The 57,671-nt window shown below is 59.7% G+C and carries 53 protein-coding genes and 1 pseudogene (1 of these 54 running past the window's edge); 28 read left to right on the top strand and 26 right to left on the bottom strand.

Annotated elements, in window-relative coordinates; translation table 11 throughout:
* Positions 1–17 precede the first annotated feature (17 nt).
* The 5 genes from AC1DRJ_RS01085 to exaC form a co-directional block, all read right to left on the bottom strand.
* Positions 18–479: a GNAT family N-acetyltransferase gene (locus AC1DRJ_RS01085; RefSeq protein WP_150782743.1), complete on the bottom strand. Its 462-nt coding sequence runs from the start codon at positions 477–479 to the stop codon at positions 18–20.
* A 110-nt stretch (positions 480–589) separates the two neighbouring features.
* Positions 590–1,414, bottom strand: coding sequence for an ethanolamine ammonia-lyase subunit EutC (gene eutC, locus AC1DRJ_RS01090; RefSeq protein ID WP_477800412.1), 825 nt, complete (start codon positions 1,412–1,414; stop codon positions 590–592).
* Between the two features lie 8 nt (positions 1,415–1,422).
* Positions 1,423–2,817 (bottom strand): ethanolamine ammonia-lyase subunit EutB, encoded by a 1,395-nt coding sequence (locus AC1DRJ_RS01095; protein ID WP_477800471.1) that lies wholly within the window; start codon positions 2,815–2,817, stop codon positions 1,423–1,425.
* A gap of 98 nt (positions 2,818–2,915) precedes the next feature.
* Entirely contained in the window at positions 2,916–4,196 is a 1,281-nt protein-coding gene (gene eutH / locus AC1DRJ_RS01100; RefSeq protein ID WP_477800413.1) for an ethanolamine utilization protein EutH, read from the bottom strand.
* Positions 4,197–4,383: 187 nt separating this feature from the next.
* Positions 4,384–5,904, bottom strand: coding sequence for an acetaldehyde dehydrogenase ExaC (gene exaC, locus AC1DRJ_RS01105; RefSeq protein ID WP_477800414.1), 1,521 nt, complete (start codon positions 5,902–5,904; stop codon positions 4,384–4,386).
* Positions 5,905–6,340: 436 nt separating this feature from the next.
* Here exaC and AC1DRJ_RS01110 point away from each other — a divergent pair, with 436 nt between their 5' ends.
* From AC1DRJ_RS01110 to AC1DRJ_RS01125, 4 genes are all read left to right on the top strand, one after another.
* A complete protein-coding gene (locus tag AC1DRJ_RS01110) occupies positions 6,341–8,254 on the top strand; it encodes a sigma-54-dependent Fis family transcriptional regulator (RefSeq protein ID WP_477800415.1) in 1,914 nt (637 codons plus the stop codon).
* Positions 8,255–8,480: 226 nt separating this feature from the next.
* Complete coding sequence (gene mpl, locus AC1DRJ_RS01115) at positions 8,481–9,830, top strand: UDP-N-acetylmuramate:L-alanyl-gamma-D-glutamyl-meso-diaminopimelate ligase (RefSeq protein WP_477800416.1); 1,350 nt, start codon at positions 8,481–8,483, stop codon at positions 9,828–9,830.
* Complete coding sequence (gene ubiX, locus AC1DRJ_RS01120) at positions 9,827–10,459, top strand: flavin prenyltransferase UbiX (protein ID WP_477800417.1); 633 nt, start codon at positions 9,827–9,829, stop codon at positions 10,457–10,459. Before mpl ends, ubiX begins: the two co-directional genes overlap by 4 nt.
* Positions 10,452–10,736 (top strand): YceK/YidQ family lipoprotein, encoded by a 285-nt coding sequence (locus tag AC1DRJ_RS01125; RefSeq protein WP_477800418.1) that lies wholly within the window; start codon positions 10,452–10,454, stop codon positions 10,734–10,736. Before ubiX ends, AC1DRJ_RS01125 begins: the two co-directional genes overlap by 8 nt.
* A 144-nt stretch (positions 10,737–10,880) precedes the next feature.
* On the opposite strand, the gene AC1DRJ_RS01130 is transcribed toward AC1DRJ_RS01125, so the two are convergent.
* The 3 genes from AC1DRJ_RS01130 to AC1DRJ_RS01140 all read right to left on the bottom strand — a co-directional run bounded on the left by AC1DRJ_RS01130 (position 10,881) and on the right by AC1DRJ_RS01140 (position 13,825).
* Positions 10,881–11,522: an oxidoreductase gene (locus tag AC1DRJ_RS01130; protein WP_477800419.1), complete on the bottom strand. Its 642-nt coding sequence runs from the start codon at positions 11,520–11,522 to the stop codon at positions 10,881–10,883.
* Between the two features lie 27 nt (positions 11,523–11,549).
* On the bottom strand, positions 11,550–13,268 hold the full coding sequence (locus AC1DRJ_RS01135) for a C13 family peptidase (protein WP_477800420.1): 1,719 nt from the start codon (positions 13,266–13,268) through the stop codon (positions 11,550–11,552).
* A gap of 101 nt (positions 13,269–13,369) precedes the next feature.
* Complete coding sequence (locus AC1DRJ_RS01140; protein ID WP_477800421.1) at positions 13,370–13,825, bottom strand: MaoC family dehydratase; 456 nt, start codon at positions 13,823–13,825, stop codon at positions 13,370–13,372.
* Between the two features lie 195 nt (positions 13,826–14,020).
* Here AC1DRJ_RS01140 and AC1DRJ_RS01145 point away from each other — a divergent pair, with 195 nt between their 5' ends.
* Genes AC1DRJ_RS01145 through AC1DRJ_RS01155 form a run of 3 tightly spaced genes read left to right on the top strand, consistent with a single transcriptional unit; the run spans position 14,021 to position 15,697 of the window.
* On the top strand, positions 14,021–14,383 hold the full coding sequence (locus AC1DRJ_RS01145; protein WP_477800422.1) for a CidA/LrgA family protein: 363 nt from the start codon (positions 14,021–14,023) through the stop codon (positions 14,381–14,383).
* Complete coding sequence (locus AC1DRJ_RS01150; RefSeq protein ID WP_477800423.1) at positions 14,380–15,096, top strand: LrgB family protein; 717 nt, start codon at positions 14,380–14,382, stop codon at positions 15,094–15,096. Before AC1DRJ_RS01145 ends, AC1DRJ_RS01150 begins: the two co-directional genes overlap by 4 nt.
* 10 nt (positions 15,097–15,106) lie before the next feature.
* Positions 15,107–15,697, top strand: a complete 591-nt coding sequence (locus AC1DRJ_RS01155; protein WP_477800424.1) for an LON peptidase substrate-binding domain-containing protein — start codon at positions 15,107–15,109, stop codon at positions 15,695–15,697.
* 167 nt (positions 15,698–15,864) lie between these two features.
* On the opposite strand, the gene AC1DRJ_RS01160 is transcribed toward AC1DRJ_RS01155, so the two are convergent.
* Positions 15,865–17,181 carry a bifunctional DedA family/phosphatase PAP2 family protein gene (locus tag AC1DRJ_RS01160; protein WP_477800425.1) on the bottom strand — a complete coding sequence of 439 codons (1,317 nt, stop codon included), beginning with the start codon at positions 17,179–17,181 and terminating at the stop codon, positions 15,865–15,867.
* 239 nt (positions 17,182–17,420) lie between these two features.
* Positions 17,421–18,119, bottom strand: coding sequence for a DNA-3-methyladenine glycosylase (locus AC1DRJ_RS01165; protein WP_477800426.1), 699 nt, complete (start codon positions 18,117–18,119; stop codon positions 17,421–17,423).
* 189 nt (positions 18,120–18,308) lie between these two features.
* Here AC1DRJ_RS01165 and AC1DRJ_RS01170 point away from each other — a divergent pair, with 189 nt between their 5' ends.
* The 13 genes from AC1DRJ_RS01170 to AC1DRJ_RS01230 all read left to right on the top strand — a co-directional run bounded on the left by AC1DRJ_RS01170 (position 18,309) and on the right by AC1DRJ_RS01230 (position 30,895).
* Positions 18,309–19,580 carry a glutamate-5-semialdehyde dehydrogenase gene (locus AC1DRJ_RS01170; protein ID WP_477800427.1) on the top strand — a complete coding sequence of 424 codons (1,272 nt, stop codon included), beginning with the start codon at positions 18,309–18,311 and terminating at the stop codon, positions 19,578–19,580.
* A gap of 1 nt (position 19,581) precedes the next feature.
* On the top strand, positions 19,582–20,271 hold the full coding sequence (gene nadD, locus AC1DRJ_RS01175; RefSeq protein ID WP_477800428.1) for a nicotinate-nucleotide adenylyltransferase: 690 nt from the start codon (positions 19,582–19,584) through the stop codon (positions 20,269–20,271).
* A 71-nt stretch (positions 20,272–20,342) separates the two neighbouring features.
* The gene (gene rsfS, locus AC1DRJ_RS01180; protein WP_477800429.1) at positions 20,343–20,837 is read left to right on the top strand and encodes a ribosome silencing factor; all 495 of its coding nucleotides are present in this window, start codon (positions 20,343–20,345) and stop codon (positions 20,835–20,837) included.
* Between the two features lie 9 nt (positions 20,838–20,846).
* Complete coding sequence (gene rlmH / locus AC1DRJ_RS01185; RefSeq protein ID WP_007937439.1) at positions 20,847–21,314, top strand: 23S rRNA (pseudouridine(1915)-N(3))-methyltransferase RlmH; 468 nt, start codon at positions 20,847–20,849, stop codon at positions 21,312–21,314.
* Between the two features lie 10 nt (positions 21,315–21,324).
* Entirely contained in the window at positions 21,325–23,220 is a 1,896-nt protein-coding gene (gene mrdA, locus AC1DRJ_RS01190; RefSeq protein WP_477800430.1) for a penicillin-binding protein 2, read from the top strand.
* Positions 23,221–23,251: 31 nt separating this feature from the next.
* Positions 23,252–24,355 (top strand): rod shape-determining protein RodA, encoded by a 1,104-nt coding sequence (rodA, locus tag AC1DRJ_RS01195; RefSeq protein ID WP_477800472.1) that lies wholly within the window; start codon positions 23,252–23,254, stop codon positions 24,353–24,355.
* A gap of 17 nt (positions 24,356–24,372) precedes the next feature.
* Positions 24,373–25,383, top strand: coding sequence for a lytic murein transglycosylase B (mltB, locus tag AC1DRJ_RS01200; RefSeq protein ID WP_477800431.1), 1,011 nt, complete (start codon positions 24,373–24,375; stop codon positions 25,381–25,383).
* Positions 25,383–26,396: a septal ring lytic transglycosylase RlpA family protein gene (locus tag AC1DRJ_RS01205; protein WP_477800432.1), complete on the top strand. Its 1,014-nt coding sequence runs from the start codon at positions 25,383–25,385 to the stop codon at positions 26,394–26,396. The genes mltB and AC1DRJ_RS01205 overlap by 1 nt, the downstream gene beginning before the upstream one ends.
* A gap of 180 nt (positions 26,397–26,576) precedes the next feature.
* Complete coding sequence (locus AC1DRJ_RS01210) at positions 26,577–27,734, top strand: D-alanyl-D-alanine carboxypeptidase family protein (protein WP_477800433.1); 1,158 nt, start codon at positions 26,577–26,579, stop codon at positions 27,732–27,734.
* An 87-nt stretch (positions 27,735–27,821) separates the two neighbouring features.
* Complete coding sequence (locus AC1DRJ_RS01215) at positions 27,822–28,097, top strand: DUF493 domain-containing protein (protein ID WP_477800434.1); 276 nt, start codon at positions 27,822–27,824, stop codon at positions 28,095–28,097.
* Positions 28,097–28,744: a lipoyl(octanoyl) transferase LipB gene (gene lipB / locus AC1DRJ_RS01220; protein ID WP_477800435.1), complete on the top strand. Its 648-nt coding sequence runs from the start codon at positions 28,097–28,099 to the stop codon at positions 28,742–28,744. Before AC1DRJ_RS01215 ends, lipB begins: the two co-directional genes overlap by 1 nt.
* A gap of 1 nt (position 28,745) precedes the next feature.
* Entirely contained in the window at positions 28,746–29,771 is a 1,026-nt protein-coding gene (lipA, locus tag AC1DRJ_RS01225; protein WP_109786349.1) for a lipoyl synthase, read from the top strand.
* 173 nt (positions 29,772–29,944) lie between these two features.
* Complete coding sequence (locus AC1DRJ_RS01230; protein ID WP_477800436.1) at positions 29,945–30,895, top strand: S66 peptidase family protein; 951 nt, start codon at positions 29,945–29,947, stop codon at positions 30,893–30,895.
* A gap of 159 nt (positions 30,896–31,054) precedes the next feature.
* On the opposite strand, the gene AC1DRJ_RS01235 is transcribed toward AC1DRJ_RS01230, so the two are convergent.
* The 5 genes from AC1DRJ_RS01235 to leuS form a co-directional block, all read right to left on the bottom strand.
* Positions 31,055–32,377 (bottom strand): lytic murein transglycosylase, encoded by a 1,323-nt coding sequence (locus tag AC1DRJ_RS01235; RefSeq protein ID WP_477800437.1) that lies wholly within the window; start codon positions 32,375–32,377, stop codon positions 31,055–31,057.
* 61 nt (positions 32,378–32,438) lie between these two features.
* A complete protein-coding gene (gene arfA, locus AC1DRJ_RS01240) occupies positions 32,439–32,603 on the bottom strand; it encodes an alternative ribosome rescue factor ArfA (RefSeq protein ID WP_477800438.1) in 165 nt (54 codons plus the stop codon).
* Positions 32,604–32,853: 250 nt separating this feature from the next.
* Entirely contained in the window at positions 32,854–33,891 is a 1,038-nt protein-coding gene (gene holA, locus AC1DRJ_RS01245) for a DNA polymerase III subunit delta (protein ID WP_477800439.1), read from the bottom strand.
* Positions 33,892–33,930: 39 nt separating this feature from the next.
* Positions 33,931–34,536, bottom strand: coding sequence for an LPS-assembly lipoprotein LptE (locus tag AC1DRJ_RS01250; RefSeq protein WP_477800440.1), 606 nt, complete (start codon positions 34,534–34,536; stop codon positions 33,931–33,933).
* A gap of 88 nt (positions 34,537–34,624) precedes the next feature.
* A complete protein-coding gene (gene leuS, locus AC1DRJ_RS01255; RefSeq protein WP_477800441.1) occupies positions 34,625–37,231 on the bottom strand; it encodes a leucine--tRNA ligase in 2,607 nt (868 codons plus the stop codon).
* Between the two features lie 278 nt (positions 37,232–37,509).
* Here leuS and AC1DRJ_RS01260 point away from each other — a divergent pair, with 278 nt between their 5' ends.
* Together AC1DRJ_RS01260 and AC1DRJ_RS01265 are read left to right on the top strand one after the other, a co-directional pair.
* On the top strand, positions 37,510–37,830 hold the full coding sequence (locus AC1DRJ_RS01260) for a hypothetical protein (RefSeq protein ID WP_477800442.1): 321 nt from the start codon (positions 37,510–37,512) through the stop codon (positions 37,828–37,830).
* Positions 37,831–37,943: 113 nt separating this feature from the next.
* On the top strand, positions 37,944–38,705 hold the full coding sequence (locus AC1DRJ_RS01265) for a YdcF family protein (RefSeq protein WP_477800443.1): 762 nt from the start codon (positions 37,944–37,946) through the stop codon (positions 38,703–38,705).
* Between the two features lie 121 nt (positions 38,706–38,826).
* Here AC1DRJ_RS01265 and lnt read toward each other — a convergent pair whose 3' ends face one another.
* The 5 genes from lnt to miaB form a co-directional block, all read right to left on the bottom strand.
* Positions 38,827–40,350 (bottom strand): apolipoprotein N-acyltransferase, encoded by a 1,524-nt coding sequence (gene lnt / locus AC1DRJ_RS01270; RefSeq protein WP_477800444.1) that lies wholly within the window; start codon positions 40,348–40,350, stop codon positions 38,827–38,829.
* Positions 40,351–40,358: 8 nt separating this feature from the next.
* Entirely contained in the window at positions 40,359–41,198 is an 840-nt protein-coding gene (locus AC1DRJ_RS01275) for an HlyC/CorC family transporter (RefSeq protein ID WP_007946651.1), read from the bottom strand.
* 5 nt (positions 41,199–41,203) lie between these two features.
* Positions 41,204–41,698, bottom strand: coding sequence for an rRNA maturation RNase YbeY (ybeY, locus tag AC1DRJ_RS01280; protein ID WP_477800445.1), 495 nt, complete (start codon positions 41,696–41,698; stop codon positions 41,204–41,206).
* Positions 41,691–42,695 carry a PhoH family protein gene (locus tag AC1DRJ_RS01285; protein WP_033049346.1) on the bottom strand — a complete coding sequence of 335 codons (1,005 nt, stop codon included), beginning with the start codon at positions 42,693–42,695 and terminating at the stop codon, positions 41,691–41,693. Before AC1DRJ_RS01285 ends, ybeY begins: the two co-directional genes overlap by 8 nt.
* A 242-nt stretch (positions 42,696–42,937) precedes the next feature.
* Positions 42,938–44,266, bottom strand: coding sequence for a tRNA (N6-isopentenyl adenosine(37)-C2)-methylthiotransferase MiaB (miaB, locus tag AC1DRJ_RS01290; protein ID WP_477800446.1), 1,329 nt, complete (start codon positions 44,264–44,266; stop codon positions 42,938–42,940).
* A gap of 135 nt (positions 44,267–44,401) precedes the next feature.
* On the opposite strand from miaB, the gene AC1DRJ_RS01295 reads away from it, so the two are divergent.
* On the top strand, positions 44,402–44,731 hold the full coding sequence (locus AC1DRJ_RS01295; RefSeq protein ID WP_007894425.1) for a DUF1820 family protein: 330 nt from the start codon (positions 44,402–44,404) through the stop codon (positions 44,729–44,731).
* 121 nt (positions 44,732–44,852) lie between these two features.
* Here AC1DRJ_RS01295 and AC1DRJ_RS01300 read toward each other — a convergent pair whose 3' ends face one another.
* The 4 genes from AC1DRJ_RS01300 to AC1DRJ_RS01315 form a co-directional block, all read right to left on the bottom strand.
* Positions 44,853–45,407 carry a tetratricopeptide repeat protein gene (locus tag AC1DRJ_RS01300; RefSeq protein ID WP_477800447.1) on the bottom strand — a complete coding sequence of 185 codons (555 nt, stop codon included), beginning with the start codon at positions 45,405–45,407 and terminating at the stop codon, positions 44,853–44,855.
* Positions 45,408–45,631: 224 nt separating this feature from the next.
* Positions 45,632–46,915: a glutamate-1-semialdehyde 2,1-aminomutase gene (gene hemL, locus AC1DRJ_RS01305; protein WP_477800448.1), complete on the bottom strand. Its 1,284-nt coding sequence runs from the start codon at positions 46,913–46,915 to the stop codon at positions 45,632–45,634.
* Between the two features lie 31 nt (positions 46,916–46,946).
* Positions 46,947–47,570, bottom strand: coding sequence for a thiamine phosphate synthase (gene thiE, locus AC1DRJ_RS01310; RefSeq protein WP_477800449.1), 624 nt, complete (start codon positions 47,568–47,570; stop codon positions 46,947–46,949).
* 31 nt (positions 47,571–47,601) lie between these two features.
* Positions 47,602–48,399, bottom strand: a complete 798-nt coding sequence (locus tag AC1DRJ_RS01315) for a hydroxymethylpyrimidine/phosphomethylpyrimidine kinase (RefSeq protein ID WP_477800450.1) — start codon at positions 48,397–48,399, stop codon at positions 47,602–47,604.
* Between the two features lie 431 nt (positions 48,400–48,830).
* Between AC1DRJ_RS01315 and AC1DRJ_RS01320 the strand changes: the two are divergent.
* The 4 genes and pseudogenes from AC1DRJ_RS01320 (at position 48,831) to AC1DRJ_RS01335 (ending at position 55,330) form a co-directional block, all read left to right on the top strand.
* A pseudogene (locus AC1DRJ_RS01320) lies at positions 48,831–51,194 on the top strand (hybrid sensor histidine kinase/response regulator).
* A gap of 95 nt (positions 51,195–51,289) precedes the next feature.
* Positions 51,290–52,939, top strand: coding sequence for an acyl-CoA dehydrogenase family protein (locus AC1DRJ_RS01325; protein WP_477800451.1), 1,650 nt, complete (start codon positions 51,290–51,292; stop codon positions 52,937–52,939).
* Between the two features lie 187 nt (positions 52,940–53,126).
* On the top strand, positions 53,127–54,626 hold the full coding sequence (amn, locus tag AC1DRJ_RS01330) for an AMP nucleosidase (protein WP_477800452.1): 1,500 nt from the start codon (positions 53,127–53,129) through the stop codon (positions 54,624–54,626).
* A 68-nt stretch (positions 54,627–54,694) separates the two neighbouring features.
* Complete coding sequence (locus AC1DRJ_RS01335) at positions 54,695–55,330, top strand: pseudouridine synthase (protein WP_477800453.1); 636 nt, start codon at positions 54,695–54,697, stop codon at positions 55,328–55,330.
* Here the strand turns inward: AC1DRJ_RS01335 and AC1DRJ_RS01340 are convergent.
* Both AC1DRJ_RS01340 and AC1DRJ_RS01345 read right to left on the bottom strand, forming a co-directional pair.
* Positions 55,325–55,534, bottom strand: a complete 210-nt coding sequence (locus AC1DRJ_RS01340; RefSeq protein ID WP_007946638.1) for a DUF2788 domain-containing protein — start codon at positions 55,532–55,534, stop codon at positions 55,325–55,327. The two genes, AC1DRJ_RS01335 and AC1DRJ_RS01340, sit on opposite strands and share 6 nt — an antisense overlap.
* A 217-nt stretch (positions 55,535–55,751) precedes the next feature.
* Positions 55,752–56,231 (bottom strand): Lrp/AsnC family transcriptional regulator, encoded by a 480-nt coding sequence (locus tag AC1DRJ_RS01345; RefSeq protein ID WP_150744035.1) that lies wholly within the window; start codon positions 56,229–56,231, stop codon positions 55,752–55,754.
* A gap of 435 nt (positions 56,232–56,666) precedes the next feature.
* Between AC1DRJ_RS01345 and AC1DRJ_RS01350 the strand changes: the two genes are divergently transcribed.
* A protein-coding gene (locus AC1DRJ_RS01350) for a DUF6515 family protein (protein ID WP_477800454.1) crosses the window boundary here: on the top strand, positions 56,667–57,671 show its 5' portion. 27 nt of this gene lie beyond the right edge of the window; 1,005 of the gene's 1,032 nt are visible here — the first part of the coding sequence; its start codon is at positions 56,667–56,669; its stop codon lies off the right edge, out of view.

The raw sequence follows: 57,671 nt of genomic DNA on the forward strand, positions 1-57,671 counted from the left end.
CAGTGGGGCCGTGTTTATCAGAGACTGTCGCTGATCGGCAACACGTAGTTCTTGAACTCGGTGTCTTCCTTGAATCCAATGGACTCGTAGGTTTTTCGCGCGACTTCGTTGTCGCTGCTGGTGGAAACGCGCATGCGCACGGCATTGGTTTCCTTGGCCATTTTTTTCGCGGTACGGATCAAATTGTCGGCCACCAATTGGCGGCGGGCGTCTTCGGCGACATAAATGTCGTTAAGGATCCACACGCGTTTAAGCGAAAGCGAGGAAAAGCTCGGATACAACTGACAGAAACCCATCAGTTTGTTGTTGTCGTCGTCGGACAGCGCCAGATAAATCACCGATTCCTTGCGGCGCAGGCGTTTTTCGAGGAACGCACGCGAAGAATCCGGGTAGGGCAGGGATCCATAAAACTCACGGTATTTCACGAACAGTGGCGTCAGAAGGTCCAGGTGTTCGAGGGTCGCTTGAATAATCCGCATGGTAAGTCTCGACTTCAAATGGCTGTCTTACGTGTCGGCGATGGGAAACCCGTGGCGGCCGTTCGTCGATCCTGCCTTAAACCATCGCAGAAACGCAATGCAGAAACGGTTCAGGCATCTGTCTGACCCAGCAGGAAGTTGCGTTTCATGCCCCCTCCGGCATCAGATTCCAGGGTCTGAAGCTGCGCCTCATCCTTGAGATTGACCCCTGACAGCTGTCTGCGACAGGCCTCGCGCATCAAATACTGCAAACGATGTGCCGCCATGCCGTAACTCAGGCCTTCGAGCCGGACATTGGAGATGCAATTGCGAAAAGCGTCCGACAGGCCGATCTTTGGGTTGTAAGTGAAATATAAACCCAGACTGTCCGGGGAGCTGAGTCCAGGACGTTCGCCGATCAGAATGACCGTCATCTTCGCCCMCATCAGCTCGCCAATCTCGTCGGCCACCGCGACGCGGCCCTGCTCGACAAGCATGACTGGCGACACGGACCAGCCTTCGGCCAGCACCTGTTCTTCCAGGCGTGCAAGAAACGGCAAAGTATGGCGATGAACGGCCAACGCCGACAGCCCATCGGCTACCACAATGACCAGATCGACGCCGCCCGGATGGGCCGAGGCATAAGTGCGCAACGCCTGCGCCGACTCATCGCTCAACTTTCGCCCCAAATCAGGGCGCTGCAAGTAACTGTTTCTGTCCGTGGCGGCGCTGTGCAGCAACACACTCTCACGCCCGATCTCGGCCAATTGCGCGCTGAGCCCTGCCGAGTCGAAAGGCAAATGCACCGCATCCCGCGCCTGAGCGTGGGCGTACTGGAAATCCAGTTGAGCGCTGGTCGGCATGCTGGTGCCCGTGCGCCCCAAGGCAATACGCGCCGGGGTCAGGCGCCGCAGCTCTAGCAACGGGTTCTGTGGATCAACGGGTGGTTTATCCATGAAAGCACTCATCCCAATTGCGCCATCGCCTGGCGGAAGGCCGGGGGCAGGCTGTCGCCGAAGTGAATTTTGCCGTCTGCCTGGGTGAAAATGCCCATTTTTGTCAGCCACTGTTCGAATTCCGGCGCCGGTTTCAGGCCCAGCGTCTGGCGGGCATAGAGAGCGTCGTGAAACGAGGTGGTCTGATAGTTGAGCATGATGTCGTCGGAACCGGGAATGCCCATGATGAAGTTGATCCCGGCCACGCCCAGCAGGGTCAACAGGGTGTCCATGTCGTCCTGGTCGGCTTCTGCGTGGTTGGTGTAACAGATGTCGCAGCCCATCGGCACGCCCAGCAATTTGCCGCAGAAGTGGTCTTCGAGGCCGGCGCGAATGATCTGTTTACCGTTGTAGAGGTATTCCGGGCCGATGAAGCCGACAACCGTGTTCACCAGAAACGGCTTGAAATGACGCGCCACGGCGTAGGCGCGGGTTTCACAGGTTTGTTGATCGATACCGTGGTGGGCGTTGGCAGACAGTGCGCTGCCCTGACCGGTTTCGAAGTACATCAGGTTTTGACCCAGCGTGCCGCGATTGAGGCTCAAGCCGGCGTCATAACCTTCCTTCAAGACATTCAGGTTGATGCCGAAACTGGCGTTCGCTGCTTCGGTGCCGGCGATCGACTGGAACACCAGATCCAGCGGAACCCCGCGATTGATCGCCTCGATCGACGTGGTGACGTGGGTCAGTACGCAGGCTTGGGTCGGGATTTCGTAGCGCTGGATGATTGCATCGAGCATCTCCAGCATGGCGCAGATCGAGGCGATGCTATCCGTGGCCGGGTTGATGCCGATCATCGCGTCGCCGTTTCCGTACAGCAGGCCGTCGAGAATGCTCGCCGCAATGCCCGCGGGCTCGTCGGTGGGGTGATTGGGTTGCAGGCGGGTGGATAGCCGGCCGCGCAATCCCATGGTGCCGCGAAACTTCGTGACCACACGGATTTTCTGCGCCACCAGTACCAGATCCTGAACGCGCATGATCTTCGAGACTGCGGCCACCATTTCCGGCGTCAGGCCGGGGGCGAGCGCGCGCAGAGTCTGCTCATCGGCGGTATCGCTGAGCAGCCAGTCACGAAAACCGCCCACGGTCAGGTGGTTGACAGTGGCAAAAGCGTTGGCGTCGTGGGTGTCGATGATCAACCGGGTGACTTCATCGGTCTCGTAGGGGATCAGCGCTTCTTGCAGGAAGTGCTTGAGCGGGATGTCCGCCAGGGCCATTTGCGCCGCCACCCGCTCGCCGTCGTTGTGCGCGGCGACACCGGCCAGAAAGTCCCCGGAGCGTGCCGGGCTGGCTTTGGCCATGACGTCCTTGAGGTCGTCGAAGCGGTAGGTCTGGGCGCCCACGCTATGGGAAAAACTTGCCAYCTCAGTCTCCGTTTCAAATAGGACAGGGCGCTGCCCGGGGCCGGTCGTGGCTGAGCATGCCACGCTCGGTGTGGGCAGCGCACTTCAATGCAGCGGACTCAGGCCGTTGCCTTGGTACCGTCGGGGTGCAGGGTTTCCGGCAGCGGCAGGCCCAAGTATTCGCCCTTGGCAATGATCCCTGCGGCGCGGTCCTCTGCCTCCAGTTGCAAGGCCTTGGGTACCGACAGCCAATACGCCAGGCCCACAGCAATGAAACCTGCACTTATCTTGCCAATCAGGACCGGCAGAATGATGGTGGGCTGGAAGTTGGCAGTGAAGGACAGGTGGTCACCCAGCAGGAAGGCCGCGCACACGCCAAAGGCAATGTTGATCACTTTGTCTTTTGGCGGCATGAAGCGCACGAGGCGGAACATGGCCAGGATGTTGGCGATGGTGGCCAGCATGCCGGCACTACCAACGGCGCTCAGGCCAATCTTGCTGCCCAGGCTTTCCAGCGTTTTGCCCAGGTATTTGCGCAGCAGGTAGACCATCGGGAAGGCGCCGGCCAGCATGATGCCGATGTAGCCGGCGGTTTCCAGGGCGCGGGTCTGGTCCTCGGCGTCGGCGATGATTGGGTGGAACCCCCAGCTGCCGAACACCAGGGTGAACACGCCGGTGAAGTACTCGACGATGGAGAACACCAGCACCAGCTTGATCGTCGCGTCCAGGGTGCGACCGAAGATGATGAAGCCCTTGATCATCAGGTCGGGCAAAAAACGCAGGCCCAAGGCCAGGGCCACGACGAAGATCAGGATCGGCAGCAGGTTAGCGAAGATGCTGCCCAGGCCCAGGGCCAATTGATAGGTGGCTTCGCCGTTGGTCGACACCAGGTCCCGTACCAGAGGGTTGCTGAACGCGAGGATGACACTGGCAATCAGCACGCCCAGAGGGATGGTCAGGATGCCCGACATGATGCCCAGGGCCATGTATTTGTGGTCACGCTTGTCGAGCATCGCCAGGCCCATCGGGATCGAGAACACAATGGTCGCGCCGCCCATGAACCCGGTGATCAGCGCCATGACCAGTGCTTCTTTGCTGGCCGCCAGGGCCGAGGCCAGGTGATAGCCGCCCATGTCCGAGGCGATGATCATGGTCGCCGCCATAGCCGGGTCTGCACCCATGGCGCTGAAGAACGGACCGAAGGCTTTTTCGATGACCACGGTCAGGTAGGGAATGGACGCCATGATCCCCGCCGCCGGCACGAAGATGTGCCCCGTGGCGTGGATGCCTTCCATGAATTCTTTACCAAGTCCTTCGTCGCTGTTGTAGATCGCTGCGAAGGCGCCGAGTACGGCGCAGAACATGATGAGATAGAGCACGTAGTTGCCGATCTGATCCATTGCGGATTCCTTTCTTATTGTTGTTTTTCAGCGCGGACGCTGTGTTCACCAAGGGGCGTGCGGGCCTTTGCGATTTTTTGCGTGCAGCCGTGCATCCGGCCGCAGATGGGGGCCGAATGCATTGCACAAAAAATGAGTCTTGCCGGAAAAAGCGCCTCCCGACGACCGAAGTCGCCGGGAGGTTCGATCAGAAGAAGCCCAGCGGATTGATGTCGTAGCTCACCAGCAGGTTTTTGGTCTGCTGATAGTGATCGAGCATCATTTTGTGGGTTTCACGGCCGACGCCAGACTTTTTGTAACCACCGAACGCGGCGTGCGCCGGGTACAGGTGGTAGCAGTTGGTCCACACACGACCGGCCTTGATGGCGCGGCCCATGCGATAGGCGCGGTTGATGTCGCGGGTCCAGAGGCCGGCACCCAGGCCGAACTCGGTGTCGTTGGCGATGGCCAGGGCTTCGGCTTCGTCCTTGAAGGTGGTGATGCTCACCACAGGGCCAAAGATTTCTTCCTGGAACACGCGCATTTTGTTGGTGCCCTTGAGCAGGGTCGGCTGGATGTAATACCCGGTCGCCAGGCTGCCCTCGAGTTTTTCGATTTTACCGCCGGTCAGCAGCTCGGCGCCTTCGCCCTTGGCGATTTCCAGGTACGAAAGGATTTTGTCGAATTGCTGCTCGGACGCCTGGGCGCCGACCATGGTGTCGGTGTCCAGCGGGTCGCCACGTTTGATCGACAGGACTTTTTTCATCACGACTTTCATGAAGTCGTCGTAGATCGACTCTTGCACCAGGGCGCGGGACGGGCAGGTGCAAACTTCGCCCTGATTGAAGAACGCCAGCACCAGGCCTTCGGCTGCTTTTTCAATGAAGGACGGTTCGGCTTGCATGATGTCTTCGAAGAAGATGTTCGGCGATTTGCCACCCAGCTCCACGGTGGACGGAATGATGTTTTCGGCGGCGCATTTCATGATGTGCGAGCCGACCGGGGTCGAGCCGGTGAAGGCGATTTTGGCAATGCGTTTGCTGGTGGCCAGCGCTTCGCCGGCCTCTTTGCCATAGCCTTGCACGATGTTCAGCACGCCGGGTGGCAGCAGGTCGCCGATCAGCTCGATCAACACGGTAATGCCCAGYGGGGTTTGCTCGGCAGGCTTGAGCACYACGCAGTTACCGKCSGCCAGSGCYGGGGCGAGTTTCCAGGCRGCCATCAGGATCGGGAAGTTCCACGGGRTGATCTGCCCGAMCACRCCCMGYGGYTCATGGATGTGATAGGCAACGGTGTTGCCGTCGATCTCGGCGGCGCTGCCTTCCTGGGCGCGGATGCAACCGGCGAAGTAGCGGAAGTGGTCRGCGGCYAGCGGGATGTCGGCGTTSAGGGTTTCGCGAACGGCTTTGCCGTTGTCCCAGGATTCGGTGATTGYCAGCAGTTCCAGGTTTTGTTCGATGYGGTCGGCGATTTTCAGCAGCACCARCGARCGCGCCTRGGCGGAYRTGGCGYCCCAGGCATYGGCRGCGGCRTGGGCAGCGTCCAGGGCCTTGTCGATGTCTTCGGCRGTGGAGCGYGGGAATTCGGCAATCGGTTGGCCATTCACTGGCGAGGTATTGGTGAAGTACTGACCTTTGACAGGCGCGACGAACTCGCCGCCGATGTAGTTACCGTATTTGCTCTTGAACGAAACGATAGCGCCTTCAGTACCGGGGTGAGCGTAACGCATGGTGGGATTCTCCTTGGCTTTTGTGCTTATAAGGGAGAGCGCATGTGCGCTTGTATAAGCGTAGAGCAAAGGTCGGGCCATTGCCTTGCAGCTCAGGCAAATCAAAGCGTTGCGTTATTTTTGTCAGACCGGCGGGTGGCGCCTGTGACGCTTTCGGTACAGCCCCCGTGACACTTTGTACCGCTTGTGGCACAGCCTGTGACTGGCCGGTCTTGCCAGCATTGCAATGCACGCTAGGCTGGAGGATGCTCGGTGCCCATATAACTAAGTCATAGCGATTCATGCACCTTTGATGGCTGCTGCATAACCCTGTAGGAGCTGAGCTTGCTCGCGATGAGGCCTTTACAACCAACATCAACGTTGAATGTCAGGACGCCATCGCGAGCAAGCTCAGCTACTACAAGGGGTGTAAGCCGCTCGGGGAGAATAATAAGAAATGCACGACAACCATTTGAGTCGCCATGCCCAGCAAGTCCTGACCGTTACCCAGGGAAAATCGCACCTGCACGGTCCCGGTAGCGATCCGTCCATAGCCCGCTCCTGGCTGCGTTGTCTTGAGGACTATCACCTCGACCCGGCCCTGACCATGGCGCCCACCGTGTTGGAACATGGCCGCGTGCTGGAAAGCCGCGAACGTTTGCAGCAAGTGCTGCACATCGCCGGCAATGAGATGTCCAGCCTCCACCAACAACTCTCCGGTGCCGGCCACGCGGTGCTGCTGACGGATGCCCGAGGTGTGATCCTCAACTGCGTCACTGCTCCGGCCGAGCGGAAGATTTTCGAGCGTGCCGGCCTCTGGCTCGGCGCCGACTGGAGCGAAGCCTGCGAAGGCACCAACGGCATCGGCACCTGTCTGGTGGAGCGTCAGTCGCTGACCATCCATCAGGACGAACACTTTCGCGGTCGCCACACCGGCCTGACCTGCTCGGCAAGCCCGGTGTTCGATCCGCATGGCGAACTGCTGGCGGTGCTCGACGTGTCTTCGGCGCGCCATGATGTATCGCGCCAGAGCCAGTTCCACACCATGGCCCTGGTCAATCTGTCGGCGAAGATGATTGAGAGCTGTTATTTCCTGCGCTACTACGAGAATCAATGGCTGTTGCGTTTTCACTTGCAGGCCGAGTCCGTCGGATCGTTCAGCGAAGGGCTGCTGGCCTTCGACGGGGAAGGGCGGATCTGCGCGGTCAACCAGAGTGCACTGAACTTGCTCGGGCACATTCGCGGCGGCTTGCTGGGTAAACCAGTGGAAGCGTTTTTCGACTGTTCGCTGGAAGAGTTGCTCGGTCGCGCCAGTGTCAATGCCAGTGCCAGTTGGCCGCTGCGCACCCGCGACGGCCGTAGTCTGTTTGCCGTGTTGCGCGGGCAGTCGCGCAGCATTCCAGTGCCCGTGGAGCAAAGCCCGGTGATTGCCGAACGTCCACGGCTCTCGGGCATCTGCATCGGCGATGCAGCGTTGCAGGAGGATTTTCGCAAGTCGCTGCGGGTATTCGAGCGCGATGTCCCGCTGCTGATCAACGGCGAAACCGGTTCCGGCAAGGAAGCGTTCGCCAAAGCGGTGCATCAGGCCAGTCAACGGGCGGAAAAAGCCTTCGTCGCCCTTAACTGCGCGGCCATTCCTGAAAGCCTGATCGAGAGCGAATTGTTTGGTTATCGCGGCGGTAGCTTTACCGGCGCGCGCAAGGAGGGTATGCGCGGCAAGTTGCAGCAGGCGGATGGAGGGACCCTGTTTCTCGACGAAATCGGCGATATGCCCCTGGCCTTGCAGACGAGGCTTTTAAGGGTCTTGGAAGACCGACAGGTGGTACCGATTGGCGGGGAGCCGGAGTCGGTCAACGTACGGATTATCAGCGCCACTCACCGTAACCTGCTGGATCGGGTGCAGGACGGCAGTTTCCGTGAGGATTTGTATTACCGGCTCAACGGGCTGGAAGTCGCGTTGCCAGCATTGCGCGAGCGTAGTGATAAATCCCAGCTACTCGATTTCTTGCTGGCGGAGGAGGCGGGCGGGGAAACCATCCTGATCGATGGGCCGGCACGAGAAGCCTTGTTGGGTTTTGCATGGCCGGGCAATGTGCGGCAGCTACGCAATGTGCTGCGCACGTTGGCGGCATTGTGTGACGGCGGGCGGATCGGGCTGGAGGACTTGCCTGCAATGATCCGTCAGGCGCGGCCGGCGGTTGCATGGGCGGTCGAAGAGCCGTCCGAACATCCGCTGGACGATGCCGAGCGGTTGGCGTTACTCAATGCGCTGGAGCACACGCGTTGGCATATGACCCATACCGCTGAGCAGTTGGGTGTCAGCCGTAACACGCTTTACAGGAAGCTGCGCAAGCACGGTATTGCCCGCTAAACCGCTTTTGTGGCGAGGGGGCTTGCCCCCGTTSGGCTGCGCAGCAGTCGCTATCCAGTCACCACATACTGTCGGAATGAATTCCTGGGGCCGCTGCGCAGCCCAACGGGGGCAAGCCCCTCGCCACAGAAGCCCAGAGCTCCAAAGGTCGCGGTGAGTCTCAGCTAAAGAGTGCGATTTTCTCGTCCCTACGCTAACCTGCGGCCATGTTTTACGAGGTCGACTAATGCACATTCATATTCTGGGTATCTGCGGCACTTTCATGGGTTCGATGGCGGTTCTGGCCAAAGAACTGGGCCATCACGTGACCGGCTCAGATGCCAACGTCTATCCGCCGATGAGTACTCAGCTTGAGGCTCAGGGCATTGAATTGACCCAAGGCTATGATCCTTCCCAGCTCGATCCGGCACCGGACCTTGTGGTGATCGGCAACGCCATGTCGCGCGGCAACCCGGCCGTCGAATACGTGCTGAACAAAGGCCTGCCGTACGTCTCCGGCCCACAATGGCTGGCCGATCACGTGCTGCAAGGCCGCTGGGTGTTGGCCGTCGCCGGTACTCATGGCAAAACCACCACCAGTAGCATGCTCGCGTGGGTGCTGGAGCACGCGGGCATGAGCCCGGGCTTCCTGATCGGTGGCGTACCGCAGAATTTCTCGGTGTCGGCGCGTCTGGGCGGCACGCCATTCTTCGTGATCGAAGCCGACGAATATGACAGCGCCTTTTTCGACAAGCGCTCCAAGTTCGTTCACTACCGCCCGCGTACGGCAATCCTGAACAATCTTGAGTTCGATCACGCGGACATCTTCCCCGATCTGCCAGCCATCGAGCGGCAATTCCACCATTTGGTGCGGACCATTCCAAGCGAAGGCCTAGTGATCCATCCTACCACCGAACCGGCGTTGCAACGCGTCATCGAAATGGGCTGCTGGACCCCGGTGCAAACCACCGGCGCCGGCGGTCAGTGGCAGGTCAAACTGCTCAGCGAAGACGGGTCGAAGTTTGAAGTGATGTTTGAAGGCGTCGCCCAAGGCGTGGTCGAGTGGGACATGACCGGTCAGCACAACGTGGCCAATGCCTTGGCTACATTGGCGGCCGCGCGTCATGTCGGCGTAGTGCCGTCGATGGGCATCGCCGCGTTGAGCGCGTTCAAAAGCGTGAAGCGCCGCATGGAAAAAGTCGCCGAAGTGCGCGGCATCACCATCTACGACGATTTCGCGCACCACCCGACAGCTATCGCCACCACTCTGGATGGCCTGCGCAAACGCATCGGTGACGCGCCGTTGATCGCGATCATCGAACCGCGCTCCAACTCCATGAAGCTTGGCGCGCACCGCGACGGTTTGCCGGAAAGCGTGGTCGATGCCGATCAGGTGATCTGGTATGCCCCGGCCAACCTCGGCTGGGACTTGGCCGGCACTGCCGCGCTGTGCACCGTGCCGTCGATTGTCAGCGATTCGCTGGAAGGCATCATCGAGCGAGTGAAGAGCCAGGCCCAGCCCGGCACCCACGTGGTGATCATGAGCAATGGCGGCTTCGGCGGCCTGCACGGCAAACTGGCCGAGGCGCTGCAATGAGCAGCGGCCCGGAGCGCATCACGCTGGCCATGACCGGCGCTTCCGGCGCCCAGTACGGTTTGCGCCTGCTCGATTGCTTGGTGCGCGAAGATCGCGAAGTGCACTTTCTGATTTCCAAGGCGGCACAACTGGTGATGGCGACCGAGACGGATGTTTCGTTACCGTCCAAACCGCAGATGATGCAGGCCTTCCTCACCGAATACACCGGTGCTGCGGCCGGGCAAATCAAGGTCTATGGCAAGGAAGACTGGATGTCGCCGGTGGCTTCGGGCTCAGGTGCGCCCGCGGCGATGGTGGTGGTGCCGTGCTCCACGGGGACGCTGTCGGCCATTGCGACCGGTGCCTGCAACAACCTGATCGAACGTGCTGCCGACGTCACCTTGAAGGAGCGTCGCCAGTTGATCCTGGTCCCGCGTGAAGCGCCATACTCGAGCATTCATCTGGAGCACATGCTCAAGCTGTCGAACATGGGCGTGACGATCCTGCCGGCTTCGCCGGGCTTCTATCATCAGCCGCAGACGATTGACGACCTGATCGACTTTGTCGTGGCGCGGATTCTCAATCTGCTGAATATCCCACAGGACATGCTTCCACGCTGGGGTGAACACCATTTGAGCAGCGATGAATAAGCTATTGACCCTGCTGCTGGTGTTGCAACTGACGGGTTGCGCCACGGCGCGCACCCTTGATGCCGCCAAACCCGGCGCGCCGCTGGTGTATTCCGGGACGCGTCTGGATTGGTACGCCATAAACGGCGGGTGCTGTGCCAAGGACCGCTTTGGCGCAGAGGCGCCGAACTACCCCAGCGTTGATCTGCCGGCCAGCGCATTGCTCGACACGCTGCTCTTGCCGTTGTCGGTGCTGACGGTGATCGGGGTGAGTTTTCAGGCGACGGGAGGGTTGTAGGAGAGCGCTGTGGTGAGGGGGCTTGTCGGAACGCCGCATCGCCCCGTTGGGTCGCGAAGCGGCCCCAGTTGTTGATTCAATATCCGCGTCGCCTGGATTACGACTGCTTCGCAGCCGAACGGGGGCAAGCCCCCTCGCCACAGGTTACTTGCCGAGTTTGCGCAATTCATCCGACTCGACAACCCGAACCCCATCCTGCTCTTCCAACGCCAGTCGCCACATCGCACGGGCCAGTTGGCAGGCTTCAATGCCATGGTATTTGCCCGGGATCAGGCGCGACAGCGGGCCGGCGATTTTCTCACCCAGGCGTGGCGCGACGCGATCACCCAGCAGCAGAGAAGGGCGGCAAATGGTCAGTTGCGGCCAGTCTTGCGCGCGCAATGCGTATTCCATCTCGCCTTTAACCCGGTTGTAGAAAATCGAAGATCTGCGATCGGCTCCCAAGGCACTGATCACGATCAAGTGCCGTGCACCCATCTCCCGCGCTCGTTTGGCGAAGGCCACTACCATGTCCAGGTCTACCGCGCGAAACGCTTCTTCGGAGCCTGCCTGTTTGATCGTGGTGCCGAGACAGCAGTAGGCGATGTCGACGCGACCGTTCAGTTGCGGCAGAAACACTGTCGGGTCGCCGACCGGGTTTTCCAGGTGCGGGTGTTTGGCCAGTGGTCGCCGTGARGGGGCCAAAACCCTTGAAATAGTGGGCTCATTGAGCAAGCGATCAAGCAGGTGTTCACCGGTCAACCCGGTAGCTCCGGCAAGCAATACATGCTGAGGCGTCAAGTACATAGTGTTTCTCCCTTGATACTGTTCAGCTTAGTTGTTCTTTGAATCCTTGTTGTCGGTAGAGATACTTTGTAGCGCTTTACGTGCCTGCTGCTTGCGTAAAAGCTGCCAGCGCGCGATCACCCCTTTAGGTGCCCACATCTGCGGTTCAGAGGCCTCGAAGCTGTCCGCCAATTCGCGTTCGGCGACGGTAGCCTTGGCCAGTTTGAAGGCGTTCTCCAGGTCGTCGGTCTGGTTCAGTGCCTGGGTGAACAGTGCGTCGCCGAAGTAGGTGGAGTTGGCTTCTTCGGAGCAGCCGAAGGACACGCGATCTGCCCGCGATGCGGTGATGATCAGGGTGCGGTCATCCTTGAGGGCGGGGATGAAACCACCGGAATAGCAGGCCGAAATCACAATGATCTTGTCGCGGTTCTTCAAGGGTGCAAGCACCGCGGCGAGTTCATCGGCCGGTAGATCGGACAGTTCCATGCGCGGCTGATCAAGCACCAGTTCGTGTTCGCTGGTGCCATGGCTGGTCAGGTAGATAAAAATCAAATCTTCCGGCCCGCTACGCTCGGCCAGCGTCTGCGCAGCGCGGCGCAGGTTTTCTCGGGTGGCCATCGGCCGATCGACGAGGTGGTCGCGATGATTCACCAGGCGGATCTGGCCAAACGCCCCGAAGCGGCTGGCGAGCATGTTGCTGACGTAATCGGATTCGCGCAGGAACACGCTTTGTTTGCCGTCACCGCCCAGGGTCAGGGTGTACAACTCGACGGCTGGTGTCGAGCTCGGAACGTTGAGCAGTGCGTCGTCGAGCAAGCGGCCCTGTGCCAGCAAACCGAGCTCCAGGCTATCGGGCAGCAGCTTGCCGTCTGCGTCACGCACGCGCTGGCCATTGATCCACGTACCGCTTTGTACGGTGCCGTCAGTCAGTACCAACGTGCCGCGTCCCGAGTAACTGTCATTGTCGAACTGGCCGGTGTAGAAGCTGCCGTCCGGCAGGTTCAGTCGCCCTTGGCCGGTGAAGCGCCAGTCGCTGAACCGGCCGATGTAATGGCTGCCATCGGCACCGATCAACTCGCCCTTGCCGTTCAGCGATCCTTCCTTGAACTGACCCAGCCAGACATCGCCGTCGGCATTCTCGTAGCGGCCCTTGCCGTGCAATTGATTGTTCTTGAAACCGCCGACGTAAATGTCGCCCTCGGCGCTGTTGAAGGTACCGTTGCCTTCCAGTTGTCCGTTGACAAAATGCCCGGTGAACTGATTGCCGCTGGCGTCGCCGCGCTGGCCTTCACCGTTGGGTTTGCCTTGGGAGAACTGGCCCTGGTAGGAGCTGCCGTCGTCGAGTTCGAGACGACCGAGCCCTGAATATTGATCGGCCTTGAATTCGCCGCGATAGGTCATGCCGTTTTCTTTGAGCGTACCTTCGCCGTCGCGCCGACCGAGTTTGAAACCGCCGGTGTAACTGCTGTTCGGCGTGGTCAGCGAGCCTTGGCCGTCGAACAGGCCCTGATTTAATTGCCCACGAAAGACCTCGCCGTTGCTGCCATGCCATTCGCCTTGGCCGTGCCATTGACCCTTGTCGAACTCGCCGGCGTACCAGCTCTTGTTCGGGTAGTCGATGCGGCCCTGACCTTGCAGCAAGCCGTCGACCAGATCCCCGCGATAGCGTCCGCCGTCCGGCAAGCGGGCATCAGGGGGCAGCATCGATTCGTCATCGCCGCACGCGGTGAGCAACAGGGTCAAGGCGAGGAGTGCAAGTGAGCGCATAGCGGGATCCGGGCAATTAGGCGACGGAGTATGCCGCAGCTATGTGTCGTATATATAGAGACGGTCGCGAAACAGCGTGAGCTGCTTCGCATCCGAGAGGGTTATACGAAACAGAGGGACAGGGATTCAGCGACATAGGCCGGTTTGTCCGAGCCTTCTATCTCAAGGGTGGTGGTAGCCTTGAGCAGCCATTGGCCGGGTTTTTTCTCGGTGACGTCGGACAGATCGACCTTGAGGCGCACTTTTGAATTGACCTTGACCGGTTGAATGAARCGTACGCCGTCGAGGCCGTAGTTGACGACCATCTTTACGCCTTCGGGGAGGATGAGGATGTCTTCCATCAGTTTCGGGATCAGTGACAGCGACAGGAATCCATGGGCGATGGTGCAGCCAAATGGCGTTTGCGCGGCTTTGACCGGGTCGACATGAATAAACTGAAAGTCACCTGTGGCTTCGGCGAACAGGTTGATGCGTTCCTGATCGATGGTGAGCCATTCGGAACGTCCGAGTTCCTTGCCGACATAATCTTTGAGTTCTGCAACCGGAATATAGGGCATTGAGACTCTCCTTGGGTTTTATTGGATTTATAGTTTTTAGAGTGGGGGATTTCACTTCTCAGTGAACCACTTTAGATCATCATGGCAAATTGCTCTGGTCAACAGAACATGCTTTTCGCGAATGCCGGTCCATAGCGCTGACATGCTTATAATGCTCGGCCCCTTTTTTGGTGGGGAGAGCGCGGGAGATATCGGATGTTGTTACGTGGCCTGACCTGGCTGGTGCTGTTCCAATTGCTGGGCACAGCCATCAACCACTTGTTTTTGGCGGTGCTGCCGGGGCCGATTATTGGCTTGCTGCTGTTGCTGGTGTACCTGATTTCACGCGGGCAAGTCGGCGATTCCCTGAGCCTGGCGGCCAGTAGCCTGCTGCGTTACTTGCCGTTGCTGCTGGTGCCGCCGGCCGTGGGCGTGATGGTCTATGCCAAGGACATCGCCGCGGACTTCTGGGCCATCGTTGGTGCGCTGGTGTTGTCGCTGTTGCTGTCCATGGCGTTTGCCGGGGTGCTGATGCAGCGCATGGTCAAGCGCCACGCCCCTCGTGGAGATGATCAATGACCCTTGATTGGCACGGTGCACTCGACGCGGTCATTCATCACCCATTGTTCGGCATCGGCATTACATTGGGCGCTTATCAGCTGGTGCTGGCGGCTTTCGAAAAAACCCGCTGGATCTTTTTGCAGCCGGTACTGGTCTCCATGTTGGTGGTGATCGGTGTTCTCCTCACGTGCGGCCTGACGTACGCCGAATACCGCAAGAGCACCGAGATCCTCAGCATTTTGCTCGGGCCGGCGACCGTTGCGCTGGCCGTGCCGCTGTACCTCAATTTGCGACGGATTCGGCAGTTGTTCTGGCCGATTTTTACTACGCTGGTGATAGGTGGTGTGGTGGCCACGGGCATGGGCGTGTTGCTGGGTTGGGGGTTCGGTGCCGGGCACATGGTCCTGATGACCATGGCACCGAAGTCGGTGACCTCACCGATTGCCATGCTGGTGGCGGAGCAGATCGGTGGCGTCGCGGCGCTGGCTGCGGTGTTCGTGTTGATCACCGGCGTGATCGGTGCGATCTTCGGCCCGAGTCTGTTGACCCGGCTCGGCGTGCACAGTTCCGAGGCCCGCGGGATGGCATTGGGTATGACCGCCCATGCGGTCGGGACTTCGGTGGCGTTGCAGGAAAGTGAAGAGTGCGGCGCGTTTGCGGCGCTGGCGATGAGTCTGATGGGCGTGGCCACGGCAGTGTTCCTGCCGTTGGCAGTGTCGATGGTGATGTAAGGAAATGTCTATGAACTTGCCGCTTTTCCCGCTGAAGACAGTGCTGTTTCCTGGCTGCATCCTCGACTTGCAGATTTTCGAAGCACGCTACCTGGACATGATCGGCCGCTGCATGAAACAGGGCGGCGGCTTCGGCGTGGTGTGCATCCTCGACGGCGAAGAAGTCGGTATCGCTCCGGCCGGGTATGCCTTGGTGGGGTGTGAAGCGCTGATCACCGATTTCAAGCAGCAGGACAACGGCTTGCTGGGGATTCGGGTACAGGGCGGGCGGCGTTTCCATGTCTTGCGCACCGAGGTGCAGCGCGACCAGTTGACCRTCGCCGATGTCGAATGGCTGGAAGATGAGCCTGAACAGCCGCTGCAGGATGAAGATGCCGACCTGGTGGCATTGCTCAAGGCATTGGCCGAACACCCGATGGTCGAAGCGTTGAACATGGGCACTGAGGCAACCGGGCAACAATCATTGGCTAATCAGTTGGCCTATCTGCTGCCGTTCGCGGAAGTCGACAAGATTGACCTGCTGCAACTCGATGATCCGCAGCAGCGACTGGATGCGATTCAAGCGCTGCTGGATGAGTTGCAGGGAGAGCTGTTTGCCTGACATCCGCGAATGGATCGCGGCCCGTGCAGTTGCCGAGCCCGCGAGGCTGCGTCCGGCGGAGAAGCTGTCGTAAACCCGAGTACGCGATGCTTCTGAAATACCGCATAACCTGATTTCACGACGGCTCCGCCCCCGGACGCAGCCTCGCGGGCTCGACAGCTGCTACGTCAGTAGGCATACCGCAACATCGCGTGCGGCAAATGCCGCAACGCAAAGTACGCAAACAAAGCCATGAGCGACGGCAACACCAACCACCAAACCTTGGGCGGCATGGCGTTGAGTGGTGTCTGGCGCTGACTCAGCCACAGGCTCGCCGCGCAAACACAGGCAGCCAACATGGCGCCAGCGAGTACATCCGTCGGCCAATGCGCCCCCAGATACACCCGCGACAGCGCAATCACCAGCGCCGGCAAACAACTCAGCAACAGCCAGGTCAGGCGCATCCGCGGTGGTTGTCCGCGACCTGCCAGAACCGCGAGGGTCAGGAATAACGCGAATGCCCCCGAGGCATGGCCGCTGGGCATGCTGTAGCTGGTCAGCGGGTCACTGAGTATTTCCGGGCGCACGCGGGCGAAAAAGTATTTGGTTGCCGTATTGCCCAGCGCGGTACAGAGCAGAGCGCTGCCGGCAAAAATTGCCTGCCGCCATTGTCGCGTGATCAGCAGCAGGCCCGTCAGCAGTACGCTGAACAGCAGCATGTTGCGAAACTCGCCCATCAGCGTAAAGACCACGGCCACTTCATCGAGCATCGGGCTGCGGTGTTCCTGTACCAATGTCATCAGGCCCTGATCAAGCGCGGTCAGGTGCGGATAGCCGATAAATAGTCCCGCCAGAATCAGGAGGCTCATCCCGGCAATCAGCATCGTCGCCTTGCGATGACGGCGCAGGCTGCTTGTGACGCTCAAGCCAACCATGACGGCAATGGCGCCAGCGACGACGCCCGCCTCAGGCCAGAAACCTTCCGGCAACGGCAAACGAATCGCCGCGCCCGTCGCCCAGCCGGGCAGCAGATACGCGACACTCCAGCCGGCGGCAGCCAGCAGGCTCACGGCGAAAAATCGCGGGAATGGCATGTCGAACATTCCGGCAACCATCGGCAACATCGGGCGCAGCGGCCCGATAAAGCGCCCGACCAACAGGCTGGCGATGCCATAGCGCTGGAAATAGGCCTCGGCACCGGCGATCCATTCCGGGTGATGGCGCAAGCCGGGCAGGCGCCGGATGTTCTGGTGGAAGTGCCGTCCGAGGAAGTACGAAATGACGTCACCCAACACCCCGGCAACGAACCCCAGCAGCAGCGTTTCACTCAACGACAGCGCGCCACTGCCGGCCAGGACCGCCACGGCAAACAGCAGCACCGTGCCAGGCACGATCAACCCGGCAATTGCCAGGCATTCCACAAAGGCCACTATGAACACCGCCGCAGCCAGCCATTGCGGGTTGACCGTCAACCAACCGGTGACGCTATCGAGCCAAGGGCCCATAAAAACAACTCCATAAATGTTCATTGGTCCCATGGGGGACGAACGCAATTTTCAAAACACTACAGATCCCTTGTGGGAGCGAAACGTGGCKAGGGGGCTTGTCGGACCGCCGCATCGCCCCGTTGGGCTGCGAAGCGGCCCCAAAATCGCGGATGTGCCAAAGATTTTGTGAGTGCTACGCACTCAAACGGGGGCGAGCCCCCTCACCACAGGTCGTTCCCACAGAGATTTTTCCATCATCAATTCAACAAAAAATAATCGCGACCTTCAACCTGCCCCCGTCGCAGCGGGTTGCGCGTGCAATACGGCGCGTAAGCCGCATCGACAAAGCGGTACATCAAATGTTCATCGCGCCCATGGGGGATGCCCAAGCGCATAGTCTGGATGATATGGGCGGGCGGCGGGCCGATGTCTTCCACCAGCAGGACTTCATGATCAAACCGCTTGGCGTCCCAAACCGGCACCTTCAAACCCAAGGCCTTGCACAACAGGGTCTGCCCGGAACACAGCTTTTGCGAGGGGCGAGGGCGGCCTTGGGCGTCGGGGTTGTTCAACAGCATTTGCGCCAGGCTCGCCGGGCCGCTCAGTTCATCGACCCATGGATAGGCTGATTTGATCAGCACGGCATTGCCGGGGCCKTTGGCACTGAAGTTCAGCGAATCGCCGCCGCGGGCGTAATACATATAGATGTGGCCGCCATCCAGAAACAAAGCCTTACGTTTTTCCGTGTAGCCGAGGGAGGCGTGGCTGCCTTTTTCTTCAAGGTAATAGGCTTCAGTTTCGATAATCCGGGCGCTGAGCCACAGGTCGCCGACTCGGTGGCGAATGACTTTGCCGAGTAAGTCCCGGGCCAGAGCTTGCGCGTCACGGTCGAAAAATGCGTCCGTAAGCCCGGTGGGCTGGCCTGCGGTGCAAGCACGAACAGTCAGGTTAGTCATGATGAACGGCGTTTATCAGGGCTGATTGAGCGGTGATGATAACAATTTGCAGCTTAAGCACGGCTGAACGTCGGTAAATTGCCCTCGATTTCGACCATCCGCCCGTCACCGCTGTTAGTCGGGAGACGCGGCAGCTATAATCTGCCGCTTTACTCTTTACCAAGACCTTAGCAAAGACCAAACCAGACCATGACTGAGTCCGTTCTTGACTACATGACCCGCTTGGGTCGCGCTGCCCGCGAAGCCTCTCGCGTCATCGGCTGTGCCAGCACCGCGCAGAAAAACCGCGCCTTGCAGGCTGCTGCCAATGCGCTGGACGCTGCACGCGCCGAGTTGACGGCGGCCAATGAACTGGATTTGGCGGCGGGTCGCGCCAATGGCCTTGAGCCAGCGTTGCTGGAACGTCTGGCGCTGACCCCGGAACGCATCGACGGCATGATCGTCGGGCTGCGCCAGGTGGCAGCACTGCCGGACCCGGTCGGCGCGATTCGCGACATGAGTTTCCGTCCGTCGGGCATTCAAGTTGGTAAAATGCGCGTGCCGCTGGGCGTGATCGGGATCATTTACGAATCCCGGCCGAACGTGACCATCGACGCCGCTAGCCTGTGCCTCAAGTCTGGTAATGCCACCATTCTGCGCGGCGGTTCTGAAGCGATTCATTCCAATCGCGCCATCGCCGCCTGCATCCAGCGCGGTCTGGCTGAAGCCGAACTGCCGGCTGCCGTAGTGCAAGTGGTCGAAACCACAGACCGTGCCGCCGTTGGCGCACTGATCACTATGCCGGAATACGTCGACGTCATCGTACCTCGCGGTGGCCGTGGCCTGATCGAGCGCGTAAGCCGTGACGCCCGCGTGCCGGTGATCAAACACCTAGACGGCATATGCCACGTTTACGTGAGTGAGCATGCCGATCTGGCGAAAGCACAGCGCATCGCCTTCAACGCCAAGACTTACCGTTATGGCATCTGCGGCGCCATGGAAACACTGCTGGTGGATCAAGCCGTTGCCAAGGATTTCCTGCCCTCGATGGCTGCACAGTTCCGCGATAAAGGCGTCGAGCTGCGTGGTTGCGAGCGCACTCGGGCGATTATCGATGCTGTAGCGGCCACCGAAGAAGACTGGACCACCGAATACCTGGCGCCGATTCTGTCGATCCGTGTGGTCGACGGGCTGGATCAGGCTATCGAACATATTAATCAGTACGGCTCCCATCACACTGACTCGATCGTCAGCGAAAACCTCGCCGACACACGGCGCTTTGTCGCGCAAGTCGATTCTTCGTCGGTGATGATCAATACCCCGACATGCTTCGCCGATGGCTTCGAATACGGATTGGGTGCCGAGATTGGCATTTCTACTGATAAGCTGCACGCCCGCGGCCCGGTGGGTCTCGAAGGTTTGACCTGCGAGAAGTACATCGTGGTGGGTGATGGCCAGTTGCGCGGCCAGGCGTCGGTCTGACTTGGGCGACCTCGACCCGACAGCACCAGCCACTTCATGCGAGCCTCAACCTCGCCGGATTGGCATGCTGGGCGGTACGTTCGACCCGGTGCACATCGGCCATCTGCGTGGTGCGCTGGAGGTTGCCGAATCGCTGGCGTTTGATGAGTTGCGTCTGACACCCAGTGCCAGGCCACCGCATCGCGGTACGCCGCAAGTGTCGGCCAAAGACCGTCTGGCGATGGTCGAATGCGCGGTGGCCGGTGTGGCGCCGTTGGTGGTGGACGCCCGCGAATTGCAGCGGGACAAACCGTCCTACACTATTGATACCCTGGAACTGATGCGCGCCGAACTGCCCGCCCAGACCCAGGTTTTTCTACTTTTGGGCTGGGACGCATTTTGCGGCCTGCCCACTTGGCACCGCTGGGAAGAGTTGCTCCAGCATTGCCACATCCTGGTGCTGCAACGCCCGGATGCCGACAGCGAACCGCCGGATGCCTTGCGCAACCTGCTGGCAGCGCGCTCGGTGAGCGACCCGCTGGCCCTCAAAGGGCCGAGCGGACAGATTGCATTCGTCTGGCAGACACCGCTCGCGGTATCCGCCACCCAGATCCGTCAACTGCTGGCCAGCGGTAAGTCGGTACGTTTCCTGGTGCCCGACGCGGTCCTGGCCTACATCGATGCGCACGGACTTTACCGTGCGTCGAACTGAAAGAGGCGCGCTTCAAGGCACGTGAACACGTGTATCGAAGCCCCCGAACATACGAGCAAAACGAGTTTTATATGACTGACAAAGACGTAGCTAAAGTAAAGCGCAAAGGCACATTCAAAAGCGCCCCACTGCCAGTAGTAGCACCTACCGGCCCGGAGCTGGTCGGTGAAGAACTGGTCAAGGTTGCCGTTGCGGCCCTGGAAGACGTCAAGGCCCAGGATATCCAGGTGATCGACGTTCGTGAAAAGCAGAGCATCACGGACTTCATGATCATCGCAACCGGTACGTCCAACCGCCAGATCGGCGCGATGCTGGACAAGGTCCGCGAAGCCGTCAAAGCCCAGGGCGTCAAGCCGCTGGGTGAAGAAGGCAAGGGCGACAGCGACTGGGTGCTGCTGGATATGGACGACGTCATCGTGCACATGATGACCGCCTCGGCTCGCCAGTTCTACGACCTGGAACGTCTGTGGTCCGGCGCTGAACAGAGCCGTGCCCTGAACGCGGCTCACCACAGCCCGGAAAACACCCACGAGCATTTCATCAAGCTCAACAAAGACCAGCAATAAGGGCCCGCTGTGCGACTGCGACTGATCGCCGTCGGTTCACGGATGCCCAAGTGGGTGGAAGAAGGCTGGCATGAATATGCCAAGCGTCTTCCGTCCGAGCTGGCGCTGGAACTGGTGGAAATACCGCTCAACACCCGTGGCAAGAACGCCGACGTGGCGCGCTTCATCCGTCAGGAAGGCGAAGCCATGCTGGCCAAGGTCGGGCCGAATGAGCGTGTTGTCACCCTCGAAGTCCACGGCAAACCCTGGAGCACTGAGCAGCTGGCGGTCGAACTCGATCGCTGGCGCCTGGACTCGCGCACGGTGAACTTCATGGTCGGCGGCCCCGAAGGGCTGGCGCCGGAAGTCTGTGCCCGAGCCGATCAGCGCTGGTCATTGTCGCCGTTGACGTTGCCGCACCCGCTGGTGCGAATCCTGATCGGCGAACAGCTGTATCGTGCCTGGACAGTCTTGTCCGGCCACCCTTACCACAAGTAGTTCTGCCCTCATGTCTCAGCCGATCCGTATCAAGGACCACGAAAAAGACGCCCGTCTGGTGCGTGGTCGCGTCGTGTTCGGTGCAATTGCGGTAGTAGCGCTGTTTTGTGTGCTGATTGCGCGGCTGTATTTCCTGCAGGTGATCCAGTACGAGTACCACTCGACCCTGTCAGAAAACAACCGCGTCCATGTGCAGCCGATTCCACCCACCCGTGGGCTCATCTTCGACCGCAATGGCGTGGTGGTGGCCGATAACCGGCCCAGCTTCAGCCTGAGCATGACCCGCGAGCGCTCCGGCGACTGGCAGCAAGTGCTCGACGTGATCGTCGAAGTGCTGGCGCTGACACCCGAGGACCGGGTGATCTTCGAGAAACGCATGCGTCAGGGGCGTCGGCCATTCGAGCCGGTGCCAATCCTGTTCGAGCTGACCGAAGAGCAGATCGCCCGGATCGCGGTGAACCAGTTCCGCCTGCCGGGCGTGGAAGTGGTCGCGCAGCTGGTTCGTCACTATCCGCAGGGCGCGCACTTTGCGCACTCAGTGGGTTACATGGGGCGAATCAACGAGAAAGAGCTCAAGTCACTGGATCCTGTGAGTTACAGCGGCACCCATCAAATTGGCAAAACCGGCATCGAGCGCTTTTACGAGCCCGAACTGCAYGGTCAGGTCGGTTAYGAAGAAGTCGAAACCAACGCYCRGGGCCGCGTRYTGCGYGTGCTCAAGCGTACCGAACCGATTTCCGGCAAGGACATCGTCCTGAGCCTGGACATCAAATTGCAGGAAGCGGCCGAAGCAGCACTGGGCGGTCGTCGTGGCGCCGTCGTGGCGCTGGACCCAAAAACCGGCGAAGTGCTGGCRATGGTCAGCMAGCCSAGYTTCGACCCGAACCTGTTCGTCACGGGCATCAGTTCCAAGGCCTATTCCGAACTGCGCGACTCCATCGACCGGCCGCTGTTCAACCGCGTGCTGCGTGGCCTATATCCGCCGGGTTCGACCATCAAGCCAGCGGTGGCGATTGCTGGTCTGGATTCGGGCGTGGTCACCGCGTCGACCCGCGTGTACGACCCCGGTTATTACCAACTGCCCAATTACGATCACAAATACCGTAACTGGAACCGTACCGGCGACGGTTATGTGGATCTGGACACGGCGATCATGCGGTCCAACGACACCTACTTCTATGACCTGGCCCACAAGCTGGGGATCGATCGGTTGTCGACGTACATGGGCAAGTTCGGCATCGGCCAAAAGGTCTCGCTGGACATGTTCGAAGAATCGCCGGGCCTGATGCCGACCCGTGAGTGGAAGCGTGCGACCCGCCGCCAGGCCTGGTTCCCGGGTGAAACCCTGATTCTGGGGATCGGTCAGGGCTACATGCAGTCCACGCCATTGCAACTGGCCCAGGCCACGGCACTGGTGGCCAACAAAGGTGTGTGGAACCGTCCACACCTGGCCAAGACGGTCGAAGGCGAGAAGCCCAAGGATGAAAATCCGATGCCCGATATCGTCCTGCGCGAYCCGTCGGACTGGACCAAGGTCAACCACGGCATGCAACAGGTGATGCACGGTGCCCGTGGTACGGCGCGCAAGGCTTCGATTGGCGCGCAATACCGGATCGCCGGCAAAAGTGGTACGGCCCAGGTGGTCGCAATCAAGCAGGGCGAGAAGTACGACCGCTCCAAGGTTCAGGAACGTCACCGCGACCACGCCTTGTTTGTCGGTTTTGCGCCGGCCGACAACCCGCAAATCGTGGTCGCGGTGATGGTCGAGAACGGCGAGTCCGGTTCTGGGGTCGCCGCGCCAGTGGTGCGTCAAATCATGGATGCCTGGCTCCTGGACAAGGACGGTCATCTCAAGGCCGAGTACGCCAGCCCTATCAGTGCGGAGGTTACGGCCCATGATGAATAATTTTGATCGCATGCTCTCCAGTGAGGATGTGATGCGTCGCCGCGCGACGCTTTTGCAACGCCTGCACATCGATGGCCCGCTGCTCATTCTGTTGCTGACCCTCGCCGCCGGCAGCCTGTTCGTGCTGTATTCGGCCAGCGGCAAGAGCTGGGACCTGCTGGCCAAGCAAGCCACTTCGTTCGGCATTGGCCTGGTGTCGATGATCGTCATCGCGCAGTTCGAACCGCGTTTCATGGCGCGGTGGGTGCCGGTCGGTTATGTGATTGGTGTGCTGTTGCTGGTGGTGGTGGACGTCATGGGTCACAACGCCATGGGCGCCACGCGCTGGATCAACATCCCGGGTGTGATCCGCTTCCAGCCTTCCGAGTTCATGAAAATCCTGATGCCGGCGACCATCGCCTGGTATTTGTCCAAGCGCACCTTGCCGCCGCAGCTCAAGCACGTCGGGGTCAGTCTGTTTCTGATTGGCTTGCCCTTTATCTTGATCGTGCGTCAGCCTGACCTGGGGACATCGCTGCTGATCCTCGCGGGTGGCGCGTTCGTGTTGTTCATGGGTGGCCTGCGCTGGCGCTGGATCATCAGCGTGCTGGCGGCTGCCGTGCCGGTGGCCGTGGGCATGTGGTACTTCATCATGCACGACTACCAGAAGCAGCGAATCCTGACATTCCTCGACCCGGAGAGCGATCCGCTGGGGACGGGCTGGAACATCATTCAGTCGAAAGCCGCCATCGGTTCCGGTGGTGTGTTCGGCAAGGGCTGGCTGTTGGGCACCCAGTCGCACCTGGACTTTCTGCCGGAAAGCCACACCGACTTCATTATTGCGGTATTGGGCGAAGAGTTCGGCCTGGTCGGCATTTGCGCATTGCTGTTGATTTACCTGTTGTTGATCGGTCGCGGGCTGGTGATTACCGCTCAGGCCCAGACATTGTTCGGAAAATTGCTCGCGGGCAGTTTGACCATGACGTTTTTTGTTTATGTTTTCGTCAACATCGGTATGGTCAGTGGCCTGTTGCCGGTAGTGGGGGTGCCGTTGCCGTTCATTAGCTACGGAGGAACTTCGCTGGTAACGCTGCTGTCAGCGTTTGGGGTTTTGATGTCGATCCATACCCATCGCAAGTGGATCGCACAGGTTTGAATAAGGTGAAGATTTCAATGCAAGTAATGCGTGGCTGGGCGACTCGATACGCGCCATGGGTCGGCCTGGTAAGCATCCTTGGCACAACGCAGCACGCGTTGGCCGGCGAGTACGAAGGCTCACCCCAGGTGGCCGAATTCGTCGGTGAAATGACCCGCGATTACGGTTTTGCTGGTGARCAGCTGATGGGCGTGTTCCGCGAAGCCGAGCGCAAGCAGTCGATTCTGGACGCGATCTCGAAACCCGCCGAACGGGTCAAGCAATGGAGCGAATACCGCCCAATGTTCATCACCGACGCGCGTATCGCCCGTGGTGTGGACTTCTGGCGTCAGCACGAAGCGGTGCTGGCACGTGCGGAGCAGGAATACGGCGTGCCGGCGCAGGTGATCGTCTCGATCATCGGCGTTGAAACCTTTTTCGGGCGCAATACCGGCAACTTCCGCGTGATCGACGCGTTGTCGACCCTGGGCTTCGACTATCCTCCCCGCGCTGAATTCTTCCGCAAGGAATTGCGTGAGTTCCTGCTGCTGGCCCGGGAGGAGCAGGTTGATCCGCTGACCCTCAAAGGTTCCTACGCAGGCGCCATGGGGTTGCCGCAGTTCATGCCGAGCAGTTTTCGCGCGTATGCGGTGGATTTTGACGGTGATGGTCACATTAATATCTGGACCAATCCCGACGATGCCATTGGCAGTGTCGCCAGCTATTTCAAACGCCACGGCTGGGTCGCCGGCGAACCGGTGGTCAGTCGCGCCGATGTTCGAGGTGAGCAGGTGGACGACGGTTTGACCACGGGCATCGAGCCGACTAAAACCGCTGGGGAGTTGCGGGCTCTGGGGTGGTCAAGTCATGATGCGCTGCGCGATGATATGCCGGTCACGGCTTTCCGCCTGGAAGGTGACAAGGGCCCCGAGTACTGGATGGGCCTGAAGAACTTTTATGCGATCACGCGTTATAACCGCAGCGTGATGTACGCCATGGCCGTACATCAACTGTCTGAACAGCTGGTCCAAGCACGGGGCGTCAAGTAATGCGGGCATTGCCTATGAATAAACCCCTGCAGCTCATGGCTTTCGCCGCGTTGGCGGTGCTGCTTGCCAGTTGCTCGACCAGTCGCGCGCCGGCTCAGAAATCCTCGTCCACTGCCGCGCGCCCGGCGCCGGGGCTGGACATCAACCGCGCCCACAAAGATGGCGCGCCGTGGTGGGATGTCGACGTATCACGCATCCCGGATGCCACACCGACCCTGCACTCCGGTCCTTATAAGGCCAACCCGTATACGGTGCTGGGCAAGTCATATTTCCCATTGCAAGAATCCAAGACTTACGTCGCCTCGGGCACGGCGTCCTGGTATGGCACCAAGTTTCACGGCCAGAACACCGCCAATGGCGAGGTATACGACCTCTACGGCATGAGTGCGGCGCACAAGACATTGCCACTGCCGAGTTACGTCCGGGTCACCAACCTGGACAACAACAAGAGCGTGATCCTGCGGGTCAACGACCGTGGGCCGTTTTATTCGGACCGCATCATCGACTTGTCCTATGCTGCCGCCAAAAAGCTCGGTTACGCCGAAATCGGCACGGCGCGGGTCAAGGTCGAGGGTATCGACCCGCAACAGTGGTGGGCACAAAAAGGCCGTCCGGCGCCTTTGATGCTTAACGAGCCAAAAGTCGCGCAAAATAGCGCCCCGGTGATTACGGCTTCGGCTGGCACCGTCGAGCAATGGACGCCACCGGCGCAACAACACGCCGCGGCAGTCGTACCCGTGCAGATCGATGCAAAAAAAAACGCTTCTGTACCAGCCTCTGGCCAGTATCTGCAGGTGGGCGCGTTCGCCAACCCGGACGCTGCAGAACTCCTGAGATCGAAGCTCAGCGGGATGGTGAGCGCTCCGGTGTTCATCAGCTCGATCGTGCGCAACCAACAGACACTGCATCGGGTGCGCCTGGGGCCGATCGGTTCTCCGGGTGAAATCCAGCAAGTGCAGAACAGCGTGCGCATGGCCAATCTCGGTTCGCCGAGCCTGGTCACCGCCGAGTAATACGTAGTACTTGATTGACGGTTCACCTGCGGTCTGGGGGGTAAACCTGGTTGTTGGCTCGTTAAAGAACAAAAGCCCGGCAAGGGTTCTGAGTGAACAACCGAACACGCGACAGCTCGTTAGAAAGCTGTCTGATTAGTTTTGCCCTTGGGCAGTTCCATTAGCGATTTCGAGAGACGGATGAACATCACCACCTTTGCCAAACGCCTGTTCCTGTTAGTCCCGCTGCTCCTCTCACCGGCTGCGTTCGCGGTCGAGGTGATGCCAGCTCCACCACAACTGGCCGCCAAAGCCTATGTGCTCATGGATGCCAGCAGCGGTAACGTGCTGGTCGAGAACAATGGTGATCAGCGTCTGCCGCCGGCCAGCCTGACCAAGCTGATGACCGCGTACCTCGCGACCCTGGAAATCCGTCGTGGCCAGATCGGCGAAAACGACCCGGTGACCGTCAGCGAAAACGCCTGGCGCACAGGCGGTTCGCGGATGTTCATCAAGGTGGGCACGGAGGTGACTGTCAGCGACCTGCTGCACGGCATCATCATTCAGTCGGGTAACGACGCCAGTGTTGCGCTCGCCGAGCACATCGCCGGCAGCGAAGACGCCTTCGCTGACATGATGAACAAAACCGTGGCCGACCTTGGCATGACCAACAGCCACTTCATGAACCCGACCGGTCTGCCGAACCCGGAGCACTACTCGTCGGCTCACGACATGGCGGTACTGGCTCGCGCGATCATCCACGAAGACCCGGCTCACTACGCGATCTACTCGCAGAAAGAGTTCTTCTGGAACGGCATCAAGCAACCTAACCGCAACCTGCTGCTGTGGCGCGACAAGACTGTCGACGGTCTGAAAACCGGCCACACCGACGAAGCTGGTTACTGCATGGTGTCTTCGGCCGTACGTGATGGCATGCGCCTGATCGCTGTGGTGTTCGGCACCAGCAGCGAAGTGGCTCGCGCCGCCGAAACCCAGAAGCTGCTGACTTACGGTTTCCGCTTCTTCGAAACCCAGACCTTCTATCAGAAGGGCGCCGAGCTGGCTCAGGCCCCTGTCTGGAAAGGCGCGACGAATCAAGTCAAGGCCGGCCTGGCGCAAGACCTGACCATGACCCTGCCAAAAGGCCAGCTGAAAAAGCTCGCTGCGAGCATGACCATGAACCCGCAACTGGTTGCGCCAATCGCCAAGGGCGACGTGATCGGTAAAGTCGAAGTGAAGCTGGAAGACAAGGTGGTGCACAGCGCCGACTTGATCGCCCTGGACGCTGTCGAGGAGGGTGGTATCTTCCGCCGCATGTGGGATAGCATCCGTCTATTCTTCTACGGCATCTTCAACTGAATTCAGTGTGCACCTGCATGACTCCGCGCTGATCCGGCGCGGGGTCATGCCCGTCGCCACGGCTTACGCTTACGAGGCCGTTACGCCATGACCGATACCGAAGTAAAGGCGCCAAAGATCGAATTTCCGGTCACTGACTATCCCGTTAAGGTAATCAGCGATACCGGTGTGGGTAACAAGGACAAGATCATCAAGATCGTTGAGAAACACGCCAAGATCAACGATAAGCGTGTCGACGAGCGCCAAAGCAGCAACGGCAAATACACCACCATCCAGTTGCACATCGTCGCCACCGGCCAGGAACAGCTGTACGACATCAACAGCGAACTGCGGGCTACCGGCTTCGTGCACATGGTGTTGTGATGTCTGGCACGCTGGGCTTTCGTGAGCTCGGCCAGATGGCTTACGAGCCGGTCTGGCATGCCATGCAGCGCTTCACCAACGAACGCGGCACCGACGCCGCCGACGAGATCTGGCTGGTCGAGCACCCGCCGGTGTTCACACAGGGGCAAGCCGGCAAGGCCGAGCACTTGTTACTGCCGGGRGATATTCCGGTGGTACAGGTCGACCGTGGTGGTCAGGTGACCTATCACGGGCCTGGTCAACTGGTGGCCTATCTGCTGCTGGATGTACGCAAGCTGGGATTTGGCGTGCGTGACCTGGTCAGCCGTATGGAGCTTTGCCTGATCGAACTGCTGGCGAGCTACGGCGTCACTGCCGCCGCCAAGCCGGACGCGCCGGGTGTCTACGTCAACGGGGCGAAAATCGCGTCCCTGGGTCTGCGGATCCGCCACGGTTGTTCCTTTCATGGCCTGGCCCTGAACGTGGACATGAACCTGGAACCGTTTCGACGGATTAATCCCTGCGGTTACGCCGGGCTGGCAATGACCCAGCTAAGCGATCACGCAGGATCGATTGAATTTGCCGAGGTAAGTGCCCGGCTGCGCGCGCAGCTCGTCAAACACCTCGACTATGCTGAGCAGACGACCCTAACGGGCGGAATCGACTGATATGACTACTGATGCAGTGCAAACCATGATCCCGACGCTTGATGTCACCGAGCGTCCGGCCCCGCGTGCCAAGGTTGAAGCCGGCGTCAAGCTGCGCGGCGCCGAGAAGGTTGCACGTATCCCGGTGAAGATCATTCCGACCACCGAACTGCCGAAGAAACCCGACTGGATTCGCGTGCGCATCCCGGTTTCCCCGGAAGTCGACCGCATCAAGGCCCTGCTGCGCAAACACAAGTTGCACAGTGTGTGCGAAGAAGCATCCTGCCCGAACCTGGGCGAGTGTTTCTCCGGTGGCACCGCGACGTTCATGATCATGGGCGACATCTGCACCCGTCGCTGCCCGTTCTGCGACGTGGGCCACGGTCGTCCGAAGCCACTGGACGTCAACGAGCCGGAAAGCCTGGCCATCGCCATCGCCGACCTGAAGCTCAAATATGTAGTAATCACCTCGGTAGACCGCGACGACCTGCGTGACGGTGGTGCCCAGCACTTTGCCGACTGCATTCGCGAGATCCGCAAGCTGTCGCCGAACGTGCAGCTCGAAACCCTGGTTCCGGACTACCGTGGCCGGATGGACGTGGCACTGGAAATCACCGCTGCCGAGCCACCGGACGTGTTCAACCACAACCTGGAAACCGTGCCGCGCCTGTACAAGGCTGCGCGTCCGGGTTCGGACTACCAGTGGTCGCTGACCTTGTTGCAGCGCTTCAAGCAGATGATGCCGCACATTCCGACCAAGTCCGGCCTGATGCTGGGCTTGGGCGAAACGGACGAAGAAGTCATCGAAGTCATGAAGCGCATGCGCGAACACGACATCGACATGCTGACCCTGGGCCAGTACCTGCAACCGTCCCGCAGCCACTTGCCGGTGCAGCGTTTCGTGCACCCGGATACCTTCGCCTGGTTCGCCGAGGAAGGTTACAAGATGGGCTTCAAGAACGTCGCGTCGGGCCCGCTGGTACGCTCCTCGTACCACGCCGACGAGCAAGCGAAGCTGGTTAAAGCCGAGCTGATGTCGTCCTTGTAATCCGGCGGTGACATAAATGCGCCCGCATGGCATTTCAGGCCTTGCGGGCGTTTTTTTGCCTGGCCTACGGCAGGCAGCGTTTTTTCCTGCAACCTGCGGGTGACTGACCCTCTTCTGTTTGTCCCCGTTCCTGACTACTGTGTGCAGAAGTTTTCGCGCAGGGAGATTCATGGATGACCGTTCGACCGACCCATACGCTGTATCCGCATAAACCTGTTCCAGCCCTGCCTTCGCAAGGCTTGATCGGCGTGATTGCACCCGCCGGTCCCGCCGGGCTGGACACCGACAAAGCCATCGCCTGGATGCGTGCTCGTGGCTATGCGTTGCGGGTGTTTCCAGGGGTGTATGAAAAGGATGGCTATCTGGCTGGCAGCGACGAGGTGCGACTCAATGATCTGCACGCGGCGTTCGCTGACACAGAAGTCGATGCGATTATCTGCCTGCGGGGCGGTTACGGAACACCGCGTTTACTCGACCGCATTGATTTCGAACTGCTACAAAACAACGCCAAACCATTCATTGGCTACAGCGATATCACGGCACTGCACTTGGCGATCAGCCGTTATGCCGGTTTTGTGACCTTTCATGGCCCACTGCTTAATGCTGATTTGCTGGGCGACAAACAGAAGCCTACGGAGTCGTCGTTTTTCAATATGCTCAGAGGGCAGATGAAGGCCGGTAGCGTACTGTCGCACCCGGCGGCCTGGCCGTTGACCACGATCGAACCCGGTATCGCTCACGGGCGTTTGCTGGGCGGCAACCTGTCGATGATTGCTGCGACCATGGGCACGCCGTATGAGCTGGAGGCCGAGGGCGTCATCCTGCTGATTGAAGACATCAATGAGCCGCTGTATCGGATTGACCGGCTACTGACCCATCTGCGGCTGGCTGGCGCGCTAGGCAAGCTGCGTGGGGTTTTGGTGGGGGATGTGGCCGGAGTTGATGCGGCAGCGCTGGAGCAATTGCTGAAACAGACCTTCGAGCCTTTGCGGATTCCGGTGCTGGCCGGTTGGCGCAGCGGGCATTGTGATCCGAACCTGACGCTGCCGATGGGGGCGTTGGTCAAGCTGGATGCAGGGAAGAAGGAGTTGGTGTTGGAGCAGGATGTGGTGGTCAAGGCTTAGGAATTCGTCGACTGGCAGTCACTCTTCGCGAGCAAGTCGAATCGTCGCACCGCCGCTCCCACACTTGACCACATTTCCATGATAGAACTCGGTCAAATGTGGGAGCGGCGGTACGACGATTCGACTTGCTCGCGCAGGCGGCATCAGCCATACGGCTAACTATCGGCTACGCAGTCCTTCCAGCAACTTGCGCGTCGGATACCCATCCGCCGGCCAGCCAAACGACTGCTGTGCACTGCGAATCGCCTTACGCGTGTTGGCGCCAATAATCCCGTCAGGAATGCCAGCGTCGTAGTTCTGGGCACTCAGCAGGCTTTGCAATTCCATGCGCTCGGTGCGGCTCAATGGCAAATCATCTTTGGGCCAGCTGCCGCTGATCAGTCCTGCACCGTCGAAGCGTTGGGACAACAAACTCACGGCCAATGCATAGGATGAAGAGTTGTTGTACTTGAGAATTGCGCGGAAATTGTCGAGGACCAGGAACGCTGGGCCACGATAACCGGCTGGCAGCAGCAGGGCTGCGGAGAGGTGTTCCGAGCCCGGTGGAACCTGAGACCCCGCGGGCATTGAAACGCCCAGTTGCTGCCACTCGGCGACGCTTTTACGAATCGTGCCATCGGCCAGAACGTAGTTGAAACTGCTTGGCAGTCGCACTTCAAAGCCCCACGGCTGGCCTTTCTGCCAGCCGGAGCTTTGCAAGTAGTGCGCAGTCGAGGCCAATGCGTCGGCGGGACTGTTCCAGATGTCGCGGCGGCCATCACCGTCGAAGTCCACGGCGTGGGTGTTGTAAGTGGTCGGGATGAATTGGGTCTGGCCCATCGCGCCGGCCCAGGAGCCAAGCATTTTATCGGGTGTGATGTCGCCTTGTTGCAGGATTTGCAGGGCAGCAATCAGTTGATCGTGTGCAAAGCCCGGGCGCCGGCCTTCGTACGCCAGGGTCGCCAGGGAGTTGATGACCGACTTGCTGCCCTGGAACTGACCGAAGTTACTCTCCATGCCCCACACCGACACCAGTACCTGGCGGTCGACGCCATAACGCTGTTCGATGCTTTGCAGGATGTCAGTGTATTCGTCGATCTGCGACTGGCCTTTACGTACTCGCAGCGGCGAAAGGGCGCCATCGAGGTATTCCCACACTGGACGAGAAAATTCCGGCTGGCTGCGATCGGCACGGATCACGCTAGGGTCGAAGCTGACATTGGCAAAGGCGCGGTCGAACAGATCGGCGCGGATACCGGCGGCCAGCGCGTCTTTGCGGAAACCCGCTTGCCATTCGGCGAACGACTGGGTGGGCTGGATGTCGAGGTTTTCGCCCGTCGGCACCACGGGCGGTATTACCGCAGGGGTTGTCGTGACAGGAAGGGTTTTGAGCGGCTGGGCGTCGGCGGCAGTCGGTTTTTCCGCGCAGGCGACAAGCAAAATGAGGCTGGAGGCAGCGATCAGCTGGCGAACGGGCCAACGACGGGAAAGACAAAGGGGCATGCACAGGTCCAGGGCAATCGATTCAGGTGTAGACCTTAACATGGAGAAGGGGGGTTCTGCTTTATGCCGCCAGAAAGTAAGAAGCCTCCCAGTTATTAGACTGGAAGGCTTCGCGGCGGTAGCTGCCTTTGCCCTTGCCGGCTCGTTCCTGACGGCTGCGGAACAGTGGCTGGGCGATGATGGATTTGGCCTTGTTGGGGCCATGTTTTGATGGCTTTTTACTCATGATGATTTCTCGCAAGTGAGCGGATTTTGCGGGGCAAATCATCGGCTGAAGTTGAGGATCTGTCTAGTCCCCACATGTTGTAGGACCTTTCGTGTTTTTCGTAAAGTAGGTTTTGTGGCGAGGGGGCTTGCCCCCGCTCGGGTGCGCAGCAGCCGCAGATCCGGCGAATGCAGTCAAATATGAAGATTCTGTGATTGGTTTTGTGGGCGCTTCGCGCCCAACGGGGAAGCCCCCTCACCACAAAAAAACCTTACTCGGCGGGCAATGTGAGGCGCTGACCGGCCATCAACAGCGACAATCGACTGAGGCTCATCCACGGCGAACCGGCTGCCTGCCCTTTGATCTGTGCATCGATCCGTTGAGCCTCCAGCAGCAACTGTGCCCAGCGTTGCGCCGAGTAGCGTTGCAGCGCTTTGCTCATCAGCGGTTTGCGTTTGTCCCAGACGGGCGGCCGGGCCGAACTGAACGCCTTATCCAGTGGTACGCCCTGACTGTACTGCAGCGACAGGTTAGCCAACAGGCGCAGTTCCCTGGCCAGCGCCCAGAGAATCACCGGTGGTTCGACGCCTTCACCGCGCAGCCCTTCCAGCATGCGCAGCGCGTGAGCCGCTTCGCCATTGAGGATGGCGTCGGTCAGGCCGAATACGTCGAAACGTGCACTGTCGGCCACGGCAGCCTGTACGGTTTCGACGGTGATCTGTCCACCCTCGGCCATCAATTTGAGCTTTTCGATTTCTTGCGCGGCGGCCAGCAAATTGCCCTCCACTCGGGCTGCAATCAGTTCAACCGCGTCCTGGCTGGCCGATAAACCGGCCTGAGACAGGCGTTGGCGAATCCAGCTGGGCAACTGATTGGCATCCACCGGCCAGATCTGCACGAACTGAGTCTGCTGACCTTCGATCAGCGCCTTGCCCCACTTGGTTTTCTGCGCGCTGCCGTCGAGCTTGGGCAGGCTGATCAGCAATATCGTGTCTTCAGCCGGGCGCGAGCAGTATTCGATAAACGCGGCGGCGCCTTTGTCGCCGGGTTTGCCGGACGGCAGGCGTAGTTCCAGCAGCCGTTTTTCGGCAAACAACGACATGCTTGCCCCCGCCTGCAACAACGTTCCCCAGTCGAAACTGGCGTCGGCGGCGAAGACCTGACGTTCGTCGAAGCCCTGTTGGCGCGCTGCCGCACGAATGGAATCGGCCGCTTCCTGGCACAGCAACGGGTCATCGCCACTGATGACATAGACCGGCGCGAGGGCACCTTGCAGGTGTTTAGCGAGTTGGGCGGGGGCAAGTTTCATAAGAGAGGCCAAACGGGGCGCCGGAACGCCCCGAAAGTCTTACTGCTGCGGGATCTGGACAGGCGACTGGCGCGGAGTATTCGCCTCAGCCTTTTGTGCGGCTTCCAGGGCCTGGGCTTCGGCCTTGGCCTTGGCTTCAGCGGTCTGCTGCAGTTGGTCCAGTTGCGCCGGGGTGATCTGTTGCAGACGCAGGATCATGCGTTGAACCAGCTCGCGACGGCTTTCGTTGCGGGCGTCGCTGGCTTCCTGGTCCGAACCCAACAGGTTGTTGCCGTCGTGAACGTAGATCTTGCGCACTTCGAGCTTGTCGCTCATCAGCGGCAGGTTATGTGCCCCACGAATGTCGTAGTTCAACACGGTGACCGCTTCATATTCGCCGGTACCACCACCGCCTGTGTAGCTGAGGATGCGCTGGCTATCCTGCTCATTGGTCAGCACCAGTTTGTAAGGTGCGCCGGCGTAGACCTTGACGCCGCTGTTTTCCAGCGCCCGACGCAGTTGCACCACGGTTTCCCCGTAGGCGTTGCGGGCAGTCAAGTCGAGTTCCTTGATCGTCAGTTCAGTGGCGCCGGTGCCGCGCAGCTGGAAACCGCAGGCGCTCAGCAGGACCGCCAGGCCCATCACCAGCAGATTGCGTTTGATCATTTTGTTGCTCCCCTTGAAACCATGTGGGCCGATCTGGCGGCCCGAAAGGTTTTACTCGGCGCAGGGCATGGCCCTGCGCCTGGTCCAATTAGCTGGCGACGATATTGACCAGTTTCCCGGGCACGACGATCACTTTGCGAATCGTCAGGCCGTCAACAAAACGCAAGACGTTTTCGTTGACACGGGCGGCGGCTTCGACTTCTTCACGTGTTGCGCTGGCCGGCATTTCGATCTGGCCGCGCAGTTTGCCGTTGACCTGGATTACCAGTGTCAGGCTGTCCTGCACCAAAGCGCTTTCGTCCAGCACTGGCCATCCGGCGTCGATCACGGGATCGGCGTAACCCAGTTGATGCCACAGCTCGTGGCAGATGTGCGGGGTGATTGGAGCCAACAGCAGCGTCACGGCTTCCAGACCTTCTTGTACCAGTGCGCGATCCTGTTCGGTGCCTTGCGCGGCTTTTTCCAGCACATTCATCAGCGTCATCACCTGAGCGATGGCGGTGTTGAATTTGTGGTTCTGGCCTACGTCGTGGCTGGCCTGCTTGATGGCCAGGTGGATCGAGCGACGAATGGCTTTCTGCTCGTCGTTCAGTCTGGCGACGTCCAGTTTACCTGGCAGGCCCTGAGTCACGTGGGCTTGAGCCAGACGCCAGACGCGCTTGAGGAAGCGGTGCGAACCTTCTACTCCAGAGTCGGACCATTCCGCGCTCATGTCGGGTGGCGAGGCGAACATCATGAACAGACGGCAGGTGTCTGCGCCGAACTGGTCAATCATCGACTGTGGATCGACGCCGTTGTTCTTGGACTTGGCCATCTTCTCGGTGCCGCCGATTTCCACCGGCAGACCGTCCGCGATCAACTTGGCGCTAATAACCTTGGCCTTGCTGTCACGCTCAAGCTCCACGTCCGCCGGATTGAACCAGGTGTAAGCTCCATTGGCTTCGCGACGATAGTAAGTCTCGGCGATCACCATGCCTTGGGTCAGCAGGTTCTTGAACGGCTCATTGGAGCTCACCAGGCCTTCGTCGCGCATCAGCTTGTGGAAGAACCGCGCGTAGAGCAGGTGAAGAATGGCGTGTTCGATACCGCCAATGTACTGATCCACCGGCAACCAGTGGTCAGCCGCGTTTTTCTCTACCAGACCGCCTTCATAGTGTGGCGAGGCGTAACGTGCGTAGTACCACGAGGACTCGACGAAGGTGTCCATGGTGTCGGTTTCACGCTTGGCAGGCTGACCGCATTTCGGGCAGCTGCACTCGTAGAACTCGGGCATGCGCGCCAGTGGCGAACCGGCACCATCGGGCACGACGTCTTCTGGCAACACAACAGGCAGTTGGTCTTCCGGCACCGGCACATCACCGCAGGTATCGCAGTGGATGATCGGGATCGGGCAGCCCCAATAGCGCTGGCGGCTGATACCCCAGTCGCGCAGGCGGAACTGGGTGCGCGAAGCGCCCAGGTTCTTCTTGATCAGCGCGACTTCAATCGCATCGAACGCGCCTGCGAAATCGAGGTCGTCGAACTCGCCGGAATTGATCAGCGTGCCGTGCTCGCCATAAGCGTCCTGCCATGGCGCCGGGTTAGTGTCGCCTGCGCTGGTGCGCACCACGGACTTGATCGGCAGGTTGTACTTGGTGGCGAACTCGAAATCACGTTCGTCGTGCGCCGGGACAGCCATGRCCGCGCCATCGCCGTAGTGCATCAGCACATAGTTGGCGACCCACACCGGCAGTTTTTCACCGGTCAGCGGGTGCTCGACGAACAGCGAGGTCGGCAGGCCTTTCTTCTCTTGAGTGGCGACGTCGGCTTCAGCGACGCTGCCGCCTTTGCATTCAGCGATGAACGCTTGCAGCTCAGGATTGTTCTGCGCGGCCAAGGTGGCCAAATGGTGCTCGGCGGCTACGGCAACGTAGGTGGCCCCCATCAGGGTGTCCGGACGGGTGGTGAACACTTTGAGTGCGCCGGCTTCGCCGATGGAATCGACGTTGTACGGGAACTGCACTTCCATGCCACGGGACTTGCCGATCCAGTTGCGCTGCATGGTCTTGACCTGTTCAGGCCAGCCAGTCAGTTCGTCGAGGCTCTCCAGCAGCTCATCCGCGTAAGCGGTGATCTTGAAGTAGTACATCGGGATTTCGCGCTTTTCGATCAGCGCGCCGGAACGCCAGCCGCGACCGTCGATCACTTGTTCGTTGGCCAGGACGGTCTGGTCGACCGGGTCCCAGTTCACGGTGCCGTTTTTACGGTAGATCACGCCTTTTTCGAACAGGCGAGTGAACAGCCATTGTTCCCAGCGGTAGTAATCCGGCTTGCAGGTGGTCACTTCACGCGACCAGTCCACCGCCAGGCCCAGGCTGCGCAGCTGGGATTTCATGTAGGCGATGTTTTCGTAGGTCCATTTGGCGGGCGCTACGTTGTTTTTCATCGCGGCGTTTTCCGCCGGCATGCCGAAGGCGTCCCAACCCATGGGTTGCAGAACATTCTTGCCTTGCATGCGCTGATAGCGGGAGATCACGTCGCCGATGGTGTAGTTACGCACGTGCCCCATGTGTAGCTTGCCGCTGGGGTAAGGGAACATCGACAGGCAGTAGAACGTCTCCTTGCCTGGCTGTTCACTGACTTCAAAGGACTTTTGCTCATCCCAGAATGACTGGGCGGCGGCTTCGATTTCACGGGGCTGATATTGTTCGTGCATGGCTACTTTTGAACTGAATAGGGGTGGCCTAATCCTCTTCAATGCAACGCTGGACGGTGACACGCCAAATCGGCGTTTCGGTGCCCAGACGAGCTGGAAGTGGAGTTACAGGAAGCGCCGTAGCATACATGACCGCACTCTACCGAGGGAAACCCTGATTACTGTCGCGCGTCTTGTAAAAGTGGCTGCGAGGGCCGTTGGTCGCAGCGCTCAGCCGGTTTGTTCATGGAAGCTAAGCTCTAAAAGGGGAGCGAGTCATATCTTCAATGAGGTGAGGGATGGTTGAGTCACGGCAAAAAGCTACAAAACCGGAACTGTACGAAAGACTGATTGATCGTCTGGGATTGGCTCTGGACGCTGCAAAAACTGCTGGTCGGCTACGCGATGAGCGTCCCCTTGAGCTGGAACTGCGGGGTCTTAGTCCCGCAGAGTTTGAATTGGTCAAAGCCTATCTGGATCGCAGTGAACGTGAAACACGTGGATGCTTGTCAGCAGCAGTTCAGCAACTCGACGCACCACGTTCGGCCAAAATCATCTGGCTCAAGGATAAAGTACCCGGCAGGGAAGCGGTAAAGGTCCGGTCCCTGCAATTCAAGTAAGGGCGCTAGAGCTATTGGCCCTTTTCTTGACACATTCCAAAGCGTAGTCCTTCCGTATTTGTTGTCGCTTTGCGTCAACCCACTTAGGCTTCGGGCATCTCTGGAGATGCTCGATGCCTTTTCGATATTTCGTGAAACAACTTTTGTTGCCCCCCGGCCTTCTCTTGCTGTTGTTGGTGCTTGCGTGGTGGTTGCGCCGCTCAAGACCAAGGCTTGCGGGTGTGTGCTTTGTCCTGGGTTGCGGGGGCTTCTGGCTGATGAGTTTGCCTGTGGTTGTGCAGTGGGGCGCTAAAGCGCTGGAACGGCAGCCGCCGCTGGCACGCGACGAGTGGGCGACGCTGGGGCAGCGCGCGGATGCCATCGTCGTGTTGGGTTCCGGGCGTGAACGCGGCGACCTGGCCTGGGGCGACGACCATCCGACTGGCGTGGGTTTGGAGCGTGAGCGTTATGCAGCACGTCTGGCCAAGGCTTCCGGTTTGCCGGTTCTGACCAGCGGTGGTCTGCATTACGGCACGCCACCCACCGAAGCGAAGATGATGGCGGACTCGCTGCTCGATGATTTCGGTGTGTCGGTGCGCTGGCAGGAAGGGCGCAGCCGCACGACGTGGGAGAACGCGCAGTTCAGTGCCGAGGTGTTATTGCCTCAGGGCATCAAGCGGGTGGTGGTCGTGACTCACGCCTGGCACATGCCGCGGTCTGTCTGGAGTTTCCAGAAGGCAGGATTTGAAGTGGTGCCCGCGCCGGTAGGTTTTTTAGGCGTGGACAATGCCCGACCGCTGGGCGGCTGGATGCCGGAATTCAAGTCGTTATGGCAATCCGGGCAATTGCTGAATGAGGCGGTGGGGCAGATCGGCTATTCGCTTTTCTATCGCTGATGATCGTTCCCACGCTCCGCGTGGGAACGCCGCAATGGACGCTCCGCGTCCGCTTCTGATGCTGTGACGCAGAGCGTCACGGGATGCATACCCACGCGGAGCGTGGGAACGATCAGAAGGGTCAGACGGTTTTTGCCATCCGGTTGGCAATCAGCGCCCAGCCAAACAACAGCACACAAACAATGATCAGCGGCCACGAACGCCATTGCAGGTACGGTGTCAGGTTGTGCATCGGCACGACCTCGCCGTACAGGATGCCGCGTTCGAACTGTGGGATCTGTGCGGTAATCTGGCCAAATGGGTTAATCAGCCCGGACACACCATTGTTGGTAGCACGGATCATCCAGCGGCCCGCCTCAAGTGCGCGCATCTGCGCCATCTGCAAGTGTTGCAATGGGCCGATGGAGGTGCCGAACCAGGTGTCATTGCTGATGGTCAGCAGCAAGTCGCTACGAGCCGCGAGACTGGCCGCGAATTCCGGGTAGACCACTTCGTAGCAGATGAACGGCGCAATCTGGTAACCCTTGGCTTGCAGCATCGGCTGATCGGCGGGCCCGCGCGCGAAGTCGGACATGGGCAGGTCGAAGAACGCGATCAAACCGCGCAGCACATCCTGCAACGGCACGTATTCGCCAAATGGCACCAGTTTCTGCTTGAGGTAAGTGCCTTCGCCCTCACCAACGACAGTAATGCCGTTGAAGAAGCGTTTCTCGTGACGCACTTCCTGTCGGATCGGTATGCCGGTAATCAGTGCCGAATTACGTTGGGCGGTGAAGTTACCCATCATGGTCAGGTAGCTCTCCGCGGACTCCTTGAGCACCGGCACGGCGGTTTCCGGCCAGATCAACAGGTCGACGCGTTTGGAGCGAAAACTCATGTCACGGTACAGCGCCAATTGCGCGTTAAGCTGCGCCGGGTCCCACTTCATGCTTTGTTCGATGTTGCCTTGAATCGCTGCGACGCTTAGCGGTGGACCCGACGGGCTGGTCCAGGCGTGTTCTTTAAGTGCTATGCCGGCCACCCACGGGCCGATCAGCAGCAATGCACCTGCCGCTATAAACCCTTTACGCCCGGTGCGCACCAGACGCAGCGCGTTGTAGATCAGCGCGGCTGTCAGGGCGAGGGTGAAGGAAATCAGCCACATCCCGCCCACGGGCGCGAGTCCGGCCAATGGGCCATCAAGCTGGCTGTAACCGGAATAGAGCCATGGGAAACCGGTGAGGAACCAGCCACGAAACGCTTCCTGACCGACCCACAACGCCGCAAATGCCAAGGCATCCGCCAGTGGCGCTTCATTGCGACGCAACCAGCGCGCCCAAATCCAGGCCGGCAGGGCAAAGAACCATGCAATCGCGGCCGTGAAGGCCAGCATCAACAGACCGGCCAGCAACACCGATGCGCCGCCGAAGTTGTGAATGCTGTAGTAGATCCAGCTGGTGCCAGCGCCAAACAGACCAAAACCGAAACACCAGCCACGGCCCAGGGCCTGACGAGGGTTCAGTTCGCGTAAACCGGCGTAAAAAAAACCGACCGCCAGCAACGCCAACGGCCAGATATCGAACGGCGCCAGGGCCAGGGTGGTGATTGCACCGGCCGCCACGGCCAGCAGGTTACCGGGCCAGCCGGGGCGGGTTGCGCGGAGCATGTCAATCCTTAACGGGCAATTGGGGTCAGGCGCAGCAAGTGAATTCGCCGGCTGTCGGCGTTCAGGATGCGGAAACGGTAAGGGCCGATTTCAGTGATTTCGTTGCGTTTTGGCAAGTGCCCGAACGCGCTCATCACCAGACCGCCGACGGTATCAAACTCATCGTCGGAGAATTCGCTGTCGAAGAACTCGTTGAAGTTTTCGATGGGCGTCAGCGCCTTGATCAGGAAGTCACCGCTGGGCAGCGGCTTGATGTAGCTGTCTTCCTCGACGTCGTGCTCGTCTTCGATGTCGCCGACGATTTGTTCCAGCACGTCTTCAATGGTCACCAGGCCGGCCACACCGCCGTACTCGTCAATGACGATGGCCATGTGGTTATGGTTGGCGCGAAATTCGCGCAGCAACACATTCAGGCGCTTGGACTCGGGCACGAAGGTGGCCGGGCGCAGCAGATCCTTGATGTTGAAGCGGTCGCCGTTTTCCTTGAGGATCAGCGGCAGCAAGTCCTTGGCCAGCAGCACGCCCATTACGTCATCGTGGCTTTCGCCAATGACCGGGTAGCGGGAGTGGGCCGAATCAACCACGGCGGGCAGGAACTCGCGAGGGCTCTGGGTCGCCTTGATGCTGACCATTTGCGAGCGAGGGACCATGATGTCCCGTACTTGCAGGTCCGCAACCTGGATGGCGCCTTCGACGATGGCCAGCGCTTCGCTGTCCAACAGTTTGTTCTGGTGTGCATCGCGCAGGAGCTCCAGCAGCTCCTGGCGGTTTTTCGGCTCGTGGGCAAAAGCCTGGGTGAGCTTACCCAGCCATGACTTCTGCCCGTTGCTCGATCGATCTTCGCTCATAGCGATTACTCTGAATCCTTTGTTGTAACAATAGGGGATGTTTCTGTTTCGTCGTCCGCATAAGGGTCCGGATAGCCCAATTCTGCAAGCAACGTTCGTTCCAATGCTTCCATTTCTTCGGCTTCGTCGTCATCTATATGGTCGTAACCCAGCAGATGCAAGCAGCCGTGAATGACTAGATGTGCCCAATGAGCCTTCAGCTCCTTGCCTTGTTCGACGGCTTCGCGCTCCACCACGGCCACGCAGATCACTAGATCGCCCAAAAGCGGGATATCCAGAAACTCATCGGGTACATCGGCGGGGAACGATAGAACGTTAGTGGCGTAATCCTTTTGCCGCCAGGTGTGATTCAGTTCGCGGCCTTCTTCTTCGTCGACCAGGCGAATGGTCATCTCCGAATCGGCAGTGCGCTGGCGCAGGGCCAGTTCGCACCATTGGCGGAACTCGGCTTCGCTGGGGGCGGGCGCTTGTGTAGCCAGTTGCAGATCAAGCTCAAGCATCGCGGCGGTGGTCCTTGGGGGCTTCTTCGGCCACGCGGTTCTCGAAGCGCTCGTAAGCTTCGACGATGCGCTGCACCAGTGGATGGCGCACTACGTCCTTGGGCATGAAGTGAGTGAAGCTGATACCCGGCACGTCTTTGAGCACCTCGATCACATGGTGCAGCCCGGACTTGGTGCCTTTCGGCAGGTCGACCTGGGTAATGTCGCCGGTGATGACCGCGGTGGAACCAAAGCCGATACGGGTCAGGAACATCTTCATCTGCTCGACCGTGGTGTTCTGGCTTTCGTCGAGGATGATGAAACTGTTGTTCAGCGTGCGACCGCGCATGTAGGCCAGCGGCGCAACTTCGATGACCTGGCGTTCGATCAGCTTGGCGACGTGTTCGAAGCCGAGCATTTCGTAGAGGGCGTCATAGAGTGGGCGCAGGTACGGGTCGATCTTCTGCGACAAGTCGCCGGGCAGGAATCCGAGTTTCTCGCCAGCTTCAACCGCCGGGCGAACCAGCAGGATGCGGCGAATCTGCTCACGTTCCAGCGCGTCTACTGCGCAGGCAACGGCCAGATAGGTCTTGCCGGTACCGGCAGGGCCGATGCCGAAGTTGATGTCGTTGCCGAGAATCTCCTTCACGTAACGCAGTTGATTCAAGCCGCGAGGGCGAATCATGCCTTTTTTGGTGCGTAGCGCTACGGAGGGTTCGGACGGGGACACATTGTCCAGCTCTTCCACGGCCGATTCCTGCAGGAACAGGTGAACCATGTCCGGCGACAGCTCGGTACCTTTGGTTTCCCGGTACAGGCGGCGCAGGAGGTTTTCCGCGGAGGTGGTGTGTTTGGGTTCGCCGATCAATTCGAACTGGTTTCCGCGGTTGCGGATCTCGATGGTCAGGCGCTGTTCGATCAAGCGCAAATGCTCGTCGAATTGCCCGCACAGATTGGCGAAACGGCGAGCCTCAAAGGGCTCGAGGATGAAACGATGTGGTTCTATGGGTGCGTTCAAGGTCGTATTTAGCCGCCCTGGGGCAATTAAGATGAAATCAAGGATAACGCCAGTGGGCTGGGTGCGAAAGCTCTTAAATAAGATGCCGAATTCCGACACTTGATCTGTGGTGAGGGGGCTTACCCCCGTTCGGCTGCGAAGCAGTCGCAAAATCTTGGGACCGCTTCGCGATCCAACGGGGCGATGCGGCGTTCCGACAAGCCCCCTCGCCATAAAGCTCGCTCCCGCAAGGGAATGCGGTGTTACTGGATCAGCGAGCCCCGTAGCGAGTGCGGTTGTGCGGCGTCGATGTGCACATTGGCGAACTGGCCGATCAAGGTCGGATTGTCGCAGCGGAAGTTGACGATACGGTTGTTCTCGGTCCGGCCTTGCAGTTCGCCGGGGTCTTTTTTCGAATAATCGGTAACCAGGATCCGCTGGATTGAACCGACCATTTGTCGGCTGATCTCAAAACCTTGCTGGTTCAGGCGATGTTGCAGGGCGTTCAGGCGCTCTTTTTTCAGTTCTTCAGGTGTTTCGTCGGCCAGATCGGCAGCCGGAGTGCCTGGGCGCTGACTGTAGACAAACGAATAGGAAAAGTCGAAACCGACGTCTTCGATCAACTTCATGGTCTGCTCGAAGTCTTTCTCGGTTTCACCCGGGAAGCCGACGATAAAGTCCGAACTGATGCAAATGCCCGGCACGGCGGCCCGCAACTTGCGCAGTTTGGACTTGTATTCCAGTGCGGTGTGGTTGCGTTTCATCGCCGAGAGGATCCGGTCCGAACCCGATTGCACTGGCAGGTGCAGGTGCTTCACCAGTTCCGGCACATCGGCGTGGGCCTGGATCAGGCTGTCGGAGAATTCCAGCGGGTGCGATGTGGTGTAGCGAATCCGGTCGATGCCATCGACAGCGGCCACAACGCGGATCAGCTCGGCCAGATCAGCCAGGCGCCCGTCATGAGTCGTGCCGCGATAACCGTTGACGTTTTGGCCCAGCAGCGTCACTTCACGCACGCCGTTTTCGGCCAGGTGGATGATCTCGGCAATCACGTCGTCGAACGGACGGCTGACTTCTTCGCCTCGGGTGTAAGGCACCACGCAGAACGTGCAGTACTTGCTGCAGCCTTCCATCACCGACACGTAAGCGCTTGGGCCGTCGACGCGTGGCTCGGGCAAATGGTCGAATTTTTCGATTTCCGGGAACGAGACGTCGACCTGCGGCAGTTTGGTGGCGCGTGCGGCGTCGATCATTTCCGGCAGGCGGTGCAGGGTTTGCGGGCCGAAGACCACATCCACGTACGGTGCGCGATCACGAATGGCGGCACCTTCCTGACTGGCCACGCAACCGCCGACGGCGATCACCATGTCCGGGTTGGCAAGTTTCAGTTCGCGCCAGCGGCCGAGTTGGGAGTACACCCGGTCTTGGGCGCGCTCGCGGATTGAACAGGTGTTGAGCAGGATCACGTCGGCGTCTTCAGCGCGAGCAGTGACTTCCAGGGCCTGGTGTTCACCCAGCAAGTCGACCATGCGCGAGCTGTCGTACTCGTTCATCTGGCAACCGTGGGTTTCGATGTAAAGCTTCTTGGCCATGGATACAGTCATCACGTGATTCAAAGAACCGCGCATTATAGGGAACATGTCCCAAGGTTCCTACCGTTGTGCGTCCAGTGGCTATGCTATAGTTCGCGCCCTCATTTTTATCCCCAATTGTGTTGCTCGCCCACCATGACCAAACGTGAAGCTCCAATCTACAAGGTGATTTTCCTCAACCAGGGCCAGGTGTACGAAATGTATGCCAAGCAGATCTATCAAAGTGATCTGTGGGGCTTTCTGGAAGTGGAAGAGTTCGTCTTTGGCGAGCGCACGCAAGTGGTCGTCGATCCGAGCGAAGAGAAGCTCAAGGCTCAATTTGAAGGCGTGGTGCGCAGTTTTGTGCCGATGCATTCGATTGTGCGCATCGACGAGGTAGAGCGTCTGGGCACTCCGAAAATCAGCGAAGCCCGTGGCGCGGTCGGCAATGTCATGCCGTTTCCGATGCCGATGCCTGAGAAGTAGGTCAAAAAAACGAGTTGCCCCCTTCGCGAGCAAGCCCGCCCACATTTGATTTGTGTACGACACAGATCAAAATGTGGGAGCGGGCTTGCTCGCGAAGGGGCCAGTCAGATCAATACAGAAATCAGGGCAGTGGCGAAAACGGCGTACGCCCATCCGCGCTCTGCAATTCCATCAGGTATTTACGAAAGATTTGCCCCAGCACTTGGGTAGCCACTTCAAGTTCCTCGCGCGGCATCTTCTCGGCCACTTCATCCGCCGTGTCCAGCGCATCTTCGGCGCCATTGACCGCCGCCATCTTCAGCACGATGTACGCCTGAATATTATTGGCCGGTACGCCTTCGCCGTGGAAGAACATGGTGCCCAGTTTGAATTGCGCCTGAGCGTGGCCTTGCAGTGAGGCCTTTTCGAAATAGCTGAGGGCTTTATCGAGGTCGCGCGGCGCGTTTTTGCCGTTGTAGTAGAACTCACCCAACTCGTATTGCGCTTGCGCATCCCCTTCATCCGACGCTTTCTGGCAGGCGGCGAGCGCTTGTGTCAGGTCTTGCGGCTGAGTATTGAGGGTGCAGCGACCCATCGCTGGGATTAACAACGAATTGCCGCCTGCTTGTGCGAGCGCGAGCAGGGGCTGAAGGAGCAACAGGCAGCCCAATGAAAGGGCGCGGCCGGTGCGGTTCATGGGAATCGACTTACCTCTGAAGGGCACGCGGACCCATCGAGGGATCCAATAAGCGCGCATTATGAAATAAGCGGGGCCAACCTTACAAAGTCTTTACTCGTTTTTCTGCTGCGCGGGGAATATATCGCCCAATTTGCGGGAGATTATTAGCAGTAGCGTAGGAAGAGCGGTGCGGATGTAGGTAAAAGCTGACGCTGGCAGTCGCCAACGCCAGCGGCCCAGCGTTATTTCAATCCGGCGAATGCGCGCTCGGCGGCATCCAGCGTCAGTTTCAACTCGGCGTCGCCATGGGCGATCGAGGTGAAGCCGGCTTCGAAAGCGCTCGGCGCCAAGTACACGCCGCCTTCGAGCATCAGGTGGAAGAAACGACCGAACAGGGCCGCGTCGCTGGCCATCACGTCATCGAAGGTCACGATGTCGTCAGCGCCACTGAAGTACAGGCCGAACATGCCGCCGGCCTGAGTGGTCACGAACGGAATACCCGCCGCATCGGCGCGCTGTTGCAGGCCGTCGAGCAGGCGGCTGGTGTAGTCGCTCAGCTCGGCATGGAAGCCTGGACGGCTGATCAGGCGCAAAGTGGTCAGGCCGGCGGCCATGGCCAGCGGGTTACCTGACAACGTACCGGCCTGGTACACCGGGCCCAGTGGCGCGATGTGCGACATGATTTCGCGTTTGCCGCCGAAGCAGCCGACCGGCATGCCGCCGCCGATGATCTTGCCAAACGTGCTCAGGTCCGGCGTCACGCCGAAGTGTGCTTGGGCACCGCCAAGGGCAACGCGGAAACCGGTCATCACTTCGTCGAAAATCAGTACCACGCCATGCTTGTCGCACAGGGTCCGCAGGCCTTCGAGGAAGCCCGGCGCTGGTGGTACGCAGTTCATGTTGCCGGCAACCGGCTCGACGATAATGCACGCCACGTCCTGGCCGACTTCGGCGAGCATGGTTTCGACCGCGTCGATGTCGTTGAACGGCAGGGTCAGGGTGTGTTTGGCGAAGTCCGCCGGCACGCCGGCCGAACTCGGTACGCCTTGGGTCAATGCACCGGAGCCGGCCTTGACCAGCAGGCTGTCGGAGTGACCGTGGTAGCAGCCTTCGAACTTGATGATGTTGTCGCGGCCGGTGAAACCACGGGCGAGGCGAATCGCGCTCATGGTCGCTTCAGTGCCGGAGCTGACCATTCGCACCATTTCCATCGACGGCACGATCGAGCAGACCAGGTCGGCCATCTCGGTTTCCATCGCGGTCGGGGCGCCGTAGGACAAGCCGTGTTCCAGCTGTTTACGCACCGCGTCCAGCACGTCCGGATGGCTGTGGCCGAGGATCATCGGGCCCCAGGAACCCACGTAATCGACATAACGCTTGTCGTCTTCGTCGGTAACGTAGGCGCCTTCAGCGTGTTTGAAAAACAGCGGCGTGCCACCCACGCTTTTGAACGCGCGAACAGGCGAGTTCACGCCCCCGGGGATGTGTTTCTGGGCATTGGCAAACAGGGTTTCGGAACGAGACATGGTCGGGCTCTCAAATCAGATTTTAAGCTACTTAAATAGAAAGCAGTTCGTTAAAGGCACGGGCGCGGCGTGTCACTTCAGCCGGGCTCTCGGCGCCAAACAGACCGTGGACGACTGCCAGCAGATCAACCCCATGGGCCACCAATGGCGCGGCGTTTTCCAGGGTGATGCCACCAATCGCGCAAATCGGCAGGTGCAGTGTGCGGCGGGCCTGGTCGAGCAGTTCGAGGCTGCAAGTGGGGGCGCCGGGTTTGGTATTGGAATTGAAGAAACGGCCGAAGGCCACATAACTGGCGCCTTCCTTCACGGCTTGTTCAGCGAGTTCGAGTTGCGCGTGGCAGGTTGAACCGATGATTGCTTTGGAGCCGAGCAGGGCGCGGGTCGGCGACAACGGACCATCGGTCTGGCCCAGGTGCACGCCGACGTTCAGGCGTGCGGCCAATTCGGCATCGTCATTGATGATCAGCTGGGTTTTATAGCGGTCGCACAGATCGCGCAAGGCTTCGGCCTCGCGCAGGCGTCGGGCCTCATCGCTGCTCTTGTCGCGGTACTGCAGCAAGGTGACGCCGCCTTCCAGCGCCGCCTCCACGTACTCAAGCAGTTTACCGGCGAGCAATTGACGGTCGGTAATAGCGTACAGGCCACGTAGTTTCATCGAACAAGCCTCACCGCATGACTAATAGAAGTTACGAACAGAAATCCAGCGGCAGGCGGCGCGGCACGAACTGGCCTTTGCCCAATTGCTCCGCATCACGCAGGGTTCGCCATGTGTAGTTAAGCGCGGTCTGCACGGCGCTGGCTAGGTTTTCACCTTGGGCCAGACGACCGGCCAAGGCGCTGGCCAGTGTGCAACCGGAACCGTGATAACTGCCGGGCAAGCGCTGGCAGGTGAAGGTGGCGCGGTGGCCGTCGCGGCTGTACAGGCGATTGTGGATTTCGTGCTCGTCGCCATGGCCGCCGGTGATCAGCAGGTGTTTGACGAATGGCAGGAGTTTTTCGGCGCACTCGTCGGCGGTGCCTTCGGGCAGTTCGGCGAGGATGCGCGCTTCAGGAAGGTTAGGGGTAGCAATGATGGACAGGGGTAGCAGCCGTTCGCGCATGGCGTAGCCGACCTCGTCCTTGCCCAGTCGTCCGCCACCGCCGGCACGCAGTACCGGGTCGCAGACCACTGGCAAATGCGGGTGCGCCGAGAGCAGTTCGACCACGGTGTCGACCATCTCCAGGGAACCGAGCATGCCCAGTTTGACTGCGGCGACTTCGGAGTCGTTGAGCACGGCATTGGCCTGGGCCAACACCCACTCACGGTCGAGGACGCGAAAGTCAGTGACGTTGACCGTGTCTTGCACGGTCAGGGCGGTGACGGTCGGGGCCGCATGACAACCCTGAGCAAGCAGGGCTTCGATATCTGCCTGCAAGCCGGCGCCACCACTGGGGTCGTGGCCGGAGAGACAGAGGACAACGGGGCGAGAGCTGTAGATATTCATGGTGCGCGAGCTTACCACCAAACATCATTTTTCGGATGCAGCGACGTCCATTCTGACCGATACAGTGTGGCGAGGGGCTTGCCCCCGTTGAGGTGCGAAGCGCCTCCATTGCCTTCTGTCTGGATCACCGCGCCGACAGGATCGCGACTACTTCACAGCCGAACGGGGCGGTGCGGCGGTCCGACAAGCCCCCTCACCACAAATGTTCGGCGTTATTACTCTCATGACCGGGCAAACAGCTCTATATCAATGCTTGCCGCTGTAACGCCCGTCCTAGAGCCCTTGCTTTAAATATTTCAATGGTGTTCAAAGGCCATCAACGGMTATGCTAGAGTGGATCCAAACCAATAACAGGTAATGCCGGTTTTACGTCTACTCAAAAGGAATGAGGGGCTTCCTGAGATAACCGGACAGGCCACGCTGGGGCTTAAATGCGCTATTTGCTGATGTTGCTGCTTTGCTTGCCCCTCATGGTGAGCGCTGTCGAATTCGACGAGTTCACTCAAAGCCTGCCCTTGGGTCGAAGCCTGCAGGTGTTCGAAGACGCGGGCGGTCAGGCGACCATCGCCGATGTCCGTGCGCAAGCCGCGGCCGGTAACTTTAAAACCCACGATAAAGCGACACTCAACGCCGGCTATTCGCGTTCGGTGTTCTGGCTGAAAATCGACCTGCACTATCGCCCGACCAACCCGCAGGCACAACGCACCTGGTTGCTTGAACTGGCCTATCCGCCCCTTGATCACATTGATCTGTACTTGCCCGATGCCACGGGCAGCTATCAATTGGTGCGGCAGACCGGCGATGCCTTGCCGTTTGCCACGCGCGAGATTCGCCAGAACAACTACCTGTTCGATTTGAATTTCACCCCTGACCAGGCACAAACGGTGTACCTGCGCCTGCAAAGTGAAGGCTCGATCCAGGCGCCGGTCACCTTATGGTCGAGCACCGCTTTCCTCGAAGAGCAGCCGGTGCGGCTTTATGTGTTGGGGCTGATCTATGGCGTGTTGTTGGGGATGTTGGTTTACAACCTGTTCATCTACCTCAGCGTGCGCGATACCAGCTACCTCTATTACATTTTCTACATCGCTTCATTCGGGTTGTATCAGTTGTCGGTCAACGGCGCGGCCGTGGAGTATTTCTGGCCGGATAACCCGTGGTGGGCCAACGCCGCCACACCGTTCTTCGTCGGTTGCGCCGGGCTGTTTGGCAGCCAGTTCGCCCGTAGCTTCTTGCAGACAAGGTCTTACGGGCGCTGGCTCGATCGCTTGCTGCTGGCATTGATTGCATTCAGCGCGGTGGTGATCGGCCTGTCATTGATGGCCAGTTACGCCTTGGCATTGCGCCTGGCCACTGCCTTGGCCTTGATCTTCACGGTGGTGATTTTCGCCGCCGGGTTGTGTGTCTGGTTGCGTGGCTTGCGTGTGGCGCGGTATTTCATCATTGCCTGGTCGGCATTTTTGCTCGGTGGCATCGTCAATACGCTGATGGTGCTGGGTTACCTGCCCAACGTGTTCCTGACCATGTATTCGAGCCAGATCGGCTCAGCGATCGAAGTCGCGTTGCTGTCGCTGGCCTTGGCCGATCGCATCAACGCCATGCGCGAACAGCAAGCACAAACGCTGTTTGATGCGGGTCAAAAACTCGAAGTGTTGAACCAGCAACTGGCTCACAGTAACCAGCTCAAAGACGAATTCCTCGCCACACTGACTCACGAATTGCGCACCCCCATGAACGGTGTGATCGGTTCGCTGGAGTTGATGCAAACCGTGGAGATGGACTCTGAGCTGGAGCAATACCAGCAAACCGCCGCCGGTTCCGCGCGGGACATGATGCGCATGGTCAATGGCATCCTGACCTTGACCGAATTGCAGGCCGGCAAGCTCAAGGCCTCCCCGGCAGCGTTCAGCTTGAGGGGTGTGGTCGACTCCTTGCGGGTACAGTTCGAGGGCAACGCATCAAGCAAGTCGCTGGACTTCAAAGTCGACGTAATCTCGGGGCTGCCGGATCGCTTGTACGGTGACAGCGCCAAACTGACGCAATGCCTGGAATGCCTGTTGGACAACGCGATCAAGTTCACCCGGGTCGGTGGGCTGGCGCTACGGGTGACGGGCAAGCCGGTGGAAAACGGTCGGTTGTCGTTGTCGTTTGCGGTTATCGATACGGGTATCGGCTTCACTGATCTGGGGGAGGCGACGCTGTATCAGCGTTTTTTCCAGCTCGACGGTTCAATGACTCGCGAATACGGCGGTTTGGGCGTGGGGCTGGCGATTTGTCGGCAACTGGTCGAGCTGCTCGGTGGGCGCCTTACGCACCGCTCCGAGCCGGGCAGTGGTAGCCGCTTCCAGCTTGATGTCGATTTTGAAGTGCCGGTTGTAGAGCGCCCGCCCGTACCGTTAATGAGCGGTGATCTTGCGCGTTTGCGCTTGCCGTAGGATTGCAGCGTGTTGCTGGTGGATGACAACAGCGTCAATCAGTTAGTGATGCGCGGCATGTTGCTCAAACTCGGGTTCCGGGTGCGTTCCGCCGACAATGGTCTGAACGCGCTCGATCAGTTGCAGCGCGAAACCTTTCATGCGGTGCTGGTCGATTGTCAGTTGCCGCCTCAAGACGGCATCTCCCTGTGCTGCCGGATCCGCGCCTTGCCGGGTTGCGCCGAATTGCCTGTGTTCGTGGTGGCACTGAGTGCTGATCGTGAGCGCTGCCCGACCGGCGACTTGATCGATTACCTGAGCAGACCGGTGAAATTCGAAGATTTGCAGGCGGCGCTCTATCGTCGGGTTTTGTATCCAGGCTAGGGCGAAAGCGCCGACAGTTCGGCGGATATGCCACTTTGTTCGGCCACGGGGCAGTGCTTAACTGACGCCCTAGGCTGACCCAAAGGAGCCCCGTCATGAACCTGCATCAGTTCGCCGAAACCCACGAAGTCACCAACCAGCCACCGTCGCTGGACGGCACCAACCTTTATCGCATCGACTTGCCGTTGCAAGAATGGTCGCGGCGGTTCGGGGCCGGTTGGGCCGAGTCGCGGATCGACGCGTATGGCGCACTGTCCGGCGGGCCGCTCATGGAGGCAGGGTTTCTGGCGAACCAGAACAAACCGGTATTCGTCAGTCATGACCGTTATGGCCATCGTATCGATCTGGTGGAGTTCCACCCGGCCTACCATCAATTGATGCGCAACGCAGTCGAGCATGGGCTGACTTCGTTGCCTTGGGCGCATCCGCAATCCGGTGCGCATGTGGCTCGCGCGTCCATGACCTATCTGCACAGCCAGGCTGAAGCCGGCAGCGGTTGCCCATTGACCATGACCTTTGCCAGCGTCCCGGCGATGCGCCTGCAACCGGACCTGGCCAAGCAGTGGCTGCCGAAAATCCTGTCTACCGAATACGACCCGCGCAACGTCGGCATGGCGCACAAGGCCGGTGTGACCATCGGCATGGCCATGACGGAGAAGCAGGGCGGCACCGATGTCCGGGCCAACACCACCAAGGCGTATCCGGTCGGCGCCGGCGGTCCGGGACAGGCTTACGAACTGGTCGGCCACAAGTGGTTCTGCTCGGCACCGATGTGCGATGCCTTCCTTACCCTGGCGCAGACTGACAAGGGATTGACCTGTTTCCTGCTGCCGCGCCATCGCCCCGACGACACGCGCAATCAGTTCTACATCCAGCGTCTGAAAAATAAACTCGGAAATTGCTCCAACGCCTCCAGCGAGGTGGAATTCCGTGGTGCGCTGGCGTGGATGGTCGGCGAGGAAGGGCGGGGTGTGCCGACCATCATTGAAATGGTCGCCATGACCCGATTCGATTGCATGGTCGGCTCCAGCGCATTGATGCGCCAGGCCCTGACCCAGGCCAGCCATCACTGCGCTCACCGTTCGGTCGGCGGCAAGCTGCTCAGCGAACAACCGTTGATGCAAAACGTGCTCGCCGATCTGGCGCTGGAAAGCGAAGCCGCCCTGGCCTTGAGCCTGCGCATGGGCAAGGCGCTGGATCATCTGGACGACAGCCAGGAAGCGAAATTCGCCCGACTGGTGACGGCAGTGGGCAAATACTGGATCTGCAAACGCGCCCCCGCCATGATCAACGAAGCCGCGGAATGCATGGGCGGCGCCGGCTACGTCGAAGAAAGCATCCTGCCGCGCCTTTACCGTGAGGCGCCGGTCAATTCGACCTGGGAAGGTTCCGGCAACGTGCAGTGCCTGGATGTGCTGCGGGCGCTTTCGAAAGAGCCAGGTGTGCTCGACGTGCTATTCAGCGAGTTGGGCGATGGCCATGGCGACAAACGCCTGGCCGCGCACATCAGCCAGTTGCAGGCGGCGTTCAAGGACACCAGCGATATTCAATACCGAGCGCGGCAGCTCACCGAAGACATCGCTTTGGGGCTTCAAGCCAAGCTGTTGCTGGAGGCGGGGAATGCGGCGGTCAGTGACGCGTTTATCGCCAGTCGCCTGGGTTCCGCCGGTCGGGTGTATGGCGCGTTGCCGCGTGGGCTGGATGTAGAGGCGATTGTGGCCCGGTCGACCCCGCAAGGTTTTTAACCACGGATTCATGAGCACCACCCAACCAATGTGTGTGCGGGCTTGCTCGCGAAGGCGGACTGTCAGTTAACATCAATGTTGAATGTGACACCGCATTCGCGAGCAAGCCCGCACACACATTGGTTCTGCGCTGGACTTGGCATTTGTGTAGCCGCCACTGTTCCCGTGAAGCGACGATGCAGGCAAGATGAAGGTCTGCAAGTCAGAACACAGGATGCTGATCGTGACCGAAGCTTTTATTGTCGTTCAAACCGCMGAGCAAGCCGTGGACCGGCTTGCGCTCTTGCACAATCGTGCAACCACTGCGCTGAATCAGGCGCTCAAGCGTTATCTCAAGGATCGAGTTGAGCCGGACGCTGAACAGCGTGCGATGTTTCGTTATCCCGAACTGCGTCTGACCTATCTCTGCCAGGGCGAAGTCCCGCAGACCACGCGCGCCTATGCCAAGGTCCAACTGCCGGGAACCTACAGCGTCACCGTCACCCATCCAGCGGCTTTTCGTAAATACCTTCTGGAACAGCTCGTGCCGTTGATGCACGACTTCACCGTGACCGTCGAAGTCGGCGTCAGTCAGCAAAACATTCCTTATCCGTACGTGGTCGAGCAGGGCGATGAACTGGCTGGCTCCGGCGTGACCGCTGCCGTGCTGGCGCGGGTGTTCCCGAGTACCGATTTGTCCGCCGCGACCGATGGCATTGCCGACGGTTTGTACGATTGGGAAAATACCGACCCGCTGCCACTGGCGCTGTTCGATGCGGCGCGGGTGGACTTCTCCCTGCGTCGACTGGTGCATTACACCGGCAGTGACTGGCGTCATGTGCAGCCGTGGATCCTGCTGACCAACTACCATCGCTACGTTGACCAGTTCATCGTCCATGGCCTGGAGCAATTGCGCAGCGACCCGCGTTTTGTGCGCATGGTCTTGCCCGGCAACGTGATCATCGAAAAGAGCATGGATCACGGCGAAGCGTCGGCGATTGCGGCGGGCGTGGTCTGGCACCGTTATCAAATGCCGGCTTATCACCTGATCGCCAGCGATGGCCACGGCGTGACGCTGGTGAACATCGGCGTCGGCCCGTCCAACGCCAAGAACATCACCGATCACTTGGCGGTGCTGCGTCCGCACTGCTGGCTGATGATCGGCCACTGCGGCGGCTTGCGTCAGTCGCAGACCATTGGCGACTACGTACTGGCGCACGCTTACATGCGCCGCGACGGGATTCTCGACCGGGTCGTGCCGCCGAACATTCCGATTCCGGCCTTGGCTGAAGTGCAGATGGCGTTGCAACAAGCGGCGGCCAACGTCACTGGCGAGAAAGGCGATGAGCTGAAGAAACGTCTGCGCACCGGCACCGTGCTGACCTACGACGACCGTAACTGGGAATTGCGTTGGGCGCAGGAGCGCCCATTGATCAACCTGTCTCGCGCGGTAGCGGTGGACATGGAAAGCGGCACCATTGCCGCCCAAGGCTATCGTTTGCGTGTGCCGTACGGCACGTTGCTGTGTGTCTCGGACAAGCCGTTGCACAGCGAAATCAAGCTGCCGGGTTCGGCCAACGCGTTCTATGAGCGTGCGGTCAGCCAGCACTTGAAGATCGGCATCGAGGCAGTGGACCTGTTGCGCACTGAACTCAATTCGCTGCACTCGCGCAAACTGCGCAGCTTCGACGAACCACCGTTCCGCTAACAGTCATGGTCATTTGGCGGTCAGGGCACTAGCATTAGCAGCCCTGACCGTTAGATGTTCCTTACCCCATGTCTCGTCCACAACGTCCCGCTTCTCGCCGTCCTGGCGCGAACAGTCCGTCTTCAGCCCCGCGCCGTGTCGCCAAAGCGCCGCCGGCCGAGCCGAAGCTGATTCTGTTCAACAAACCATTTGATGTGCTGACCCAATTCAGCGACGGCGAAGGGCGGGCGACGCTCAAGGATTACATCGACATCCCGGGGATTTACCCGGCGGGACGGCTGGACCGTGACAGCGAAGGCTTGCTGTTGCTGACCAACGACGGCCAGCTCCAGGCGCGGATTGCCGACCCGAAACACAAACTGGCCAAGACCTATTGGGTTCAAGTCGAAGGCGAGCCAAGTGCCGAGCAATTGCAGCGGTTGCGCGATGGTGTCGAACTGAACGACGGCATGACCTTGCCCGCCGAGGCGCGGCAGCTTGAAGAGCCCGAACTGTGGCCACGCAACCCGCCCGTGCGCTTTCGCAAAAGCGTGCCGACAAGCTGGCTGGAGCTGGTGATTCGCGAAGGGCGAAACCGTCAGGTGCGGCGCATGACGGCGGCGGTCGGCTTGCCGACATTGCGTCTGGTGCGGGTCAGAATCGGCGACTGGACGATCGAAGGGCTCGATCAGGGCCAGTGGAAAGAAGTGCCCGCGCGCTTATAACGTGCCGGATTCGATCAGTCCGATCACTACGCTCTTGATGATGAACGCGGCCACGCCCAGACCCAGGACAAAGAACAGAATGAGCGAGCCAAAGCGCCCGGCCTTGGACTTCTTCGCCAGATCCCAGACGATGAAACCCATGAAAATGATCAGGATGCTGACAAGGCCAGTCATCATCCACTCTTCAAATACTGCAGGATCCATCGTACTTCTCCAGCGCGGGCAGGGCTAAAAGGGCGCGGCGAGTATACGCCATGCTGGAATGGTGCAGCATGGACCTGCGTCGGTGTGCCGCAGGCATTTGTCGCCTGGGCCGGCCCCTTCGCGAGCAAGCCCGCTCCCCCACTGGATCTTCTGTGAATACAGAATTTGTGAACGCCCGAAATTAAATGTGGGAGCGGGCTTGCTCGCGAATGCGTCCTTAACTGCGCAGATGAGTTAAAGGCAGTTCAGTGCTATTGAGCACCTGGTTCAACACAAAACTCGACCGCACGCTGGTCACCCCGTCAATTCGCGTCAGATGCCCCAGTAGCAGTTTCTGATAGTGATCCATATCCGGCACCACCACCTTCAGCTGATAGTCGGCATCCATCCCCGTTACCAGGCTGCATTCCAGCACCTGCGGCAAGGTACGAATCGCCGCTTCGAAGTTCTCGAATCGTTCCGGTGTGTGCCGGTCCATGCCGATCAGCACGTAAGCCGTCAGGCTCAGACCGAGCATCTTGCGGTCTAGCAGAGCGACCTGGCGGGAGATGTAGCCATCGTCCTCCAGTTGCTTGACCCGGCGCGAGCATGGCGAAGGCGACAGGCCGATGCGTTCGGCAAGTTCCTGGTTGGAGATGCGCGCATCACGCTGCAATTCCGCCAAAATGCTCAAGTCGTATCGGTCGAGTTTGCTCATCAATCAGTCCTTTGTCGTAACTATTGCGGCAGATTATCTATCCAGGGTTAAAAATTGCGCAAGTGATGTTTATTTGAGCAATCTTCGCAATCCTCTGCCGGCGCCTCAGGCCTATTCTTATCACCAGAATCAYTGCTCGGACAAACAGTCCACAGCGGCTCGCCCAACCAGGCCAGTCGCGGCCGCTACCCCCACCGGGGATGTGCCGGCCCCCGAGCTGCACACTGTCCAGAAGACGGCGTGAGGTGAGCCGGCGTCAAAAGCGTCGAGCACGGACGAAGTTCTCAAAGGGAGGCCGACGGGTCTCCCTTTTCTTTTGCGTGCGATTTCTGTTCTGCCCTCAATAAATAAGTTTCGCGACTGATAACCTGTTGCAGAACCGGCCTGTGCTTTTCCAGTCTTACCTACAGGCCCTAACCCGCAGTGAGGAAAAGCATGAAGTCGCGCATCTGGCGTCTAGCCGGTGTTGGTGTGTTGTGCGCCAGTGTCACTGCGCAATCGCTGGCCGATGATCAGCAAAACCGTGGGCCCGATGGCGGCCAGCAAGGGTCGGACAGCCATCAGGGAAACGGCCAGGGCCATGGCGGTAATAATCAGCCGCCCCCGCAAAACAATGACGTCAATCGTGGCGACAATAACCGCCAATCCCAGCACTACGGCCAGCATCAGAACAATGGCCAGTGGCAGAGCCGTCCGCAGCCCGACTTCAACAATCCGGTTCGATCGCCTCCGCCCCCGCCACAACTGCCGGCCAATGACCTGCCGATTCAACCCCGTCCCGACACCGTGCGCCAGACCCAGCCGCCACAGCGTGGTTACTATCAGGACGTGCCGCGGCGCAATGACAACAATCAGCACTGGAACGGCTATATCGGCGTTCCATCCAGTGACAATCATTGGCAGGGTCGACCGAGTGGCCGCGCTAATGGCTGGGCCCCCGGCCCGCAATATCGCCCCGGACACGTGATCGACCGCTTTGCGGACCGCGAGTATCGCGTGCCTTACCATGGCATGGATTATTTCTACTCTGGCGGTTACTGGTATCGCCCGCTGGGCCCACGCTATGTGGTGGTTGAACCACCGCACGGGATTCGCGTCAGCTATTTGCCGGAGTACGCGGAGCAGGTGTTGATCGGCGGGACTGTACTGTTCCTGGCGGCAGGCTCGTATTACGCCTATGAGGAGAGCACGCGGGATTACGTCGTGGTCGAGCCACCAGCTGGCACCTTGCAACCGCAACAGCAGCCGCAAGTCGCCAGCAACGGATATGACGTGGAGGCGTATCCAGCCAACGGGCAGTCGGCAGAGCAGGTCAATCAGGATGGTTACGAGTGCTATCAATACGCGGTGCAGCAGAGTGGCTTTGACCCGCGAACCGCGACCTATCAACCGGACCCATCGGTGGTTCAAAACTATCGCCAGGCCCAAGGCAACTGCTTG

Source organism: Pseudomonas sp. P5_B2, from assembly GCF_056400445.1.

Bases quoted from the DNA above. Each gene is read 5' to 3' on its own strand.
- AC1DRJ_RS01085 (WP_150782743.1), bottom strand. From the start codon at position 479: ATGCGGATTATTCAAGCGACCCTCGAACACCTGGACCTTCTGACGCCA.
- eutH (WP_477800413.1), bottom strand. From the start codon at position 4,196: ATGGATCAGATCGGCAACTACGTGCTCTATCTCATCATGTTCTGCGCC.
- AC1DRJ_RS01110 (WP_477800415.1), top strand. From the start codon at position 6,341: ATGCACGACAACCATTTGAGTCGCCATGCCCAGCAAGTCCTGACCGTT.
- mpl (WP_477800416.1), top strand. From the start codon at position 8,481: ATGCACATTCATATTCTGGGTATCTGCGGCACTTTCATGGGTTCGATG.
- ubiX (WP_477800417.1), top strand. From the start codon at position 9,827: ATGAGCAGCGGCCCGGAGCGCATCACGCTGGCCATGACCGGCGCTTCC.
- AC1DRJ_RS01125 (WP_477800418.1), top strand. From the start codon at position 10,452: ATGAATAAGCTATTGACCCTGCTGCTGGTGTTGCAACTGACGGGTTGC.
- AC1DRJ_RS01135 (WP_477800420.1), bottom strand. From the start codon at position 13,268: ATGCGCTCACTTGCACTCCTCGCCTTGACCCTGTTGCTCACCGCGTGC.
- AC1DRJ_RS01145 (WP_477800422.1), top strand. From the start codon at position 14,021: ATGTTGTTACGTGGCCTGACCTGGCTGGTGCTGTTCCAATTGCTGGGC.
- AC1DRJ_RS01150 (WP_477800423.1), top strand. From the start codon at position 14,380: ATGACCCTTGATTGGCACGGTGCACTCGACGCGGTCATTCATCACCCA.
- AC1DRJ_RS01160 (WP_477800425.1), bottom strand. From the start codon at position 17,181: ATGGGCCCTTGGCTCGATAGCGTCACCGGTTGGTTGACGGTCAACCCG.
- AC1DRJ_RS01170 (WP_477800427.1), top strand. From the start codon at position 18,309: ATGACTGAGTCCGTTCTTGACTACATGACCCGCTTGGGTCGCGCTGCC.
- rsfS (WP_477800429.1), top strand. From the start codon at position 20,343: ATGACTGACAAAGACGTAGCTAAAGTAAAGCGCAAAGGCACATTCAAA.
- rodA (WP_477800472.1), top strand. From the start codon at position 23,252: ATGCGTCGCCGCGCGACGCTTTTGCAACGCCTGCACATCGATGGCCCG.
- AC1DRJ_RS01205 (WP_477800432.1), top strand. From the start codon at position 25,383: ATGCGGGCATTGCCTATGAATAAACCCCTGCAGCTCATGGCTTTCGCC.
- AC1DRJ_RS01210 (WP_477800433.1), top strand. From the start codon at position 26,577: ATGAACATCACCACCTTTGCCAAACGCCTGTTCCTGTTAGTCCCGCTG.
- AC1DRJ_RS01215 (WP_477800434.1), top strand. From the start codon at position 27,822: ATGACCGATACCGAAGTAAAGGCGCCAAAGATCGAATTTCCGGTCACT.
- lipA (WP_109786349.1), top strand. From the start codon at position 28,746: ATGACTACTGATGCAGTGCAAACCATGATCCCGACGCTTGATGTCACC.
- AC1DRJ_RS01230 (WP_477800436.1), top strand. From the start codon at position 29,945: ATGACCGTTCGACCGACCCATACGCTGTATCCGCATAAACCTGTTCCA.
- AC1DRJ_RS01235 (WP_477800437.1), bottom strand. From the start codon at position 32,377: ATGCCCCTTTGTCTTTCCCGTCGTTGGCCCGTTCGCCAGCTGATCGCT.
- arfA (WP_477800438.1), bottom strand. From the start codon at position 32,603: ATGAGTAAAAAGCCATCAAAACATGGCCCCAACAAGGCCAAATCCATC.
- holA (WP_477800439.1), bottom strand. From the start codon at position 33,891: ATGAAACTTGCCCCCGCCCAACTCGCTAAACACCTGCAAGGTGCCCTC.
- AC1DRJ_RS01250 (WP_477800440.1), bottom strand. From the start codon at position 34,536: ATGATCAAACGCAATCTGCTGGTGATGGGCCTGGCGGTCCTGCTGAGC.
- AC1DRJ_RS01260 (WP_477800442.1), top strand. From the start codon at position 37,510: ATGGTTGAGTCACGGCAAAAAGCTACAAAACCGGAACTGTACGAAAGA.
- AC1DRJ_RS01265 (WP_477800443.1), top strand. From the start codon at position 37,944: ATGCCTTTTCGATATTTCGTGAAACAACTTTTGTTGCCCCCCGGCCTT.
- lnt (WP_477800444.1), bottom strand. From the start codon at position 40,350: ATGCTCCGCGCAACCCGCCCCGGCTGGCCCGGTAACCTGCTGGCCGTG.
- AC1DRJ_RS01275 (WP_007946651.1), bottom strand. From the start codon at position 41,198: ATGAGCGAAGATCGATCGAGCAACGGGCAGAAGTCATGGCTGGGTAAG.
- ybeY (WP_477800445.1), bottom strand. From the start codon at position 41,698: ATGCTTGAGCTTGATCTGCAACTGGCTACACAAGCGCCCGCCCCCAGC.
- miaB (WP_477800446.1), bottom strand. From the start codon at position 44,266: ATGGCCAAGAAGCTTTACATCGAAACCCACGGTTGCCAGATGAACGAG.
- AC1DRJ_RS01295 (WP_007894425.1), top strand. From the start codon at position 44,402: ATGACCAAACGTGAAGCTCCAATCTACAAGGTGATTTTCCTCAACCAG.
- AC1DRJ_RS01300 (WP_477800447.1), bottom strand. From the start codon at position 45,407: ATGAACCGCACCGGCCGCGCCCTTTCATTGGGCTGCCTGTTGCTCCTT.
- hemL (WP_477800448.1), bottom strand. From the start codon at position 46,915: ATGTCTCGTTCCGAAACCCTGTTTGCCAATGCCCAGAAACACATCCCC.
- thiE (WP_477800449.1), bottom strand. From the start codon at position 47,570: ATGAAACTACGTGGCCTGTACGCTATTACCGACCGTCAATTGCTCGCC.
- AC1DRJ_RS01315 (WP_477800450.1), bottom strand. From the start codon at position 48,399: ATGAATATCTACAGCTCTCGCCCCGTTGTCCTCTGTCTCTCCGGCCAC.
- AC1DRJ_RS01325 (WP_477800451.1), top strand. From the start codon at position 51,290: ATGAACCTGCATCAGTTCGCCGAAACCCACGAAGTCACCAACCAGCCA.
- AC1DRJ_RS01335 (WP_477800453.1), top strand. From the start codon at position 54,695: ATGTCTCGTCCACAACGTCCCGCTTCTCGCCGTCCTGGCGCGAACAGT.
- AC1DRJ_RS01340 (WP_007946638.1), bottom strand. From the start codon at position 55,534: ATGGATCCTGCAGTATTTGAAGAGTGGATGATGACTGGCCTTGTCAGC.
- AC1DRJ_RS01345 (WP_150744035.1), bottom strand. From the start codon at position 56,231: ATGAGCAAACTCGACCGATACGACTTGAGCATTTTGGCGGAATTGCAG.